Annotated in this window: 44 protein-coding genes and 1 tRNA gene; 20 read left to right on the top strand and 25 right to left on the bottom strand. The window is 40.2% G+C overall.

What is annotated here, in order from left to right:
* Window positions 1-9 precede the first annotated feature (9 nt).
* The 3 genes from G4P69_RS13795 (at window position 10) to G4P69_RS13785 (ending at window position 1,614) form a co-directional block, all read left to right on the top strand.
* Window positions 10-615, top strand: a complete 606-nt coding sequence (locus G4P69_RS13795; RefSeq protein WP_208350234.1) for a hypothetical protein — start codon at window positions 10-12, stop codon at window positions 613-615.
* Window positions 616-892: 277 nt separating this feature from the next.
* Entirely contained in the window at window positions 893-1,282 is a 390-nt protein-coding gene (locus G4P69_RS13790; protein WP_208342240.1) for a type II toxin-antitoxin system RelE/ParE family toxin, read from the top strand.
* Window positions 1,279-1,614, top strand: a complete 336-nt coding sequence (locus tag G4P69_RS13785) for a helix-turn-helix domain-containing protein (RefSeq protein ID WP_208342239.1) — start codon at window positions 1,279-1,281, stop codon at window positions 1,612-1,614. Before G4P69_RS13790 ends, G4P69_RS13785 begins: the two co-directional genes overlap by 4 nt.
* A gap of 191 nt (window positions 1,615-1,805) precedes the next feature.
* On the opposite strand, the gene G4P69_RS39210 is transcribed toward G4P69_RS13785, so the two are convergent.
* Both G4P69_RS39210 and G4P69_RS13770 read right to left on the bottom strand, forming a co-directional pair.
* The gene (locus G4P69_RS39210; RefSeq protein ID WP_243902428.1) at window positions 1,806-4,019 is read right to left on the bottom strand and encodes a serine/threonine protein kinase; all 2,214 of its coding nucleotides are present in this window, start codon (window positions 4,017-4,019) and stop codon (window positions 1,806-1,808) included.
* Window positions 4,020-4,267: 248 nt separating this feature from the next.
* Window positions 4,268-5,380: a hypothetical protein gene (locus G4P69_RS13770; protein ID WP_208342237.1), complete on the bottom strand. Its 1,113-nt coding sequence runs from the start codon at window positions 5,378-5,380 to the stop codon at window positions 4,268-4,270.
* A gap of 1,062 nt (window positions 5,381-6,442) precedes the next feature.
* On the opposite strand from G4P69_RS13770, the gene G4P69_RS13765 reads away from it, so the two are divergent.
* The 3 genes from G4P69_RS13765 (at window position 6,443) to G4P69_RS13755 (ending at window position 9,999) form a co-directional block, all read left to right on the top strand.
* Window positions 6,443-7,897: a glycoside hydrolase 100 family protein gene (locus tag G4P69_RS13765; RefSeq protein WP_208342235.1), complete on the top strand. Its 1,455-nt coding sequence runs from the start codon at window positions 6,443-6,445 to the stop codon at window positions 7,895-7,897.
* A 111-nt stretch (window positions 7,898-8,008) separates the two neighbouring features.
* Window positions 8,009-9,394, top strand: a complete 1,386-nt coding sequence (locus G4P69_RS13760; protein ID WP_208342233.1) for a 16S rRNA (cytosine(967)-C(5))-methyltransferase — start codon at window positions 8,009-8,011, stop codon at window positions 9,392-9,394.
* Between the two features lie 182 nt (window positions 9,395-9,576).
* Entirely contained in the window at window positions 9,577-9,999 is a 423-nt protein-coding gene (locus G4P69_RS13755; protein ID WP_208342231.1) for a tellurite resistance TerB family protein, read from the top strand.
* Window positions 10,000-10,118: 119 nt separating this feature from the next.
* Here the strand turns inward: G4P69_RS13755 and psb35 are convergent, their stop codons facing one another.
* On the bottom strand, window positions 10,119-10,346 hold the full coding sequence (gene psb35, locus G4P69_RS13750) for a photosystem II assembly protein Psb35 (RefSeq protein WP_208342229.1): 228 nt from the start codon (window positions 10,344-10,346) through the stop codon (window positions 10,119-10,121).
* 232 nt (window positions 10,347-10,578) lie between these two features.
* Window positions 10,579-13,011, bottom strand: a complete 2,433-nt coding sequence (locus G4P69_RS13745) for a transglycosylase domain-containing protein (RefSeq protein WP_208342227.1) — start codon at window positions 13,009-13,011, stop codon at window positions 10,579-10,581.
* A 207-nt stretch (window positions 13,012-13,218) separates the two neighbouring features.
* Between G4P69_RS13745 and folK the strand changes: the two genes are divergently transcribed.
* Both folK and G4P69_RS13735 read left to right on the top strand, forming a co-directional pair.
* Complete coding sequence (folK, locus tag G4P69_RS13740) at window positions 13,219-13,710, top strand: 2-amino-4-hydroxy-6-hydroxymethyldihydropteridine diphosphokinase (protein WP_208342225.1); 492 nt, start codon at window positions 13,219-13,221, stop codon at window positions 13,708-13,710.
* A 235-nt stretch (window positions 13,711-13,945) separates the two neighbouring features.
* Complete coding sequence (locus tag G4P69_RS13735) at window positions 13,946-14,494, top strand: NUDIX hydrolase (protein ID WP_208342224.1); 549 nt, start codon at window positions 13,946-13,948, stop codon at window positions 14,492-14,494.
* Between the two features lie 105 nt (window positions 14,495-14,599).
* Here the strand turns inward: G4P69_RS13735 and G4P69_RS13730 are convergent, their stop codons facing one another.
* Entirely contained in the window at window positions 14,600-15,253 is a 654-nt protein-coding gene (locus G4P69_RS13730) for a cadmium resistance transporter (RefSeq protein ID WP_208342223.1), read from the bottom strand.
* 175 nt (window positions 15,254-15,428) lie between these two features.
* A complete protein-coding gene (locus tag G4P69_RS13725; RefSeq protein ID WP_208342222.1) occupies window positions 15,429-16,040 on the bottom strand; it encodes a peroxiredoxin in 612 nt (203 codons plus the stop codon).
* A 138-nt stretch (window positions 16,041-16,178) separates the two neighbouring features.
* Between G4P69_RS13725 and G4P69_RS13720 the strand changes: the two genes are divergently transcribed.
* Window positions 16,179-18,275 carry an amylo-alpha-1,6-glucosidase gene (locus G4P69_RS13720; RefSeq protein ID WP_208342221.1) on the top strand — a complete coding sequence of 699 codons (2,097 nt, stop codon included), beginning with the start codon at window positions 16,179-16,181 and terminating at the stop codon, window positions 18,273-18,275.
* A gap of 150 nt (window positions 18,276-18,425) precedes the next feature.
* Here G4P69_RS13720 and G4P69_RS13715 read toward each other — a convergent pair.
* The 6 genes from G4P69_RS13715 to G4P69_RS13690 form a co-directional block, all read right to left on the bottom strand.
* A tRNA-Met gene (locus G4P69_RS13715) sits at window positions 18,426-18,499 on the bottom strand.
* A gap of 206 nt (window positions 18,500-18,705) precedes the next feature.
* Entirely contained in the window at window positions 18,706-20,889 is a 2,184-nt protein-coding gene (locus G4P69_RS13710; protein ID WP_208342220.1) for a peptidoglycan DD-metalloendopeptidase family protein, read from the bottom strand.
* A gap of 844 nt (window positions 20,890-21,733) precedes the next feature.
* Window positions 21,734-22,201: a tRNA (cytidine(34)-2'-O)-methyltransferase gene (locus G4P69_RS13705; protein ID WP_208342219.1), complete on the bottom strand. Its 468-nt coding sequence runs from the start codon at window positions 22,199-22,201 to the stop codon at window positions 21,734-21,736.
* 280 nt (window positions 22,202-22,481) lie between these two features.
* On the bottom strand, window positions 22,482-23,618 hold the full coding sequence (gshA, locus tag G4P69_RS13700; RefSeq protein ID WP_310834307.1) for a glutamate--cysteine ligase: 1,137 nt from the start codon (window positions 23,616-23,618) through the stop codon (window positions 22,482-22,484).
* Window positions 23,619-23,805: 187 nt separating this feature from the next.
* On the bottom strand, window positions 23,806-25,188 hold the full coding sequence (locus tag G4P69_RS13695) for a DUF2330 domain-containing protein (RefSeq protein ID WP_208342216.1): 1,383 nt from the start codon (window positions 25,186-25,188) through the stop codon (window positions 23,806-23,808).
* A gap of 5 nt (window positions 25,189-25,193) precedes the next feature.
* Window positions 25,194-26,135, bottom strand: coding sequence for an RnfABCDGE type electron transport complex subunit D (locus G4P69_RS13690; RefSeq protein WP_208342215.1), 942 nt, complete (start codon window positions 26,133-26,135; stop codon window positions 25,194-25,196).
* A 240-nt stretch (window positions 26,136-26,375) separates the two neighbouring features.
* Here G4P69_RS13690 and G4P69_RS13685 point away from each other — a divergent pair, with 240 nt between their 5' ends.
* A complete protein-coding gene (locus G4P69_RS13685) occupies window positions 26,376-26,621 on the top strand; it encodes a hypothetical protein (RefSeq protein WP_208342214.1) in 246 nt (81 codons plus the stop codon).
* Here the strand turns inward: G4P69_RS13685 and grrM are convergent.
* The 7 genes from grrM to G4P69_RS13650 all read right to left on the bottom strand — a co-directional run bounded on the left by grrM (window position 26,618) and on the right by G4P69_RS13650 (window position 37,997).
* Window positions 26,618-27,811, bottom strand: coding sequence for a cyclophane-forming radical SAM/SPASM peptide maturase GrrM/OscB (gene grrM / locus G4P69_RS13680; RefSeq protein ID WP_208350231.1), 1,194 nt, complete (start codon window positions 27,809-27,811; stop codon window positions 26,618-26,620). The two genes, G4P69_RS13685 and grrM, sit on opposite strands and share 4 nt — an antisense overlap.
* Window positions 27,812-28,030: 219 nt before the next feature.
* Window positions 28,031-28,351: a hypothetical protein gene (locus G4P69_RS13675; RefSeq protein ID WP_208342212.1), complete on the bottom strand. Its 321-nt coding sequence runs from the start codon at window positions 28,349-28,351 to the stop codon at window positions 28,031-28,033.
* A gap of 19 nt (window positions 28,352-28,370) precedes the next feature.
* Entirely contained in the window at window positions 28,371-28,898 is a 528-nt protein-coding gene (locus tag G4P69_RS13670; protein ID WP_208342211.1) for a 2OG-Fe(II) oxygenase, read from the bottom strand.
* 727 nt (window positions 28,899-29,625) lie between these two features.
* Window positions 29,626-31,491 carry a phospholipase D-like domain-containing protein gene (locus G4P69_RS13665; protein ID WP_208342210.1) on the bottom strand — a complete coding sequence of 622 codons (1,866 nt, stop codon included), beginning with the start codon at window positions 31,489-31,491 and terminating at the stop codon, window positions 29,626-29,628.
* Window positions 31,469-35,926, bottom strand: coding sequence for an AAA domain-containing protein (locus G4P69_RS13660; RefSeq protein ID WP_208350228.1), 4,458 nt, complete (start codon window positions 35,924-35,926; stop codon window positions 31,469-31,471). The genes G4P69_RS13665 and G4P69_RS13660 overlap by 23 nt, the downstream gene beginning before the upstream one ends.
* 485 nt (window positions 35,927-36,411) lie before the next feature.
* On the bottom strand, window positions 36,412-36,996 hold the full coding sequence (locus G4P69_RS13655) for a nuclear transport factor 2 family protein (protein WP_208350227.1): 585 nt from the start codon (window positions 36,994-36,996) through the stop codon (window positions 36,412-36,414).
* Window positions 36,997-37,427: 431 nt separating this feature from the next.
* The gene (locus G4P69_RS13650) at window positions 37,428-37,997 is read right to left on the bottom strand and encodes a DUF411 domain-containing protein (RefSeq protein ID WP_243902956.1); all 570 of its coding nucleotides are present in this window, start codon (window positions 37,995-37,997) and stop codon (window positions 37,428-37,430) included.
* 261 nt (window positions 37,998-38,258) lie between these two features.
* Here G4P69_RS13650 and G4P69_RS13645 point away from each other — a divergent pair, with 261 nt between their 5' ends.
* The 5 genes from G4P69_RS13645 (at window position 38,259) to G4P69_RS13625 (ending at window position 42,699) form a co-directional block, all read left to right on the top strand.
* A complete protein-coding gene (locus tag G4P69_RS13645) occupies window positions 38,259-39,299 on the top strand; it encodes an amino acid ABC transporter substrate-binding protein (RefSeq protein WP_208342812.1) in 1,041 nt (346 codons plus the stop codon).
* A gap of 20 nt (window positions 39,300-39,319) precedes the next feature.
* Window positions 39,320-40,237 carry an amino acid ABC transporter permease gene (locus tag G4P69_RS13640; protein WP_208342814.1) on the top strand — a complete coding sequence of 306 codons (918 nt, stop codon included), beginning with the start codon at window positions 39,320-39,322 and terminating at the stop codon, window positions 40,235-40,237.
* Between the two features lie 4 nt (window positions 40,238-40,241).
* Complete coding sequence (locus tag G4P69_RS13635; RefSeq protein WP_208342815.1) at window positions 40,242-41,261, top strand: amino acid ABC transporter permease; 1,020 nt, start codon at window positions 40,242-40,244, stop codon at window positions 41,259-41,261.
* 72 nt (window positions 41,262-41,333) lie between these two features.
* The gene (locus G4P69_RS13630; protein ID WP_208342816.1) at window positions 41,334-42,074 is read left to right on the top strand and encodes an amino acid ABC transporter ATP-binding protein; all 741 of its coding nucleotides are present in this window, start codon (window positions 41,334-41,336) and stop codon (window positions 42,072-42,074) included.
* 46 nt (window positions 42,075-42,120) lie between these two features.
* Entirely contained in the window at window positions 42,121-42,699 is a 579-nt protein-coding gene (locus G4P69_RS13625; protein ID WP_208342817.1) for a Uma2 family endonuclease, read from the top strand.
* Between the two features lie 51 nt (window positions 42,700-42,750).
* Here G4P69_RS13625 and G4P69_RS13620 read toward each other — a convergent pair whose 3' ends face one another.
* The 3 genes from G4P69_RS13620 to gntT form a co-directional block, all read right to left on the bottom strand.
* Window positions 42,751-43,479 carry a Uma2 family endonuclease gene (locus G4P69_RS13620; RefSeq protein ID WP_208350224.1) on the bottom strand — a complete coding sequence of 243 codons (729 nt, stop codon included), beginning with the start codon at window positions 43,477-43,479 and terminating at the stop codon, window positions 42,751-42,753.
* A complete protein-coding gene (locus G4P69_RS13615) occupies window positions 43,457-48,022 on the bottom strand; it encodes a translation initiation factor IF-2 N-terminal domain-containing protein (protein ID WP_208342824.1) in 4,566 nt (1,521 codons plus the stop codon). The genes G4P69_RS13620 and G4P69_RS13615 overlap by 23 nt, the downstream gene beginning before the upstream one ends.
* 110 nt (window positions 48,023-48,132) lie before the next feature.
* Window positions 48,133-49,509 (bottom strand): guanitoxin biosynthesis MATE family efflux transporter GntT, encoded by a 1,377-nt coding sequence (gene gntT / locus G4P69_RS13610; protein ID WP_208342826.1) that lies wholly within the window; start codon window positions 49,507-49,509, stop codon window positions 48,133-48,135.
* Window positions 49,510-49,742: 233 nt separating this feature from the next.
* Here gntT and G4P69_RS39945 point away from each other — a divergent pair, with 233 nt between their 5' ends.
* From G4P69_RS39945 to G4P69_RS13600, 3 genes are all read left to right on the top strand, one after another.
* Window positions 49,743-49,874, top strand: a complete 132-nt coding sequence (locus G4P69_RS39945; RefSeq protein WP_279605208.1) for a hypothetical protein — start codon at window positions 49,743-49,745, stop codon at window positions 49,872-49,874.
* Window positions 49,875-49,942: 68 nt separating this feature from the next.
* The gene (locus G4P69_RS13605; RefSeq protein WP_208342828.1) at window positions 49,943-50,983 is read left to right on the top strand and encodes a mechanosensitive ion channel family protein; all 1,041 of its coding nucleotides are present in this window, start codon (window positions 49,943-49,945) and stop codon (window positions 50,981-50,983) included.
* A 632-nt stretch (window positions 50,984-51,615) separates the two neighbouring features.
* Window positions 51,616-53,232 carry an iron uptake porin gene (locus G4P69_RS13600; protein ID WP_243902466.1) on the top strand — a complete coding sequence of 539 codons (1,617 nt, stop codon included), beginning with the start codon at window positions 51,616-51,618 and terminating at the stop codon, window positions 53,230-53,232.
* Between the two features lie 56 nt (window positions 53,233-53,288).
* Here the strand turns inward: G4P69_RS13600 and G4P69_RS13595 are convergent, their stop codons facing one another.
* The gene (locus tag G4P69_RS13595; protein ID WP_208342830.1) at window positions 53,289-53,834 is read right to left on the bottom strand and encodes a hypothetical protein; all 546 of its coding nucleotides are present in this window, start codon (window positions 53,832-53,834) and stop codon (window positions 53,289-53,291) included.
* A 201-nt stretch (window positions 53,835-54,035) separates the two neighbouring features.
* On the opposite strand from G4P69_RS13595, the gene G4P69_RS13590 reads away from it, so the two are divergent.
* On the top strand, window positions 54,036-55,253 hold the full coding sequence (locus G4P69_RS13590; RefSeq protein WP_208342831.1) for a glycoside hydrolase family 10 protein: 1,218 nt from the start codon (window positions 54,036-54,038) through the stop codon (window positions 55,251-55,253).
* A 50-nt stretch (window positions 55,254-55,303) separates the two neighbouring features.
* Here G4P69_RS13590 and G4P69_RS13585 read toward each other — a convergent pair whose 3' ends face one another.
* Complete coding sequence (locus G4P69_RS13585; RefSeq protein ID WP_208342833.1) at window positions 55,304-56,800, bottom strand: site-2 protease family protein; 1,497 nt, start codon at window positions 56,798-56,800, stop codon at window positions 55,304-55,306.
* Between the two features lie 95 nt (window positions 56,801-56,895).
* Between G4P69_RS13585 and G4P69_RS13580 the strand changes: the two genes are divergently transcribed.
* Window positions 56,896-57,303 (top strand): hypothetical protein, encoded by a 408-nt coding sequence (locus G4P69_RS13580; protein WP_208342835.1) that lies wholly within the window; start codon window positions 56,896-56,898, stop codon window positions 57,301-57,303.
* Window positions 57,304-57,345: 42 nt separating this feature from the next.
* On the opposite strand, the gene G4P69_RS13575 is transcribed toward G4P69_RS13580, so the two are convergent.
* Window positions 57,346-57,671: hypothetical protein (locus G4P69_RS13575; protein ID WP_208350222.1), on the bottom strand; the 326-nt coding region annotated here is incomplete at its 5' end.

Here is a 57,671-nt window from a genome sequence, read left to right as displayed (position 1 = left end):
TAACGACATATGCCATACAGCGAATTTACAACAATCACAAAAGTGGAAGAAGCTTTTGGTTTAACAACAGTTGAAGGAAGACGGTTTCTTCCAGAGATTGAACTAATCAAAGCTTCTGATCAACTTGTGGGTTATTTGGAAGAAGTTTTACCGATCGCGATCGCCACGGGTAGCGAAAAAGTGCGTTCCGAATTAATTATTGCTCCCATCCTCCTGGAAGTGTGGAGAATTTTGGAAAAACAAATCGGTATTTTTTCTGGCGAAGATTTTGATGTTGATAGTTCTGTAGGACTGAACGGAAGATGTGATTTTTTGCTGAGTCGCTCACCTAAACTTATAGAAATAGATGCTCCTGCAGTTGTGATTGTGGAAGCAAAAAAAGCAGATTTAAAGAGTGGAATTGGACAGTGTGTAGCAGAAATGGTTGCTGCTCAGCGATTTAATAAAGCGAAAAAGAAGCCTGTTAATACTATCTATGGTAGCGTTACTAGTGGTACCCAATGGCGATTTATGAAGTTAGAGGAAAATACAGTAACTTTTGATTTATCGGAATATCCAGTTCCGCCAGTAGATTTTATTCTTTCTTGTTTGATTTGGATGATTCGCAACGCTTGAAAAAAAGGAACATACCCTAAATTGGAATATGTGGTGCGATCATCTTACTCCCGTAATAAGTAGGTAGGGACAAATAAATCATTATTGGTTCGTATTTGCGCTACCCTTGTGGGAAGACACTGAAGTGTCTACAGCGCAAAAACAGCCCAACTACAAACCTTTCAAGTCAGTTGAAAAAACTTTAGAGAAAATATCTACGGCGCTCAGGGTTTGCCATAGGGTATAAAGTTGTTGTAGTTTTATCGCGATATTGCTATAAACAATTTAGGTGTAAACCGTGCCGACAACCAAAATCCTATTTTATCAAGAGAAAAAAGGTGACTCTCCGATTGTTGAATGGCTTCGTAAAATAAGAGAGAAAGACCCGAAGGGATTTTTAAACTGCTTGGCAAGAGTGGAACAGTTACAAATGTCTGGTTATGAACTTCGACGACCTGCAGCCGATTATTTGCAGGATGGGATCTACGAATTAAGGGCGAAACATCGAAACGTTCAGTATCGGTTGTTATATTTCTTTTATGGGGGAAATATTGCGGTGATCGATCATGGCATGATTAAAGAGCAATCTGCTGTTCCTCCCATCGATCTTAAAAACGCATTGGAGAGAAAGAAAAAGTTTGAACAGAATCCTGAGAAACATACTTTTGAAGGGGTTATCGACACATGAAAAAGACAACGGATGCTGTAGAAATAATGAAAGACATGATTGGAGACGATCCTCAGATGCATCAGATGTATAATGAGGCAACAGTAAACGCTGATGTGGCTCAACTAATTTATGAAGCCCGTACCGAAGCAGGATTGAGCCAAAAAGAGCTAGCTGAGATGATTGGTACTACTCAATCAGTTATTTCTTGCCTAGAGGATGCTGATTATGAGGAGCATTCCCTCTCTATGTTGACTCGAATAGCGACGGTTCTAAACCGAGAAGTGAAAATCGCTCTCGTTCCTATTGCACCCCATTTAGCGGAGGATTCCATTTCGCAGCATTCAGTGTGAATCAACAAATTGCCACTCTCAAATTCAACGTAGCGATCGGCAAATAGCTCAAGCAATTTCAGGCGCTGCTGAATACAGATACAGCAGTTTTTATAAAATGGAGAAGGGGGCTAAATTCTTTCCCCTCTCGCCATTGGGTTACGGTTAGGATGAGGGTCAATCTCAACCCATTACTTTATAAGCACAACCCTTTAGTGATGTCCAAATATTGGAAATATTTGATAAACTAGCCAACCTAATCCTACACCTAAGCAAGAAGTTGTAGCAACAATTACAAATCTAAGCCATTTGCTTAAGAATGTCGTCGATAATTGTCTTTGAAACAGACCCACAGGGAAAGCTGTAAGCAGACCCACACTGAAAGCTAAAAACCCAGCCAAAAAGAAAGCTAAAATCCAAGCTATCCCCGCAACCCCGAACCTTAAAGGAGCCCAAACCCCAGCCAAAAACGAATATACAGATCCAGATAAAACATTTAAAGGAGACCAGCACAAAACTCTAAAAAAAGCCGTAGCTACAGCCATAGTAAAAAACAAAGGTACAAACTCATCGCTAATAATAGACAGACCTAAAGCCACATCTACAGCTAAAGTCATAGACCCATATACAGCCACAGGTACAGCCCAAGGCGCTAAGAAAAAGCTATATACAGAGTAATAGAGAACAACACGGAGTAAGTAATCCCAAGGTATAATTACTGATGAATGTGGGGTAGGAGTAACTGAGCGAACTCCAACAGGTTGCGGTGGTTGGTTCGGCTGAACAGCTTGAGGAGGTTCCTTTAACAATTCCAACCATTCCTGCATTAACTGAGGACGATCTTGAGGTTCTATCTCCATCCCTTTAAGTATCGCCCGATTTACCCTGTCACTAATACTAGGATTAATCTTTTGAGGTTCTACTAATAGTGTGCCATTCGCTCTATTTATTGCCGGTTCTGGTAATCTTTTTGTTAAAACGAAATACAATGTTGCAGCTAGGGCATAAACATCAGTGTAAGCACCGCGTTTTGCCACGCTTTGATATTGCTCTATTGGTGCAAAACAATGAGAAAGATTTGCGGTGTGTAGCAGTGTAAGATTCTGAGTAAATTCCCGCGCAATACCAAAATCAATCAGTACTGCTTGTTGCGGATTGGAGCGCAAGATAATATTTGCAGGTTTTACATCCCGGTGCAATAAACCATTTTGATGAACGACTGTTAGTGCTTCGCCAATTTGTCGAATGTAACCCAAAGCTTCTGGTTCAGATAACACACCTTGATTCAAAACTCTATCTGCAAGATGTTCACCCTCTATGTATTGCATAACCATACACCACAGTTGCCCTTGTTGGAATACCTCACAAACTTTAACAATATTAGGATGGTTACATTTTGCCAGTCGTAGTGCTTCGTTCACAAAATCTTGCTGAAATTTGGCAAAATCTGGACGTTGTTGCACTCTCTCATTTAAGGTTTTGATAACAACTCGTTCGTTGCTATTAGCTCTTGCTAAATAGGTGATACCAAAACCACCTTGAGCAATATCTCTTTCAACTGTGTACTTACCATTATGCAACTGAAACCCACTCGTCCAAACTACAAAAGCTTGTTTGAGAGCTAACATTTCCAACCATTCTTGCATTGTTTGAGGACGGTTCTCTGGTTCTAGTTCCATCCCTTTAAGGATTGCTTGGTTCAGTTCATCACTTATAGTAGGAATATGTTGCTGTGGTGGGACTAATTGTACGCTATACATCTTGCGGTTCATAGAAGCTTCAGGTAATTGACCTGTAACCGCGTAGTAAAGTGAAGCAGCTAATGCGTAAATATCAAGAGTTGGTTTTCTATCTCCCCGAATTTGTTCGTGGGGTGCAAATGCGGGGTTCACAAAAACTTTTGAGCTAATAGTTTTAGGGGCTGTTTCACTAGCAATTCCAAAGTCAATTAGTACAGCTTTGCCATCTTGCTGCACCATAATATTACCTGGATGGGCATCTCGGTGTACTAACCCTGCTTCGTGTACTACCTTCAAAGCTTCGCCAATTTGACTAATATATTTAATAGCTTCCTGTATTGGTAATGCGCCTCTTGTTTTTACAAGGTTGAATAAGCTATCGCCTTCAACAAAGTCCATTACTAAACAGTAAGCATCACCCTCATCAAACAAATCTCTCACACGAACAATATTTGGGTGTTGGGTTTGGGAAAGTTTTTCTAATCGTCGTCCTTCTTCGATAAACCGTTTTACGTATTTGGGGTAATCTGGGTCATTTTTTAAACTTTCGTTAGGTGTCTTAATCACCACTAGATTGTTTAACAGTGCATGCTGTGCTTTGTATGTAATACCGAATCCACCCTGTCCAAGTATTTGTTCGATTACGTACTTACCACTTTGTAGCTGCTTCCCAGATGACCAAACCATTGGTTTAATTTGTTTGTTATAAGTTAGTTCGAAAACTTATTTACTTTTATGGTGACGCGATAATCACTGAGTATTATCTCATGTTTTAAATGATATATATCTAAAATCTTATTATAGGATTACTAAGTAAGTCGGCAAGAATAATACCAATTATGTAAAGTGTTATAAACGAGTTTGAAAATTTTGTAGTTGTGCTTTAATAATGCGCTAAAGCGCAACTACGAACTAATTATGATTTATTTGTGATCTTAAATCATTTGTGAAAAACCGTTGCCTGTTGAGTTAGAGCCTACTGTATCAACAGAGTTTTCCTCGCTAAAGCCCAACCGCCTACGCTGTTTAAGAAATATCTCGTGCATTCCTTGAGTATAAGGTAGCAATAAAGCCTTTTGTTCTGAGTCGACTCGACGGATAATTTCATCAGCTAATACTTGACACCATTTTTGGGTGAGTTCCCATTTTATTTCCACACCCTCTACAACCATCACACACAAAGGAAGTAGTTCTTGCTCTATTGGTGATAACGTACCTTGTAAAAAACATAACCACAGGTAGGATTGGAACATCGTAAGGTCGCGAATACAAGAATGTGCTATACCTGGATCGCTCAACGCTCCTCTACGACTATGGTGATTTGGAAGCAAGTGAGCGAGTCGCTTGTAAACAGCTTGGGCAATCTCTTCAGCAGCCGGGAACAGCTGCTCTACAATGATTAAAGTTGGTGAATCTAACTCATATTTAGCAGCTGCATTACAAACTCGTTGCCAAGGGCTAGAGACTTGTTCCTCTATAAACTTCAAGTATGGACTCAGCAATACTTGCTCAACAGATGTCAGCTTGTTGAGAATTAAGCTGTTGCTAAAGTTTAACTGTGTCGTCATAAAGCCAAGCGATCGCCAGTCCTTTGACACTTGGTGTTGCTCTTGAAACACCATTAATGTTGGTTCCAGGGCGTATACTAGCTCCTTCATCTGCGAGACGCTTAATCCTGGAACCAAAGGACTTTCAACTGTTTCTGTTGGGAAAGCATCCTCTTGAAGGGAGTGCTTTTGATAAACTTCCAGTAGCTTCTTATACACTCGGAAAGCAAACTGAGTGATGCGCCTTGCCTCGTTTAAATCTAAAATATTACCTATATAGTTGTATAAAGTCTTGGTTTGTATCCACGCCATCTGACAGTTAAGATCCAATACATGATCCTTGAGCTTATTGGTGGTTAAGGTTCTACCTTGTGATGAATTAGCTAGCAATAATAAAGTTCGGTCGGATACAGAAGAAAAGTTAAGTACGTAACGTTGAGCCCAAAGCTTGAGTAAGCATTCAACAGATGGAGTCTGAAGAGTTTGAGAAGTTTTTAGCATAATATAAATTTTTGTCTACAAAATTGCTGATCAACTTAAGCCACAAGCTTGGTGGTACTTTTTACTCAGTCGTTTAAAAATTGCAGTCAATCTACACCCAAGATAAATTTTTTATAGATGGCGTATTCAAGTGTTGAAGAGCCAAAAGTGTCTAATAACCACTAAAAGTACGCTTATCTTTATGTCGGTAGTATACTTCTGCTTATATTACAATTTACATAAACTCTGAAAATATTCAGGAAAATTTTATATTTCTACTTAATCACAAAGTATTAACTACAATTCCTTTGTATATAAAAATACTATTAAATACATTAAGAAGAATGAAAAAATCACATAAATTTATAACTTTAGATATATGACTAAAGGAGTATTGAACATTATTTCTTTGAGAAGATAGAATTGCTCATGTTTGAAACAATAAGAGTACAGCTTAACCTCCCTTCTTTTGTGTTCCCTATTACGAAATCTCTATCTACGCGAGGTTATTCAAAAATCGAACAGGACTGTCATGATGGTTCTGTTTGATTCACAAACTCTTTAAATAATCAGTATTTTTTTGAAATGCCATTTAGATCATTTATAAGCAAATCTTCAACAGAAGATTGCATTTTATGAAGATATGTTATAAGTTTGTTTCATAGGGGCAAGATCTGCTTGGCTAAATAAGCGTACTGAATATTAGTATCGTCCTGTACATAGACATAGACAGTGAACAGGATTTGCTTTAGCTTGCTAAACTAAAAACTCTGCATTTTTGAAATGAAAAACTAATTACTGAAAAATGGTTTTTATGTAACTGAAGCTAATAATCAAGGAAGTTACTGTTTAAAGTGAAGAAACACAGCTTAAGTAGTAAAAAAGTAACAACACATGACTATTTAAGCTGATGTAGAATTAAGTTTTTCATTGACAAAACACGCTATAACTTTTTTGAGTTAATATTGGCTATTCAATAATTTCAAGCTGTTAAGCAGAGAATAGCACAAGTAAAATCCATTGAATGAAAGTGCTACAACCACACTAATCGCAAACAACAAATCAATTGGAGTTATTCTGGAAATGCAATTAGACAAATTCGTAGAAATTAAAGATGTAGAAAAACAGGCTTGGGAAGCATTAGAAAAATCAATCATGTACTATAAGGGGCTTCCTGTTGGGACGTTAGCAGCTTATGATGTCTCAGTTGAAGCTCTTAATTACGACCAGTGTTTTATTCGTGATTTTATATCTTCAGCCTTAATTTTTCTCATGAAAGGGAGAACAGATATTGTTCGGAATTTCCTCGAAGTTACTTTAAGGTTACAACCAAAAGAAAAACAATTAGATGCTTATAAGCCTGGTCGAGGTTTAATGCCAGCTAGCTTTAAAGTGGTATCAGTAGATAATAAAGAATATATAGAACCGGATTTTGGTGAACATGCGATCGCCAGAGTCACACCAGTTGATTGCTGTTTATGGTGGGTAATATTATTACGTGCTTATTCAGTCGCGACAAAAGATTTTTGTGTCGCCTATAGACCAGAATTTCAAGAAGGTATCAGGTTAATAATAGAACTTTGTTTAGCGACTCGGTTTGATATGTATCCGACGCTATTAGTTCCAGATGGTGCCTGTATGATTGACCGTCGTTTTGGTATCGCTGGACATCCCCTAGAAATTCAAGTTCTATTTTATGCTGCATTGCGTGCTGCTCGCGAGATGTTGATTTGTGAAGATCAAGAAAACAAAGACATTATCGTAGCAATTGATAACCGTTTACCTCTTTTATGCGGTCATATTCGTCAGCACTATTGGATGGATCTTAACCGCTTAAATGCTATTTATCGCTTTAAGGGTGAGGAATACGGTAAAACGGCTGTCAATCTATTTAATATATATGCAGATTCTCTACCATACCGTGAACTAGATAAATGGCTACCTAGAAAAGGTGGTTATCTATGCGGTAATGTGGGACCATCACAGTTGGATACTCGCTTCTTTACTCTCGGAAATTTGATGGCTATAATTTCCGATCTTGCGACAGAAGAACAAGCACAAGCAATTATGACGCTTATTGAGTATCGATGGGAAGACTTAGTGGGAGATATGCCCATGAAAATCTGTTTCCCAGCTTTAGAAAACGAAGAGTATAGAATTGTTACAGGATGTGACCCCAAAAATATACCTTGGTCATATCATAATGCTGGAAGTTGGCCAGTCTTAATGTGGATGTTGGCTGCTGCTGCTGTTAAAACTAACAGAACACATATTGCACAAAAGGCGATTGAAATTGCACAAGTACGCCTTTGGGAAGATGAATGGCCGGAGTATTATGATGGTAAGGGCGGAAGATTAATTGGAAAACAAGCTAGAAAATATCAAACTTGGACAATCGCCGGTTTCTTATTGGCAAAAGAACTGATAGAAAATCCCACTCATTTACCGTTGATAAGCTTTGAGGAATTATCCCCAGAACTTGTCTCTAGGGCTTGCGAATTTGAACTTAATAGCGTCCATACGTTACTATTTGGTTAAATTGCTATGATCTTATAGCGCTTTTCATTTGTGTGAAATACATCGAAACCTTGGGGGCGTACACCGTATGTCCCTACAGGTATATTACAATCCAACTCTCCCTTATCCTCCTTGTCTTCCCACTCTCCCCACCCCCCTCACTCCCCCCGCCAGCTAGCTTTTATTGGGCTGCGAGATGTTCATAAAGGCGCTTATGTTGATATTGCGCTGGATCGAGTGCTGCAAAAAGTTAGCCTACCAGATCATGATCGCCGTCTTGTCACAGAATTAGTTTATGGCTGCGCCAGAAGACAACGAACGCTAGACTTTTTGATCGATCAACTTGGTAAAAAGAAATCTCACCAACAACCAAAAGACCTCCGCACTATCCTACACTTAGGTTTATATCAACTACGTTATCAAGAAAGAATTCCGGATAGCGCTGCTGTCAATACTACGGTGCAACTAGCTAAAGAAAATGGCTTTTCTGGATTGACAGGATTTGTCAATGGTTTATTAAGGCAGTATATCAGGCTAGTAGGGGGTGAGGATGGTTCCACTTCCGAATTTCCACCAACCCTAAAATTACCAGAGAACCCTGTAGAACGCTTGGGTATTCTGTACAGTTTTCCTGACTGGATGATTCAAGTATGGATAGATCAACTGGGTTTTGCTCAAACAGAGGAATTGTGTCAATGGATGAACAAAACTCCAGCGATTGACTTACGGGTTAATCCTCTACGTACTTCCTTCAACGAAGTTCAAGCTACTTTAGAATCTGCCGGTATTTTATCAAAACCTATTCCTCACCTACCTCAAGCTTTACGATTAATTGGTAGCAGTGGTGCAATTCAAAATCTACCAGGCTTTAATGAGGGTTGGTGGACTGTACAAGATAGTAGTGCTCAATTGGTTGGTCATTTGCTTGACCCTCAAAAAGGAGAAGTGGTGATTGATGCTTGTGCTGCACCGGGAGGTAAAACAACCCATATTGCAGAATTGATGGGGGATAAAGGAAAAATTTGGGCTTGCGATTCTATTGCTCACCGTTTAAACAAACTCAAAGAAAACATTCAACGCTTGAAGCTGCAATCTATCGAAATTTGTATTGGCGATAGTCGCAATTTACCGCAGTTTAAGAATAGTGGCGATCGCGTCTTACTAGATGCTCCATGTTCTGGCTTGGGAACTTTACACCGACATGCTGATGCACGATGGAGACAGACACCAGAGACTGTCCAAGAACTCTCTGTACTTCAAAAAGAATTGCTATCACATACATCGACTTTTGTCAAAGATGGGGGCGTACTCGTCTATGCTACTTGTACCCTACATCCAAAAGAAAATGAAGATGTAGTTTCATCCTTTTTAGCTGAACATCCAAACTGGGTACTTGAGCCGCCGAGTTTTGATTCTCCTGCTGGCAAATATTCTACAACCCAAGGATGGATAAAAGTCTATCCTCATCAATATGATATGGACGGCTTTTTTATGGCGCGTTTAAGAAAAATCAGGTGAACAGAACTCAGGAGTCAGAATACAGGAGTCAGAATAACTCTCCTTGGTTTCTGGTGTGGAAAATTTTTCTTTTTCTCCACGATTATATCATTGCCCTACAGAATTCAATTCTGAATTCTGATTCCTGACTCCTGTATTCTTATAGATAGATAACAAATAGCGAGCAACCAACAATATAGCATATGGTTAATAATTCGCGTATAAAGAGCTTAATTAAAATCTTGATTGGCGCTGCTTGGATTGATGGCAGAATTCAGTCAGAAGAAAGACAGTATCTTCGTCGAATAGCCCAAGAAAATGGGGTGGCTGACGATCCAGAAATTCAACCTTGGTTGTATGAGTTAGTTTCTGTCCAACCAGCACAGTGCTACGATTGGGTGAAAGAGTATTTAGGCGATCGCCCCACCGCTGAAGACTACCAAAACTTAATTGAAGCTCTCAGTGGCTTAATCTACAGTGATGGGGAAGTTGCAATTGAAGAAGCAAAACTCTTGACCAAATTGCAAACTTTATCTAAAGATAATGAGTCAACCCAACCCGGTCATAATACTATTCTCAAACAAATTCAAAAGCTTTACCGTCGTTGGGTTGAAGTTCAGGAATAAGGTATTTTTTTAATTCTTTCTTAAGAAGAAGACAGGAGTCCGTCGCCAGAATTGAGAATTGAATTTTGTGTACCTATTGAATTATTCTGACTCCTGTATTCTGATTCCTGACTCCTTTTTTATGCTTTTGGTTCACCAACGCCTGGGGTTTCTTCTTTCTCAATCTTTGGTACAACACTGGGACGTTCTTTGTCTTCCCAACCAACAGGGCGCTTAGAGTTGTACCAAGCAATTGACCCGATTGTAACAGCAGCAATAAAACCAGCTACATATACAAAAGCTGCTGACCAAGGAAAATGAGGTCCATTAACTGCTGCTTGACCTGCTGCTTGCATTAATAAATTCATTTTACTATCTTCCCTCTATTTTAGGTAACACTACTTATTAAGACCCTACAAAAATAGGGTATCATTCACATCCCCCGTTGGAAAGAGCATGGGGCATGGGGCATGGGGCATGGGGCATGGGGCATGGGTAATAGGGAAGAAGAGTTGTTTAATGCTTTTAATAAAGCCTGAATTACCTTATAATATAAAGCCACTTCTTCCTATGCCCTATGGCCCCATGCCCATTGCCCATTTAAGGTGAAGTGGGTCTTAGTCTATCACGCCAGGAAAGATGCTCTGATGATGAAGAAGAGGATGGAGTAGAGGAATTAGAACGGGGTGGAGAAGAATTTGTTTGTGTTGCTTGTCTGGAGTTTCCTGAGTAAGACTCTCCTGAATTTGTTTGTTCACTGCGAGATCTACGACTGTAGCTTCTACGCTGTGTAGAATTATCGGTTTGTTGTTCCTCGTAGCGTCGCCTTCTACGTCTTGGAGTGACTTCCTGTTGTGGTTGTTGCTCCTGATATTCCTGGGAATAGCGTCTGCTTCTACGTCTTTGATTTGAGCGTTCGCCCCTTGGGCGCAGCGCTTCGCTATCGCCATTATCATCGTCTTTATTTTGCTCATCAGAACCCGACGAACCATAAACAACACTTTTTGGTTTCACAGGTTCCCTCTTGAGTGTACCTTTACGACCTTCTAACTTAGGCCTTGCTGGAAACTTCTCTACAGGCATTCCCTTGACTGCTTTGTTCATAAATTCATGCCAAGTCTCGGCTGCGCTACCACTACTACCATCAGTGGGGTTATTATTGTCGTTCCCTAGCCATACACCTGTTACAAGTTGGGGAATGTAGCCAATAAACCACAAATCACGCGCATCATCGGTTGTACCTGTTTTTCCTGCTACGGGACGATCTAGTTGAGCAGGACGACCAGTACCATCAGTTACAACGTTGCGTAGCATCCAGGTCATAATAGCAGCACTATCGGCGTCGATAGCACGCTTTGGTTTGAAGTTAGCTGACCAAATAACTTTGCCTCTGCGATCAAGAATACGACGAATCCCATGAGGTTCGGCGTGCAATCCATTTGTTGCAAAGCTGCCATAAGCGCTAGTTAACTCTAGCAGGTTGACTTCATTAGAGCCTAGAGCCAATGAATAATTTGGATTGAGGTTAGATTTAATCCCCATATCATGAGCAAGTTTTATGGTTGGCTTAAATCCGACATCAATCAGCACCTTCACCGCTACTATATTGATTGATTTGGTGAGGGCGTTGACCATGTCTATTTGACCGTGGAAGCTGTCCTTAGTAAAGTTCTTTGGCTCATAGCCATCTACTTTAAAGGGTTGGTCTAAGTATGTATCGTATGGATTCTTGCCGCTTGCTATAGCAGCAGCATACACAAACCCTTTAAATGTTGATCCAGGCTGACGTTGTGCTTGGGTAACGCGATTAAACTGATTCTTACCAAAGTCTTTACCGCCAACCATCGCCTGAATTTCACCGGTACGGGGGTCAATGGCTACTATTGCAGCTTGCTTAAAGTTCTCCCAACGCCCTTGATTGCGCAGAGTTTTGGCTATTGCTTCTTCCGCCGTCTTTTCCCAAGTCCGGTTCAGAGAGGTTTCTACCGTTAAACCCCCTGCTTGCAGTACTTTGGCTGAAACATACTTCGGCAATTCTTTCTGGATATAACTGATGAAGTAAGGAGACTCCACTTGCCATCTCTTAGGTGGATTCGCATGAATCGTTAACTGTTCTGCCTGTGCGGCTGCTTTTTCAGATGCTGTAATATAGTTATCTTCTAGCATCCTCTGCAACACAATATCCCGTCGTTGTGTAGCTGCTTTTATATTCACTTGTGGCGAAAAGCGGTTTGGCGCTGGAGGTAATCCAGCAATTGTTGCCATTTCTCCTAAACTCAACTTGTTTACTGGCTTACTAAAGTACACCCATGCAGCATCAGCTACACCATAAGCTCCAGAACCCAAGTAAACAAGATTAAGATAGCGCTCAAGAATATCCTCTTTAGTCAGTTCGTGTTCAATTTTCTCTGCTAAACGAGCTTCTTTTACCTTGCGCCAAATTGTCCGCTCTTGTTTTAGAAAGAGAATCCGTGCTAGCTGTTGGGTGATTGTGCTACCCCCTTCTACCACGTTTTGCGATCGCAAGTTATTGAAAACTGCTCTGACAATTCCTTGGTAATCAACCCCTTTATGCTGATAATATCTTCTATCTTCTGAAGCGACAAAAGCTTTTTTTAGTTTATCTGGTATTTGCTCGAGCTTTAATTGTTCTCTAGTTGCGTCTCCTTGCTGCTGCAAAATAGTACCATCAGCAGCTTTGATGGTCAGTGTTTGCTCTCGGGTAACAGCGTTTAGTTCAGCTTTATCTGGCAGACTCCGATCTATTGACCCAATAAAATAATTTGCACCAACGATTCCACCACCTGCAGTTAAGGCCAACGAAAACAAAATAAGTTTGGTTAGTCTTCCTGATGGTTTGCTTCCATTTTCGCGAGGTTTGCGCTTTTGTTTTACCTGCTTCGTTGGTGGTAAGCTTTCATCCGTTGATTCCTCGTTCTCTTCGCGATCTTCAGGCAGCAATGCCTGGTTTTCTTGAGCAGAGTTCCTCAACTTAGTTGATCTTTCCTTGAACCAAGAGGTAAAATTTAGCACTTCCGTTCCTCGCTCCAAGCAATTGCAACCAAACTATATGTAAACATTTTCTGTCAATACACCAGGTTTATGGTAGTATAGCATTATATAAAACAATTAATTAAATTCTATGTAAATTTAATTAATTATTTCTATTAAGCTAATGTTGTTAAAAGCACCACAGTTTTAAATAGAAACTATAAGAACGAACAGACTTATTTTGACATAATGGAAACCTTTCAAAAGCTTAGTGCTGTTGCTCTTGGTAGCAATCTGGGGGATTCTGTAGCAATTGTGCAAGCATCTGTTGAGACTTTAAAACGAACACCAGGTATTATCCTAAAAGCAAAATCCAGATTTTACAATACCAAAGCGATTGGACCGCCACAACCAGACTACATAAATGCTTGTGTTGTCTTGGAAGTAGAAATGAGCCCACATCTGTTGCTACAAACTTTGTTACAAATTGAAAATTCTTTTGGTAGAGTTCGGCAAGAGCGTTGGGGAGCGCGATCGCTTGATTTGGATTTGTTGTTATATGATAACTTAATTTTGCGCACAGAGAAACTACAAATCCCCCATCCCCGAATACGGGAGCGAGCTTTTGTCTTAGTACCACTTGCTGAAATCGCTCCTGATTGGGTAGAACCGGTTTCTGGTTGTACTATTAAAGAACTCGTTGAAAAAGTGGACTGTTCTGATGTGCACTTATTGAGTTGAAATTAATAATACCATCGACAAACAAAAAACAAAAGTGTTTATCTGTGGTTTTTTGGACAAAGAATTCAGGAGTCAGGAGCCAGGAGTCAGTATGATCACAATGAATAAAACGGGTTTAAACGCTCACCATATACATTGTGTCTTTAATAAGATGGGTATTTATGCCCCAACAAGATTGATTCTGACTCCTGAATTCTGACTCCTGACTCCTTTTTTTACACTCGTTTATTGAACTATGCCATTAGGTAGAGAATTACCACAACTACTGAGACAACGGTTATTTTACAAAGGACGCAAGTTTAATTTTGAAGTCAATCGCTTGCGTTTGCCGAATAAAGCGGAGGGAGAATGGGAGTGTATTCGCCATCCCGGCGGATCCTTAGCTGTACCTGTAACAGCAGATAACCAACTGGTACTTATACGTCAGTATCGTTTTGCAGCTCAGGGAAGAGTTTTAGAGTTTCCGGCTGGAACTTTAGAACCAAATGAAGACGCTCTGCTAACAATTCAACGAGAAATACAAGAAGAAACTGGGTATCGTGCTCATAGTTGGCAAAGACTGGGAGAATTTTTCTTAGCTCCTGGTTATTCTGATGAAATTATCTATGCTTATTTAGCACGAGATTTGGAAAAACTGGAAACACAACTACCACGAGATGAAGACGAGGATATTGAAATAGTATTTATGACTCCCGAGCAGTTAGAGAAAGCTATTTTCGAAGGCGATCCTGTTGATGCTAAATCGATCTCTAGCTTTTTCCTAGCCCGTCGATTTTTAATTTAGAAAGAGGGAGCACCCCTGCGGGGAAGTCAAAAATCAAAAGTCAAAAGTCAAAAGTGGGTAAGATTGGTTTTTTTTCTTCCCCTGCTCCCTGCTCCCTGCTCCCTCTTAAAATTTAAATAAACTAAAGGTATCTCTTTCGTACATAATGAATAAACCTAAAGCAATCAATAAAAAAGGAACAAGTCTTTTACCATAGCGATTGAAAATAGAAGCAATATTAGGTTGACGAGCTAATAAGTAAGCAATTAAGCACCAAAGCCCTAATAATATAAAAAATATGCTTAGAATAATTCCTAAGCTGGTAAGGGTTTGACCAGCAAATAAAGGGACGTATATACTGATGTTGTCGCCACCATTAGCGAATGTCACAGCAGCGACTTTATAGGTTTGAGGACTTAAAATACTTAAAATAAAAGACAGGATACGATTATTGTGTAAGGGCTCGCGAAGCTCGGTGGTTACTGTCTGAACTTCTATTCCTTCTTGTTGCCTTTTTATCAATTGTAGAAGACCAATTCCTATAGGTAGTAGTCCTAGTAATCCCATATATTCCCGCCGCACTACCAACCCACCAAAGAAACCGGGTAAGCTAGCAATGAGAATGATGATAAAACCAAGATACTGACCAGTCACAATATGTCGCCGACGGAAGTTGGTATCTACTTGTGAAAAGAATAGCAGCAGAAGTAGCAAATCATCAGTATTAGTTGCTATGAAGGCGATGACTCCTTCAATTAAAGCTGTCGCAAGCCTATCCATAAAACAGTGATCAGTGAACAGTAAACAGTTATCAGTTAAACCCTATCAATGAATTGAGAGGATTTTGAGCAGTGAACGGTCAACAGTTATCACTGCTCAGGGTATAAAATGCAGTGTTAGTCAATAACTGCTACCGGTACTGATAACTGATAACTGATAACTGATAACTGTTTGTCTAAACGGCAGAGAAGTATACTTTTGACTTCACTGGATCAGGAACCATTGTTTGGTCGCCTGGTTGCCAACCAGCAGGGCAAACTTCATCTGGGTGAGATTGCACGTACTGAATAGCTTGTAGAGTCCGTAGAGTTTCATCAACGCTGCGTCCAAAGGACAGGTTATTGATGGTGGCGTGTTGGATAACGCCTTCTTTGTCGATAATGAATAATCCGCGCAGGGCTACACCTGCTTCTGGATCAAGGACGTTATAAGCAGCACTAATTTCTTTCTTAATGTCAGAAACTAGAGGATAGTTCAGATCTCCTACACCACCAGACTTGCGATCTGTTTGAATCCATGCTAAATGTGAGAACTCGCTGTCAACTGAAACACCAAGTATTTCAGTGTTAATTTTTTTGAATTCTTCATAGCGATCGCTAAAAGCTGTGATTTCTGTGGGACAAACAAAGGTAAAGTCTAGGGGATAGAAAAACAGAACCACATACTTACCGCGATAGTCGGAAAGTTTTACTGTTTTAAATTCCTGATCTACTACAGCTGTTGCTGTAAAATCTGGAGCTTGTTGACCTACACGGAGGCATCCTTCTGCTGAGTAAGTGAGGGGCATTAACCTAATTCTCCTTAACTTATATCCATCTAGTCACGTTGGGATTCGGGTTAAGTAAAACTCACCCATCCATACGATCACAGTTTAATTTACGATCTGTTACGACTATATCATAGTCATAACGATTTTGAGTAGCAAATGGCTGAATTAGATACAAGAGAATGGTTACTTACCAATGGCTTAGGTAGTTTTGCCAGTGGAACAGTTTGTGATGTTCGTACTCGTACTTATCACGGGTGGCTGTTTGCTGCAAAAAATCCACCAACTGACCGCACGCTCCTACTTTCCCACCTAGAAGCTAGCTTGGAATTACCAGGAAGAGTAGTACCATTGGGGACAAATTTTTGGGGTAATGGTCAGATTGATCCGAGTGGGTACAAACTGCTACGAAGTTTTGATATTAACCCAGTTCCTAAATGGATTTGGGGTCAAGACAATTGGCAGCTTACAAGGCTGTTAGTAATGCCCTACGGAAGATTGGACGAGGGAAGTATGGGAACACAGAGGGAAGAGACATTTTGTGCTATCCCTTATTTGTCTCATCGCTTTTTTGTTCAATATCGTTACGAGGGTAGGGATACTGCAATTTTAAGGCTGCGATTGTTCATAGCAGATCGTGACTTTCACGCTTCGCAAAAAGCTAGTTCAGAATTGCAGTTCTCTCAAATGTTGGGATACCAGCAAGTATGTTTGCAAGGAATAATTTCTGATCGTTTTGGAACACCTTGGCACTTGCGCTGGACACAGGGAGATTATAAGCCAGAGGCATTTTGGTACTGGAATTATATTTTGCCAGAGGAAAAACTGAGAGGATTAGGCGATCGCGAAGATCTATATAGTCCTGGTTACTTAACAGTCACTCTCCAACCAGGAGATGCAGTCACGTTAGAAGCACGGACAGGTTTTCCCAATGAAAGAGAAAGTCCTTTGACAAGTCAAACCTTTGCAGAAGTTGTTGCTTATGAGCAAGATCGGCTTTCACAAATTTTTGGAGGATGGGAGAAAGGGACAATGGAAGCAACAAAGGAGGGGGAAAAATTGATTGTTTGTCCTTCTACACAACAAATACCCCAATCTCCAACTTGGCAGAAACTACTAAAAGCAGCCGATCAGTTTATAGTTTATCGTGCTTCGATTGGTGGCCCCACAGTTATTGCTGGTTATCACTGGTTTAATGATAGAGGACGTGATACTTTAATTTCTTTACCTGGTTTGACACTAGTTCCACAACGCTTTAATTTGGCAAAAGGACTACTGCAAACTTTTGGGCGTTACTGTCGCCATGGTTTAATTCCAAACACTTTTCCCGATATTGATGGCGAACCATCTTACAACAGTATTGATGCAGCACTGTGGTGGATTGAAACGTTAGGGCTTTACTTAGAAGCTACCCAAGACTGGCAGTTTTTAGCAGAGCAGTACTCTGTAATACAGCAAATTTATAAAGCTTTTGTTGGTGGTACTCGGTATAATATACAAGTTGATTCCACAGATGGGTTAGTGGGCTGGGATGCACCTGGGGTTGCTCTAACGTGGATGGATGCTGTGATTGATGGACAGCCGGTGACTCCGCGCCGAGGTAAGCCAGTAGAAGTCAATGCTTTGTGGTATTCAGCGTTATGCTGGGCTTCTCGATGGGCAGAAATATTAAGTGAGCAAGGAACTGTTGTTGATTCGCCACGTTTGGCTAAGCAAGCACAACGCTATGCTCAACAAGCACAACAGGTAAAAACTTCATTGCAAAAGTATTGGAATCCTCAGTTGGGGTATTTGTATGATGTTATAGAACCTGACGACTATCGCAACTCTCAGATTCGAGCAAATGCTGTTTTAGCGCTTTCCCTTGCCCATTGTGGATTTTCTTATCAGCAAGGACGTCAGATACTTGAGCTAGCTAAATCTTGCTTGCTAACTCCTTATGGTCTTCGCACTCTCGATCCATCTGATAAAGAGTATATAGGTAAGTACACTGGTGATCATGAACAGCGCGATCGCGCTTACCATCAAGGTACTGTTTGGACTTGGCTAATTGGTTCTTTTATCCGCGCTTGGGAGCGTTTTTACCCAGAAAAACCGGTGCCCTTTGATTGGGAGCCTCTATTAACCCACTTTTTATCTAATGCTTGTATTGGTTCAGTTTCTGAAATTTTTGACGGCAACAAACCCCATTTACCCAAAGGAGTCATTGCTCAAGCGTGGTCAGTTGCAGAAATTATCCGCCACTACCGGGAGTGATAAGGGAAGCAGAATCAACACTTACTCCACGCTCCTGCTCTAGTAACATTTGAGGTGCATTACAGCTTACTATCACGCACCCTACATGTTCAGACCTGGAGCCAGTGATTCTGACTCCTGACTCGTGTATTCTGTATTCTCTTTTAATAATGGCTCAGGTCGGATTTGAACCAACGACCCCAGGCTTATGAGTCCCGTGCTCTAACCAACTGAGCTACTGAGCCAGAAGTTTTAACCACATTACCTATTATAACACAACAATTCTCTCGTGACTATTATCTCGACCCAAAAATTTGTTGAGGTAATCGAATTAGGAATCAAACCCAGCGAGTCTTACGAAAAACTCGCTGGCCTTAAAAACCGGAGGTGAAATTGTCACCAGATCCGTCTCCTCAAAAACTTAGGGCTTTATAAAAGCCTTGACACATAATTAGATACGTGGTAGGAATGCGATTGGGTTGACTGCTCCCTTGCCAGATGGATGAACTTCAAAGTGGCTGTGTGGTCCAGTACTAAAACCAGTACTACCCATCAAAGCTATTGTTTCACCTTGGTGTACTTGCTGACCTATGCGCACTAGAATCTTGCTGTTGTGACCATAACGAGTCAGACTGCCATCTGGATGGCGAATATCTACAAGATTGCCGTAGCCACCATTGTTCCAACCTGCTTTTTCAATCACACCATCTGCTGATGCATAAACTGGTGTGCCAGTTGAGTTAGCAACGTCAATTCCTTTATGCATTCTACCCCAGCGCATACCAAAACCAGAAGTTAAGGTACCTTTTGCTGGCCAAATGTAGACGTTATGACCTATTACAGGAGAAGGTGTTGTCTCATCAATTGGTCTGGGTAAGTATCTATCTACTGCTGCTAGAGGCGGTAGGGTTGGAGATACTGTCGTTCCTCGTAACCTACCGAGAGATTGAGAGGAATCTACATTTCCTACAGGGGTTGGGAAGTTAGTGTTCCGATTTGGTAGGAACTCGGGATTAATTGCGTCGTCATCATCAGGACGAGTCGCACGAACCTGACCTTTGGCTGGTTTGTTGCTGTAGTTAAACTCCATTGGTCTAGGAACAGGAATTGGTACCGTTTGATTATTCTCTTGAGGAACAGGAATCGGTACTGCCTGATTACTTTGTTGTACAACAGACGCTTGCTCCGAAACATTATTGGATTGAGGAGCCTCTATTGTTGCTGAATTCCCAGATTGCTGAGCACGATATTTTTCTCGTAATCTCTCAATTTCGTCTTGTAGACTGCGCAAACGAGGATTTTTGCTGTTTTTTGCTTGTTTAGTGCCTTCAACTCGGTTTTTAGCCCTTTGCATGTCGGCTATAGCTTGGGGTATTGGACTATCGCCACCCATCCCATAAGCACTAGTTGGGCTGGTTACTGTTTCCGTTGGGATAGAAGTATTAGTGATGGCTTTAGCAATTACCGGAATTTGAGGGTTTGTTGATGTTACACTAGTAGTACTACCGTTACTCGCGATCGCTGTGTTTGTGCTTGTGTTAGTACTAGCAGCCGCAAATGTATTAGTATTGCGGTTTTCAGTACCAGGAATAATCAGTTTTTGACTGATTTTTAGTTGATTAGGATCAGAAAGACTATTTGCTCTTATCAGTTCTGACACTGATGTACCGTAATTGCTAGCCACTTGTTCGAGCGTATCTCCTGACTTAACCCCGTAAGCTGTAGGAGCGGGCGATGTAACAGTTGTGGGTGTGGCTGCTGCAGTACTTGTCTGAGTCTCAACAGAACGGTGCTTTAACGTTGAGCCCAGTTTTTCTCTTCTGCTGGCTTGGCTCAAAGCCTCTGATTGATCTGTTGAAGCTTTGCTGACATTGGTTGTCTGTGGCAAGTTTTGCCCTATGCTGCTTGGCTGCGCAAACCCGGTTGCAGTTTGTGATAAGTTTGCTGTTCTTCTAGCCCGCAGCTGAGCTAGACTTTTTCTCAAACGATTTGATTTTTCTTGTAAATTGTTGAGTGCAAACTCCTGTTGAGCCTTTAGCTGAGCATTCAGATCCTGATCCACTGTGCTTGCTCCAGCTGCTATTTGGGGCTGAACTGTGGGGGATGTGTTTTCAGCTACGTATACAGACTTGTTTGAGTTTTGTAAATCCGGTTTGACTGAGGGAAAAGTTTGTTCCTTTGCCTGTTGAACATTGCTAGGAACTACTACGGGCGCAGCAGCTTTTACAGGCATTCCACTTGCCGCAACTTGCGATTTAGCTCCAAGCCCAGACATCTGTGAAATAGCTGTTGGTTCCATTACTGCATGGTGTTCAGGCACGCTTACTGATGAAACAGCTTGCGACTCCAGCGACTTTGTAGGAACAAATTTCACTTCAGTATCAGCAGCAGCCGGAATTGTTGAGGTTGTATTTTGGTTACCTACAGGTTCCGCTGCTAGGGCTTGGTCGCTTTGTCGAGTCACTAAAAAGCTGGTTGCTCCCATAGAGATCGCCAAGCCAATCATGGCGGCTTTAGTTGGCATCCGACGGTTAACCCGTGAATGAACTACACTACTTAACTGCTCGGTTGAAGCATCATCACTTGGGGTATTTTCCTGCACAGCCTTCTCTCTTTTTTTCAATGCTCGTTTCAAAGACGACCTCCTACGATCACTAGTGCTTAACTAACTCGATTTTTCAATACGGAACTAGTCAATGATTTAGATCACGAAGAACTTATTGTTCAGTTCACACTCACCAGAGGTACTTACGAAAGATTAACCTGCTTTTGGTGATTTAGACAAGTTGACAATATCTAAATTTTTTTTGTCTACTTGTTTTTCTCACTCCTCACAACCACCTAAAAAAATTATTTTGTCTTCTATCCTTGACATTTGTGCTTCGCTGCTTTGACCCGTAACACTAGACAAACACACACTAATTGCACTGTCTTGGTAAGGCTATAAGCACTAAAAAACGTTAACTTTGAAGAGAAGCACACTTACTCTGGTTTGTAGATATTTTCAAAGTTTTTCCATTTAATCTGTTTTCCCTATACGAGACTTTACGTTGATTATTCCCTAAAAAAGAACCTTCTTCACCTATAGGTATTTTTTCACCTCTACCCAAGTTAAACAGAATACAGAAACAGGTAAATGCCTAAATGCCTAATAGGACTTCTTCTCAAGGCTTTTGTTCCCAAACCAGGAAAAACGACAATTCATAAAAACCTATCATTCAAACTTCGTCTTACCTACGATTTAGTATAAAGATTTCTTATAGGTTCTCACCTCTAGCATTAAGTATTTTTCTCTAACGTTAGCTTTTTACTTTAACCGATAGCATACTACTTCATAGGATTTATTTTCCAAAAATACTGCTTCTTCAAGAAATCATTACACCTGGTTCATCTTGTTTTAACATTTTCGTAATATTTCTTAGTTCTTTAAAATACAGTGATGCTTCAGCAAGCCCACGGTGTGATTGCTTGTTGAATGTTCATTGATTATCTATATAGTTCAATTGACGACGGGCTTCAAATAAGCCAATTGCTACACTGACTGAAAGATTTAAACTGCGAACATTAGGTTCGCTCATAGGAATGAAGAGAGTAGCATCGCAAGTGCTGAGCACTTCGTCTGGTAAGCCATTGGTCTCACTGCCAAAAATCAACCAGTCATCAGCTTTAAACTGAAAGCTTAAGTAATTATAACTACCCTTAACGCTAAAACCTAACTGTCTTCCCCCACGTATTCCGTGTATTTTTTTAAACGCCTCAAGAGATTCGTGATAATGTAGCTTTACGTAGGGCCAGTAATCTAAACCAGCTCTTTTGAGGTAGCGATCGCTAATTTCAAACCCTAAAGGCCCAACCAAGTGCAACTCTGTGCCTGTAGCAGCACAAGTCCGAGCAATGTTGCCTGTATTAGGGGGAATAAGGGGGTTAACTAAAACTACCTGAGGCATGGACAGCAAAATTTAAATATTTGAATAATAAATGTATCAGGCTTTTTGAATCTATCTAAAGGCAGAGGGCAACTATAGGTTTTTTTTATTAGATTCTTCTACTCCCGAATCATAAGAAATTTTAAACTATAGATAAGTTTTTCTCAAAATCTTCTTCAAGAGTCTTTCATAACTTGATTTTAAGAAAAATAAAGTTTTATTTCAAAAATCTAGAAATTTAGTTAAGTAAACAAGATTAATGAACTTGTTTACTTATACTAATCACACATATAAGATCATCTTAAGCAGCTAGGGAAGAACATAGTTTGTCTTCTAGCTCTACTTCTCGCTCTTGCGTAGTACGAATTGCCTGAAGAATAACGCAGTGAGGATCAAAACCAACTGCGTGTAGTTGCAGCCATTGCTGAGCCTCATTACCTTCACGAAGAATTTTTTGCAATGGTGAAAGGAAGCAGCTAAAACCTTGTTGCTTAGCGATATCCGATACTTCACTGACGATTTCGTTAATCCAATCTCTCACTATGATGGTTGTGCCATCCTTCCAGTGTGTAAGTTGGGCATCTAAGCTAGAAGTTGCCGCCGCCATCTCGTTAGCAGCTGTTAAAGAGATAAGTTCTTCAGATGAAAAGATACTTTCATGTAAAGGATCTATGGTGGGGTTATCTATAATTTGTGACAGTCGAGCTTCTAGCAAAGCGGTAATTGCGAGCAAAGCAACCGGATCAGTCACCAAATCGCAAATTCTTAGTTCTAGACGATTTAAGTCGTAGGGACGGCGATCGCCATTTGGTCGTACTGATGTCCATAGATGGCGAACATTTTGCATGTTCCCAGTAGCTAACTGCTTTTCCACCCACTCAATATGGTGACTGTGACTTTCAAACAATGGTACATAAGCAGGTGTTTGGGGAAATAAACCCCACCGGGTAGAATGATAGCCCGTTGCTTTTCCGTTTAAGAAGGGGGATGAAGCGCTTAAAGCAAGGTACAAAGGTGCTTCCAACCGTATAACTCGACATGCCCGCATTAATAATTCAGGGTCACTAATGCCGATATTGATATGAATACTAGCTGTTACTACTTTAGTGCCATAAGTTTGTTCTATATAGCTATGATAAGGGTTGGTTGGATCAGAACGGAAAAACTGTTGAGATCCACCTAAAGACAGAGTGCTCCCTGGAATTAGAGTGTAATCGCCTAGTTGCTGAAGATAGCGGCGTAGAATCAACCGAGGACTAAGTAAACCGCATAGTAGTTGATCATAGTTCAACGATGGTTGAGTCACATATTCTACATTCCGACTATCTGGTTCACGCTCAAACCCATGCAAAGAGGCGACAATCTTGTCTGAGAGACCGACTATATCACCACCGGGTGTACCAGTGTACATCTCAACTTCAAAGCCTTTCAACAACACAACTTTATTCCCCTCGTCTCTCCTTAATTTATTAATTGTATCGGGGGCGACGAAATTTCGCATCTTTAAGAAGGAAGAGGGGGCAGGGAGCAGAGAGCTCTTAGCAGGGGGGCAGAGGGAAAGAAAAAATGATGTTTGTAAATCCTAATCCCCATGCCCAATGCCCCATGCCCCAATACCTTTTAGCCTACAATCCCAGCCAGGATAAGAACATTTGCCACCAAGAAATCGAGACTTGACCGCCTAGCTTCATTTTGCTGCGAATTTCTTGAATATTCCAAGTGGTCAGTTTAGCGAGAGTTTCCGCTTCGGTTTCAAAACGGCTGGATAAAGAACGTTTGTACTCTCTCCCAGCTTGACAACTGATATCCCCTGTGAAGGGATGTTGCAAAATGTAACGTCCTTGAAATGATTCGCGGTTAGAGGTGTCTTGAAACATTAAGTCTTCGGGAAATTTGTCTCGTTTGTAGCGGACGTGCAGACGTGTAATAAAGACTTGACTAGAGGGAAAGTAAGGATTTACACGCCGAGGACTAGGTGCTTGTATGTTATCACCAGAATCGCTATCTAACCAAAATACCCCCGCCTGCTTAAGTTCTTCAGGATTTAAAGGATCTGCAGAACAAGGGTCACAATTACTCATATTCCAAGCATATTCCAGGAAGGCTACTTTTTTATCTTCTCGGGTGTATGAGGTTTGAAACATGGATTTGTAGAAATCGTTAAACTCTTTTTGAACAAACAAAGGAATGTTCACATCTGACGGAACTTTTACTGTGCGGTAGTTGGTAACTTCAGCTTGTCCTTTAGGTGATAGGATATACACAATCAAATCTTGTTCTGTAGTCGCGTTAATCATCCCCAAGCGAATCGGTAACATGAATTTGGGTGATTGGTAAGAAATTTGTAGTGGGCGCAAAAACTGATAACCACTTTCCTCAAATTTCTCTAAGTTCACTTTTGCGACAAAGAATTTCATTTTCTGGCGAATATAGGGCTGGAGTAGCTGTTTAGCACCTCTAGGAATCTTGTAACCGTTACGGTTCAACCAAGTTTCTAATCCACCAGATTCTTTTGCACTGAGAATGACAATGTCGTACTCCCCGACATTAAAACGGGCTTCAACAGTCACACCTAAATTATTGCTTGTCTTTTTTGCTAGATTGGCTAGAGGCATAGGTGCTGTTGCAGTGGGGGCTTCAAATGCTTGATCGCGGTAATTTCGAGCACAAGGATCGGGGTCAAAATATTCTACTAAGCGCGGAGCACTAAAAGCATCGAGACGTTCGATTATTTTGGGATTTGCAACACGAACTTGATCTTTTTGTAAAACTGTAGGTACGGGTACAACGATCGCGAAATCTTTGATAGCACCTTGATAGTCATTTGCCATTGTGAGGACAGTGCGATCGCCACTACGAGCGATCGCCACTTGAGAACTCTTGTTATACAGCTTGGCATCAGCTTTAGCAACATAAAATCCACAGAAAGCCCAAGCTGGAGACGAAAAGAAGCAAACAGCACAAATAACTGGGAGTAGTAAACAAAAAATTAGTCGCAGTAATTTCATGGCATTTATAAGGGGCATAGGGCATAGGGCATGGGGCATAGGGGATTGGGTAACAGTTGTGCGTTCTGTGTTAGTGCATCAGGATCTAAACCCCTACTGTCTCCTGACTTTTGACTTTTGACTTCCCCAAAGGGGCGCTTCTCCCAAGAAAACCGTGGTGCAGTCCAAAGTTTATCGAGCAATATGGTTAACGGTGCAAGGGCGAACAGCGCCCAAAAAACGGCTGTGGAGAGATAGAAATAATTCCGCAAAACAAAAGTCAAAATTGCGATGCACAATGCCCAAACCACACGAGCAATTCGAGAATTAGGAATTGACCTGGGATCAGTTATCATGAAAAGTGCAAATAACAGCAAAGAGCCGCTCATCAGCCTATGCCATAAAACATCCCAAGTCCAACCTAGCCAGACATTACGAATAGCTTCTAATCCTGCATAGGCAATCAAAAAAGCTCCTGTGGTATCCCAGCGCCCAACCCGCTTGAGGATAATACCTCCAGTTCCAGCAAACAGTAAGCCATAAAACCAATCATCGCCCCATTGTCCGGGAGAAACCCATGCGTTAGGGGTAAGGACTAAGGCACAGATGATACCAAAATTAGCGGGATTAAAGAAATGTCTATCACCAACTTTAAAGATAAATTTACTGGCGATCGCACTTACTCCTGCCACAGCCATTGTTATCCAATCGTCAGCCCTGAGTAGTAAGCTAAGTCCGAGTGAGGTAATGATGGCACTGCGGAAGCTTATAATTTGTCCGGTATCCTTTGGGAAGGACGGTGCTATATAATTACAGAGATTAGACAAAACCCATTGAGTTAATATACAAGCCGCGATCGCGACTAAAATCAACGGTGGTTGCAGTGTCCAGTCCCTTGTCCCAATACCTAGAACTAGGAATAAGGTAAGAAAAAGAATTTGGTAATCGCGTATATCTTGAAACAACATTACTAAACAATGCTGGGGTGTTTATGTTATAGACGGGAAACACCATAAACAGCATCTCTGTTACAGAATTTGTTACAACTCATTTATGAAAGGGAGTCAGAAGTCAGGAGTTAGAAGTCAGGAGTCAGGAGTCAGGAGTCAGAAGTCAGAAGTCAGGAGTCAGGAGTCAGTCCAAACTCCAGTTCATCAATGCCCATTGCCCCATCAATGTATTTAACACGCGGTAACCGGTTTATACTTATGTTCTTATTGACAGTGTGTTGCTACTTTGCCTCTCGCAGAGATGGACTTTGGAAAAAAGATGGTAATGGAAGTTGGACTCATGATGGCTGGAAGTTGTACTACAGTAGGGATGGAGGGGCAAACTGGAGAAAAGGTGCTTCGGGAAAGTTTCCGCAGTGGCTGATTCATCCCGCGATCGCGTTTAATCCAGGATTCACCTTTTTTCCTCCCCTGCTCCCTGCTAAGAGTTCCTTACCCATCTAGCAAATGTCTAAACGTTTTTCAATATCTTCTAGTACAATATCAGTCAATATTTTCTGCGTATAGCGACAGTACATCGTCTCTGTGGAACGGAACGATCCATTTTCGAAATATTTATTAGCGGGGGCACCACCACCACATAATTGAAAGTACTCACAACTTTCCTTACACAATTCAACCCCAGCTTTAATATCGTTATAAATTCTTCTAAATTTTTCTGTTTGGAAGACGGAATCAAATGTATCTTGTACCACATTGCCTAAAACAAATTCTCCATAATCGCTTGTAGTTAAGGAGAGCAACTCTGGAGAAAAGGTCATAAAGTTGCCTTTGTGGTCGATACTAATAATTGTGAAAGGATCAGATTGTCCTAATGTTGTACCTAAGCTGTAGTAAATACTGTTTTCTATAAATTCAAATTCACGAACGCTTATTTTTTGTTTAGATTGTTGGACTAATTCATAAAATTTCTTCATGAATTGACGATATTTTATGTCTGTACCATTTTTTTCTAAAGAAGAAACTTGGTTATAACCTTCTGTTTCTTCAATATTGAAGCCAATTCTATCGATGTCATTTTCAATAAAAAACTGGAACATTTCTTCAGGATAATCTAGAGAATCCTGTGTCAAGACTGTAATTACACTAAATTCAATTCCATTTGCTTTTAAATAAGAAATTCCCCGCATTGTACTAGCATGAGTTCCTAATCCTTTTTTTGTTTTCCTGTGGGCATCATGAAGAAAAGCTGGACCATCTAAACTGACTCCAACTTGGATATTGTATCTGTTAATTAAGTCGCACCAGGGCTGATTTAACAGAATACCATTGGTTTGTATAGCGTGTGCAAACTGATATTGATTGGAATTATACTTATCTGAGAGGTTATTGATTATTTCAAATGCCTCTCTATAAAACTGTATTGGCATTGCTAAAGGTTCTCCAGCATGCCAGACTATAGTAAAGTGGCTTTTGAGAGAACGACTAGAAAAAAGATTACGAAAAATCGGTTCTAACAAATCAAGTGATAGTTTATGCTTTAGATGGCGATTAGGTAAATAACAGTAATCACAATCTAAGTTACAAAAAGTTGATGGTTGGATAACAACTAATTTTACTGGGCCAAATTCTTGTTCTCGTAATTCTTCTGATACAATTAGCGAATCTTGATTTGCTGGATGCAACATAGACATAAATACATATCCTTATCCTAAGCATGAAATGGTGCGTTACGGACTTACTCCTAACACAACGGCAGCTTTGCACCGAAGAAAATCTACACCGCAAACTGCCTCTTCTACCTGTATTGGAAATATCAAATACCAATCCTATAGCACGTATGTATAGGATGAAATAAGGATAAGAGATTACATTATCTTTGAATTTATTAATGTGCAGAAAAAAGAACTAATCTAATAGTTACCCCAATTACCCCAGTTACCCCAATTATGCCAATTGCGCCAATGGTTATTATGCCAATTGTGCCAATTACGCCAATGATTGTTATGCCAATTATGCCATCTGGCAATTAAGTTATCTTCTTCAGATACTGCTGGATTGTCATCAGCAGATTGTCCTTGTTCTTCTGTAATTACTTTTCTAATTTCACTGATTCTTTCGTTAATATTTCTCTCAGCACGTGGCGCTGTTGCTTGTGTGGGTAGAGTTGTAAAGACAGCAATGATTTGTCCACAACCCACTAGTAATGACCAAAAAATAATTTTAGGATTCATGATGTTGATTGCCTATACCTTAATTAAAACAACCAGAAGTCGCAATATCGCTGCGAATAATGTATTTTGTTCCTCTTAAAACTTGGCTACCTTCGTGCAGGAGCGAATGTTTGAAGAGAACACCTGTACCTACTTGAGGATGAATTTGAATACCTGATTCTGGAAAAAACGTGGCTCCTCCTTCTATATCTTCACTCAGATATATAAGCAAAGTTAGTGTAGACCAAACATTGTGTTCAATTTCTTGTGGTGCATCACTATGTGCTGTAACAAATTCACCTGCTTGATAACGGTAGAATTCTATTACTGGTTTTAAACTGACAAATTCAAAACCATCCGCATTGTCTTTTAACGCATATTTAAGCCTGAAAGATAGTTTCTTAATGGTTTCGGAACATTGGAAAAAAGCCTCACTGTTATTACGTCCTTGGCTTTTCATGCGCGCCATACGGAACCCGAGAGCTTCAGCTTTTGTAATTAATGAATCACACTCCTTGAGAGTCAATAAATTTACGATTTGCCAAATTCCCTCACTCAGTTTGTACATAACGCTCTTTAGCTAAGAAAAATAAGCATTCGCAGAATCTGGGCTACTAGAAATAACAGCTAATAGACCAATGTAAGATATTGGTAAAGCTTTTTACTCGGATTCAATTTATCGGAATTGTTGATTACTTACTATTCAAGCATGAAACTCAAATATTTTGTCAAAATTCATTATTTTTAATAAATTATTTTTTAGAGGATGTTTGAAAAGTTTGTAGTAGTGTATCAAATATTTGTTTACCCCACCCTAACCCTCCCCTTTCCAAGGGGAGGGAACTAGATTTTCTTTGTTTCCCCCCTTTGCAAGGGGGGATTAAGGGGGGTAAAAATGTGATAAAAATCACAGTCAACCACTTTTAAAACAACCTCTTATGTTTGAATTATCAAACCTTATTGTCTACCTAGTAGGACTCCTCTGTTGACTAGATCACAGACTTTTTCCTTAACGAAGATCGCCAACAAATTAGTCAGTATAAGCAAGTGCTATATATTACCTATTATATTAAGAAAACTTATCATTGTCTAAACAATTTCAAGCAGTGTAATTAATGAAAGACTTGTGTGTCATATCTTCTTATGAAGATACTTGGCCATTAGAACAATTGTCCATAGCTGTCTTAAGAAGTTCTTAATTATTTAACAAGAAACTTTTTTTTAATTGTTGATAAAAAGTATCAACAACTACAAAAACGGCAACGATATATAAAAGGGTTTAGTTATTATGTCGGTTAGGATTTAAGTTTCTTGCTTCCTTTAACTTTTGGCTTCTTAGAACTAGTCAATCCTGCTATAAAATCATTAGGGGTTTTGGTATCTGGTTGTGCAATAGCGAGACGGACAAACTCGTTCCATATATCATCACCGAGTAAGCTTAAAGCAACTTGAAGATCGGTAGCGGCGATCGCTCCCATCACCTTACACCATCCTTGCCGCAACGACTGTAAAAAACTCTCTTGTCCAGAAACCTCGCTCAACATAGAAAGCGCTGTTTTTAAACTGGCTGAATCAACTGATACCTTTTTCGATCTTATTCCCTGGAGTATTACGTTTAACCACACAGGTACAAGTTCTAGCCACTTATCTTGCTGTATCATAAAGATCCCAGTATCTTCCATACCTAGCGCACCCCATAAACATAGAGTTTCTGTCGCTAGCTGAATATTCTGATCTTGTACTGCATCTTCCCACAATTTCTCAGCACGGTTTTTGAAGCGATTCGCAAGAAATTCATAAGCTTCTTGAACTTGATTAAGGATCGTGACTTTATACACTGACTCCCCTAGTGGTAAACAATCACTGTTATAAGAAAGCCATGTATGAGATCCACAAAGATAGATGTTCTGATCAACTATCACTTCCTTAACATGGGAATCTCCTAGCCAAAAAACCTGTACAGCAGATAAACCTTCAGGTGTTTTTATTCCTTGCAGTTTTTGTTCGAGATCTGATGATATCGGTTTATCCTCGTTTTCTTCCTCCGACGAAATTCCATACCCAATCAAAATCCAGACTCCACGATTAGCCACTTCCTGAAGTGAATGAAGAAATGCTGCATCTACAAGAGTCTGACTTACCCAAGGAGAATAAATGAGAATTTCACGCTGTGCAGAATTGAGGATCTCTGAGAAAGTTTGAGAAATTTCTGCATCACGTAACTGCACAGCTTTACCAACCACTGTCTTATTTTTTGGTTTTGCACTCTGCACTGCTTGCTCGCGAATTTTTTCTAGTCTAGCCTCAATTTCTAGATTTTTCTGATTAAGACTCTCCTCACGCTCAAAAGATATGGTTTCATCAGACAATTCACATAATGCTTGTAAGGATACCTCCCCTTTAGCTTGTAATGCTTCCAACCAATTTGACGCTGACTCTAGAATTTTCTTTCCACTCCTGACTTGGAGTCTCAATTTATCTTCAAGCGGATCAAAGACGACGAAAAGTGATACTGTTTTCCAAATTGTTTCAGTTGAGCCTACTAACCTATAGGAACTAAGAATTTTACCTTCTTCTGGTACATGAAGTGACAAGCCTGAAGATTGGATTATTTGCTGGAATTCCTCAAGTGATAAGGAGGTAATATCATCACTTGTGTTCTCAATATCGACAAAATTTCCCAAATCAGGGTAGTTTATTAAAATCTTCTCTAAAGGCTCAGATTGGCAGGTAATTTTTTGTGCTAAAGGATCTGCGATCGCGTAAATCTTAACAGAGTATGGAGGTTGTGGTACAGAGCCTTTTTCATAGAACGAGCGTCCTTCGGGAGTAATTGTAATTGGCGATGTCTCTGAAATAGTTTGTAAAGCTTTAAGAGTTGCAGTAGTACTTCGCACAAAAACAGGATCAAGCCCCAGCACCGATGCTAATTCATCCTCTGTTGGGGGAGGGACAATTTCAAGACCAGCGCGGATGATAAACTCTTCTAGTACGTTAAACTCACGTAGTTCCTTGATAGTAACTTCTATGGGGGATTGAGACAAATTATAGCGAAGTTGACGCGCTGCCAAAACAGATAAACCTTGACTTTGCGCTTCTATTTCGTCCACTAACTTCTTTAGTTGAGGATCAATTGATTTAGCAGAGGACGCGAGAAACATCGACAAAACCTTTATGATAACGGACAACATTTGCAACTTCGGAATACATACTTCCGACTTTGCCGATTTGCTGGGTGAATAAATTATGACAACCAACAATGATTAATAATTCTTGCGCACGAGAAAAAGCAACATTCACCCGTTCTGGTTTTTTGGCAAATCCTATATCTTTATTATCATTGTTGCGAACCATACTGACAATAACAACAGGACGTTCCATCCCTTGAAATTTATCAACAGTACCAGTGCGAATGTTAAGTGAAGGAAAAAGTTCTGATTTCAGACGTTCATCAATTTTTCTTAGCTGGCTACCATAAAATGTAATCACAGCAATTTCTTTCTTGGATTCACCTTTAGCAACCCTAGGAGCCCAAGTATTCTCAATTTCCTGACACAAATTTTCGATCACGTCAATTTCTCGAAGATTGAAGAAAGAAGTCCCTTCTCTTTGCTCTTTAAATTCATCTCCAAAAGGGATTTTTACCCAAAGCAAGTGATTGTGCTCTTGGATAATTTTACCAGTGAGATTATGTGCGCGTTTAGAATCAGGTTCTAAAATACCACATTCTAGTTTACCGTTGTAAAATTGATTGATTGCACCCATAATAGACGGATGCATTCTATACTGCGTAGTTAGCATTTGCTTAATGCTTTCATCAGCAGATTCAAATTGACTTTTAAACAGCGATTCTTCTAAGAACTTGAGTTCTTCTCTTGTCGTGCTAATTTCTTGAGCAACTTCTTCTATTGTGCTAGTATCAAGCATCGGGGGTAATTGGCGATGATCCCCAACCATGACCAATTTTTTGGCTTTTAATGCTGGAATGAGTAACTCTGGGGGAGTACACTTACTCACTTCATCAATAATTACAACATCAAAGTATTTAAATTCTTCTGAGAAATCACGGTTTGCAGCTTGAACACAAGTAATACCTATGACGTTAGCATTATCGAGATAAATTCGTCTTAAGTCATTGCGTACATCCTTAGTAGTCTCCCCTCCAGAGGAATTGCGTAACTTAGAAATCCAATCTTGAACAAAGTTCTGATATCGGTTAATAAAAGTTTCTTCCTTTTGGAGTTGCTGTTGCCAAGATTCAAACGCACTTTTAATCCTGTATAAAAATTCTATATCAAATAAATTAGATTCAGGCTCTGCTATTAACCTTAGATAATCAGGAATGGTTTCCCAAAATGATAACCACCAATTTCGCTCAGTTTTTATAGTTTCTGATTCTTGTTCTAATTCAGCAGCGATTTTATTAAGTAGATTTTGGTATTTTATGAGTTCCATTTTGTAACTTTTACAAAGTTTCTCTATACCAGGTAGCTTAGATGTCATCTCCTCTTTTAGAGTCGAGAGTAAACGAAAAGACTCTATTGAATAAATTAATGTTTTAAGTTCTTCTATACGACTTTCCCAAACACCAATTTTATTGATAAAATGTGGTATTTCATCTAGAACATTTGATGATTCTTCAACATATTTTTGAATCAAAACCGCTAATTCATGAGGCAATTGTGGTAATTGTGAAATTTCTTGTAAGAGTGCGAGTGTTCTTGTGATTTCAGATTCAGCGTCATTAGAATAAGCTTCTATCTGCTCTTGGGTAGTGGCTATTTGCGTGTTTAGATTTGCTTCTAACTGCTTCTGTTGATTAAATTTTTCCTTGAATTGCTCTTGCTCTTGCCCTGTCTCAGCTTGTAGTTTATACAACCATGTAACCGCAGTAGTAGCAAAACTGTCGACAATCTTTTCTGCTATTTCAGAAAGTGCTGATTCAGTATTACTTGGTCGAACTCTCTCAATTGTAACTTCTGTTTGTCTCTTGATAGCCTCAAGAGTTACTGCCGTATTAAAACGACTACTGTAGGGGCGCAGCTTTTTAACAATAAATTTTAAAGGTTTCCACTTAACAGCAGTAGCAAGAATCCATTCAATAATGGATTCTTGAATACTCAAAGGTTTTTCAAGTTCATCTACAGTCCGTTTGGCTAATTGGCTTAGCTTTTTTATGGATTGCGTAGAGTCTAGTTTTTTAACTTTGAGTCTACTAATTGCTTTAGAAATATAACTTTCTATATCATAGCTTTTCCCTAATAAATTTCGCCCCTCTATGAGTAAACGTTCTGTTTCTCTAGCAAAAATAGAAATTTTGTCCCATTCTTGATATTGTTCGATTAACTCATTAACTTTTATCTGATATTGATAAAAACTTTGCTGCCAAGGCAAAGACTGAGTTTCCATGGAGAGGGTGCATAATCCTGAGGGTAATGAAATTAGGTCAGTTGTGAAGCATTGACGTTCTTCTAGACATTTTGCCAATATACTATAGATGTTAGAACTAGCTGTAAGCTTCCACGTTTCAAGGTCAATTATTGCCAAACCAATTTCAGATTTACGGTTGGACACATTGTTGATTTTTTGCTGCAAAGTTTGTTGGTTGGTGAGCAATTTTTGGTGATGTGACTTTAGGCGAATGAGAGATTCTGTATTTTGTTTGTGAGTTTGTGCTGCTGACTCAGCTTCAGTGATTGCTTTTGCTGCATCCTTGCCTTGTTCTAGTATTTTTTTTACTTCCGGTATCCAAGAGGCTACAGTTAACTGTAACCAAATAGCTAGACCAAATAAGCCTAGATCCGGCGAAACTAAGCCAAGTTTAGACGTTAGAGCGATCGCTAAACGAACATCAGCTACAAAGTTTCGCACGGAGCTATCTGCCGATGAGCTTAGTAAATTATCCAACAACTTGACAATTTTTGGATCTTGCAACTCAATCGTTGGTGCTGTCTTCAGTAACTTTTCCAAAGCAGCATTTTGAGATTCCATTTCAGTTAGTTCTGCTAAAGCCTGATCATACTTCTTTGCTTGTTCTTTGCAGGTTGACTCTAAGGTTACTTTACGCTTATACAATACACTTTCATCTTGGGCGAATGCTTCCTCTACTGTTAAGTATGCTGCGAATCGCTCTGATGATGCTAGTAACTTCCTGAGTACTTGTACATTTTCCAACTTCTTGCAAAGATTTCGTTCGCAATCAGCGGCGGTATTTTCCAGCCATGTACGAATCACATTATCTTCTAAAAATGGCTGTCCTTCTTCACTAACTTTTTCGGCTTTACCCTTGCGCACAGCACGAATGACTGGGTTGTGAAGTAATCGACTCAACGCATTATCAACTGCTAAATTAGCTTGAGAAGCAATTAGGGTACGTCCACCTCGAAGGGCTATTTGATAGCAAATCTCAGCAATTACAGTGGTTTTACCTGTACCGGGTGGTCCCTGGATCAACACAAGATCCTTTGCAGCCAACACTTTCTCAACAGCTGCTTTTTGCCCTGGATTTGCAGAAGATAATAGCAACTGTTCTGGTTGAAGTTGAACAGTTTTTTGGATTGATCTTGCTTGAGAAGCATCGAATAAGAAGTTGCCTAAATAGGGATTCTGCGCACGACTATGATTCAAATCATCTAAAGCTTTTTTCTTACGCCGAATTTGTTGAATATCACCTACAGCTTCAAATAGCAGAAATCCAGTCGCCGGTAGCTGATAACGCCCAGCCATCATGTATTCGGCTAAATCACGCTCTAGCCTTACACGAATAATACAATGTTCAGGGTCAGCTTCTTCAATAGAGCCTAATTGAAGGCTATTACGCCAGTTTTTTCCAGTGGGAGAAGTCTCAAAAAGCTTGATCTCTTCGTTTTTTGCTTGTTTTACCCGTTGCCAGAAGTTTTCGCAATCTAAAAGGTTTTCAGTAGATCCATCAAGGGTAGCTAATGCAACATTAACATCAAAACTGACGCGCCTTCCAACCCCATAGTTGTGAGTTACGAAGGGTACACAAAACTGACGTGCCTGAGCTAAGTTTTCTTCTATCTGCAAAAATGCTTTCCAAGCTTTTAGTTGAGCTTCTGTAGGGACATGATTGCCACATATTGGCATCGATGCAATGCGTTGCACTGCTGCTCTTGGAACGCCAAGATGATACCAATGATTTGGTAGCAGGCGCAAGCGACAAGGCACTGCATAGCCATCAATGCTTCCTCGCGCGGGTGGTAATAATTTAATAGAGAGCAGCCGTAAACCATCATGCCCATCTTGGGATATGGCTGCTAGTAAGCTTAAGGTTTTGCCAAGCTTCTTTAATTTTACAGGTAATTGAAAATCATCTCGGTCTGTTGCGATCGCCAAATCCCAGATTTCTTCGTCTGCTTCTCGTCCAAGCCCTTTGCGGCGAACATAAAACACGCAGGGTTCCTCGCCCATTAAGTCGAGCATCAAGTCTTCTGCATGAGTACGGCGATCGCTAAAGTTTTTATATGCTTCAAGCGCTGCTTTTCCCTCAACTTCGGTGATCAAGTTAGCGATCGCCGAATTGACAAACTTGTAGCCCCAGTTTCCTGAGCCACCGTCACTTGGAAAAATGGGCATGGATACTCCTGAATCTCTTCAGTTATATTGTTCCCAAATGACAAGCTGAAAGCTGGTTCAGGGGAAATTCTTCTACGCGCTTTGACTGTGCGATCGCTTAGCCTTGTTTACAAACGCAGTGTGCAGTATTCGTGCTTTTTTGGTACAAAGACATAGTCTGCTCCTTCTGCACGTGTCACCTGTGTATTATGACATTTTTTTTAGGGATGGGATGTCGTGTCGAGTAACGCACCGAAACCTTAGAACGGTGCGTTACGGACTTCGTCCTAACACACCCTACGCCTGAATCTCTTAATGCTCGATTCAGTTATATTGTTCTCGAATACCAAAGCGAAAGCTTAGGGTAAGTCTTACAGCAGAATTCAGGAGTCAGGAGTAAAAAGGGATTTCAATCTAGCTTTTAGACAAAAGCATTGTACTCTAGTTACTTGCAATGTGCTGTATGTAACGGGAAACCCTACTTACCCTCCCTTTATTACTAAGTACTACTTGTTTGGTGAGGAAAGGTTTAGGAAGGTGATCAGCTTAAGTGTGCGACTGCGAATTTTCCAGATCCCATTCTGCTTGATGACTTCATCTTCATAAGTACCATTTGCGACATCAATGCTCGTATCAGAACGTTTGTGAGTCGCTTGTAAGTAAGAACTCATCTTTGCCGTATCGCCTGTTACTGTAGTATTGATTGTACCTATTAAGTGTTGCGTAGCCGTATAACCGTTACCTTGGAATACTGAAGCAACATAATCCGCCCAAGAATTTGTCCCAACCTTTGTGACGGTAGTTCCATCAGGGAAGATAGCAGTGATTGTTGCGTCCGTAGTGAAACAATTTTGATAAATATTTTTCCCTTGCTGGATCTCTCCTCTACCAATAGCGTCGGTTCCCAAAGCATAACAACTTGTTAATTGTGCAATGTCTGAGAAGGTGCTGGGTTCTGATGCAGAAGTAAACTCAAACATCCCACCAAGCAGCAGAACAAGGACGGCTATAAGAGGAGTTAAGGTTGTAGAACGGAAAACACGGGGGATCAACCTTGAAGCAATTACCCTGTTATTCTTTCCTCTTTCCATGAAATTTTGTGTCCCTAGTTATGTTATCGTCCAATATCACATAAGTTTACACTTGATTGGACGATCACCCGAGCTGTAATTCTTCTGGTGATGGGTTATCTACAGCAGTTTTGAGACAAATGAGGTGCACCGATAGTCCAAGGGCAAACGCCGTTTGACCCTACTAATGTACCTCATGCACCTCGAAAGCGCTGTAAGTAGGTAAGCGAGAAAATTTATAACTATGTCATTGCGTAGGCGGAACGCCTTCCCGCAGGGTACGGAGCGAAGCGATCGCATCTTCATAGCGACCTAAGTTCCCCAGCGCAATCCCTCGGTTGTACCAACCTGAATGGTCATATTTACGCTTGAAATTTATTTATACACGTATTGCAAAACAATACACCCTCACCACGCGCAAACTTGGGAGAGGCGCTAGTGAAGGCAAGAGCTTATCCTTGGTGTGAATGCTCTGTATTGGGTAGGTTAAGATTCTTAGAGCCTTGGGGATAGTCGTTAAATACAGCAACTCTTCCGTTCCGCTCAAAGGAAAACACAGTAAATGGGTCTTTTTGATTTCCTATCTCCATTCCAGGAGTACCTACAGGCATTTGAGGAACAGATAAGCCTTTAACATTTGGCTTTTCTTGAAGCAAGCGTTTTATATCGTTTGCTGGTACGTGTCCTTCAATGACATATCCATTCACAATTGCTGTGTGGCAAGATGTCAAGTTATCTGGCACTTTATACTTTTGTTTTACTGCCTCGATGTCAGATGTAGGAATCTCTTTAACTTTAAAACCCTCTGCTTTTAAGTGACTTGTCCACCCGCCGCAACAGCTACACTCGGGACTCCGGTACACAAGTGGTGTATTTTGAGCATAACTGACTGGAGCATTGCTTACCCAAATTCCTAAAGTTAGACAAATTGTTATAACAACTCCAAGAGCAACACGTACCACGATGGGACGTAACCGGTTATAATACTCACGCATAAAATATTTATGTGACAAACTCAACATTCCCTTACCCCATCTTCTCTCTAGATGTATTACGTTTCTTTAACTTATTTTGCAATATTTATGACTCAAGGATAGGTTACCTTAGTAAATAGGTTATCCATATTTACTTATCTTCACATAGTTTGGTGTTTTCAGGTCGTTGTACTACCAACCGATAGTTTCCTGGGTATGTCACTAGCAAAATGAAATATCCCTGTGGGATCAACAATAGCAAATTGCTTCTCGCAAAACAGAGAAATAAATATGAGGACTAATGGATAAATGTTAATGCGTAAATGGAGTTTGTTACTACTTGCTACTGTTGTTTTAATTATGTCAATGACTGCTTGCAGCAGTAGATCGGGAGGGAGTAATAGCCGCTTGGATACAATTAAAAGTCGTGGCAAACTCATTTGTGGAGTGAGTGGAAATTTGCCAGGATTTAGTTATGTCAAAGCTAACGGCGAATATGCAGGATTAGATGTGGACATTTGTCGGGCGATCGCATCTGCTATATTTGATGATCCAAAAAAAGTCGAATTTCGCAACTTAAACGCCAAAGAACGCTTTACAGCCGTGCAAACAGGCGAAGTAGATATCCTCAGCCGTAACACCAGCTGGACTATGAGCCGCGATACCTCCGTCGGTTTAGAGTTTGCACCAGTGGTATTTTATGATGGTCAAGGTATTATGGTGCGTAAAAATAGCAACATCAAAAAGCTAGAGGATCTCAAAGATAAATCTATCTGCACCCAGACTGGAACCACTAATGAACAGAATCTCAGTGACCAAATGCGGCAACGTGGTATAACTTATAAACCACTTGTCTTTGAGGATATCAATACTACTTATGCAACCTACGAACAAGGTCGTTGTGAAGCGGTTACTTCTGACCGTTCCCAGCTAGTTTCGCGGCGTAGTGCTTTCTCAAAACCTGATGACCATGTAGTGTTGGATTTAGTACTCTCTAAAGAACCTCTTGCACCAGCCGTTGCTAATGGAGATTCTAAATGGTTCGATGTTGTGAAATGGACTGTGTTTGGGTTAATTAACGCAGAAGAGTTAGGTGTGAATTCCCAAAATGTCAGCCAACTCACCAAGAGTACTAATCCAGAAATCAAACGGCTTTTAGGAACGGAAGGAGACTTAGGCAAAGGAGCTGGTCTTTCAAACGATTTTGTTGCAAGAATGATTAAACATGTTGGCAATTATGGCCAAATTTATGAGCGTAATTTAGGGAAAAACTCACAGCTAAAATTAGATAGAGGACAAAATAAACTTCCTAAGCAAGGTGGAATTCTTTACGCTCCGCCATTCCGATAATCTACAAATCCTAAAATCGAATGACTCCTATTTGGTATAATCGGAAGTTTTGGGGGATTGTTGCCCAAGTCAGTGCTGTTTTTATAGCAGTGGCGATCGCACTACTGCTATGGACAAATTTGACAGATAATTTGCAGCGACTCGGTATTCAGTTAGGGTTTGATTTTCTCAATTCCCAAGCATCATTTGATATTGGAGAGACCCCCATTGCGTATCAAGCTTCTGACCCCTATCGTCAGGCTTTATTAGTAGGGTTGGTCAATTCTCTACGGGTAATATTTTTTGGGATTATACTTGCTACAGTTATTGGCATTATCGTCGGGATAGCACGGCTATCTGATAATTGGTTGGTTCGGAAACTGGCTCTCATTTACGTTGAAATACTGCGAAATACACCTTTACTCCTGCAATTATTTTTCTGGTATTTTGTCGTATTTTTGAGCTTACCAAAAGCAGAAAACTCAATTTCTCTATTCGGGTTAATCCAAATTAGCAATCGTGGGACTTTATTACCTTTTGGGATTCATTTTTCTCCAGAATTATCGACATTAACTCTTGGCTTAACTTTGTACACTGGAGCTTTTATTGCAGAGATTATTAGGGCGGGAATTATATCAGTACCAAAAGGACAATGGGAAGCTGCACGAGCATTAGGTTTGAAATCAGGATTAGTATTGCGTTTAGTGATTTTTCCCCAAGCTTTGCGGCTAATTATTCCACCACTGACGAGTCAATATCTCAACCTAGCTAAAAATTCTAGTTTAGCTATAGCAATTGGTTATCCCGATATTTATTTTGTGGCTTCTACGACTTTTAATCAAACTGGTCGTGCTGTAGAGGTGATATTGCTTATTATGATTACCTATTTGACCATTAGTTTAATTATATCATTGATGATGAATTTGTTCAATCGGAGTGTGCAACTAAAGGAAAGATAAGTCGATGAAAAATCCAAATATCCGTAAATGGATCAAAAAGAATCTGTTTAATACTTGGTATAACAGTATCTTAACTTTAGTTTGTATTTCGTTGCTTGTTGCTGCAGTTACAAATATTTTGAACTGGGTATTTAACGAAGCACAATGGTCAGTTATTCAAACTAATATACATTTATTTTTTGTTGGCCGTTATCCTTCTGAATTGTACTGGCGGCTGTGGTCAGTAATCGGTATTATTTTAATTTTATCAGTCGGATCATGGGCAGTATTTACACAACGTATTTCTAGTCGTTTGAATGCTTTCTTACCTATCGCATGGGCGTTATCTTTTCTTATCGTTTTGTGGTTAATTGGAGGTGGTTTAGGATTAGAACCTGTAGACACTAATTTATGGAACGGTTTGCTACTGACTCTCGTCACTGCTGTGATCAGTATTGTTCTTTCTTTTCCTTTGGGTGTGCTTTTGGCTTTGGGGCGTCAGAGTGAGTTATTTGCAATCAGAAATTTTTCTATTCTATATATCGAAATTATTCGCGGATTACCACTGATTGGTATTTTATTTTTAGCTCAGGTGATGCTACCGCTATTTTTACCAATAGAAGTTCGTTTAGATCGAGTTGTTAGGGGTATTGCTGGATTAACTCTTTTTAGTGCTGCTTATTTAGCAGAAAATGTACGTGGAGGACTACAATCAATTCCTCATGGGCAATACGAAGCATCAAGAGCATTAGGATTGAATACTTCCTTAATGATGTTACTTGTGATTTTGCCACAAGCGTTGCAAGCAGTGATTCCAGCTTTAGTTGGACAATTCATTGGTTTATTTAAAGATACTTCTTTGTTATCAATTGTGGGATTATTGGAATTAACTGGAATTTCTCGTTCAATTTTGGCGCAACCCCAGTTCCTAAATCGTCATGCAGAGGTTTATTTATTTATTGGAGTGCTGTATTGGGTATTTTGTTATGGAATGTCTTTAGCTTCTCAGCGCTTAGAAAAGCAGTTAGGAGTTGGCAAAAGGTAACGACAAGTTACTGATTTAGTTTAAATTATTAGTATTTTACGGTTAATTATCTTCACTCAATTAATATAAGAAATGAGTATGCAAAAACCAATTATTGTTGCCCAAGATGTGCATAAGTGGTATGGTAAATTCCATGCTTTGCGGGGTGTTAGCCTGACGGTAAATCGCGGAGAAGTGGTAGTGATTATGGGTCCTTCTGGTTCCGGTAAATCGACTTTTATTCGCACATTTAACGCTCTAGAAGACTATCAACAGGGAACTATAGAAATAGACGGAATTGCACTGACAGATGATCTACGCAATATAGAGACAATCCGACGGGAAGTGGGGATGGTGTTTCAACAATTCAACTTATTCCCACATTTAACGGTACTGCAAAATATTACTTTAGCACCGATTTGGGTACGCAAGCGATCGCGCATAAAAGCTGAAGAAATTGCTATGCAGTTGTTGGAACGCGTGGGAATATTGGAACAAGCGTCAAAATATCCAGGACAGCTTTCCGGGGGGCAGCAGCAACGGGTAGCGATCGCTCGTGCTTTGGCAATGCAACCTAAAATTATGCTGTTTGATGAACCAACCTCCGCCCTTGATCCGGAAATGGTCAGTGAGGTTTTAGATGTGATCAAGACTCTTGCTGCTGATGGTATGACGATGGTAGTTGTCACTCACGAAGTTGGGTTTGCGCGAGAGGTTGCTGATCGAGTTATTCTCATGGATGGCGGTGTAATTGTCGAAGTTGCTACACCTATACAATTTTTCCACAATCCCCAACAAGAACGCACACGCAAGTTTTTATCTCAGATTCTATGAACGCTAGAATCAAACCAAGCTTGAGAAAGTCTGTTCTTCAAAAATTATGGTAGCCATTACCCAACAACCTCCAAAAATGACTGTCGAGGAGTATCTCCAATGGGAACCTCAGCAAGATGTCCGCTACGAATACGATAACGGCGAAGTTTTTGCTATGACGGGTGGTACAATTCCCCATAATGACATTGCTCTAAACATTTACAGAAGCTTGTACCCTCATCTGCGCTCAATGGGGTGCCGGGTGAATGTGTCAGACGTGAAAGTACAAGTCGGTTCGCAAAACCAGTACTACTACCCTGATGTTATTGTCAGTTGCAATCCTCAAGATCTTAATGCGCGCAACTTTATTCAGTTTCCCAAGCTAATTGTCGAAGTCCTTTCCCCAGGTACAAGCGCAAAAGACAGAGGAGAGAAATTTACTAACTATCTTAAAATACCCACCTTGCAAGAGTATATCTTGATCGACTCTGAAAAAATCTCCGTCGAGCGTTACTCCCGGGGAGAAGGTAGAATGTGGCTTTACTATCCCTATACGGTTGGAGATATTATCGCTTTATCAAGTATCGGATTTGAATGTCCTATCGAATTGTTCTACGAAAATGTAGTGTTTGGAACTGAGGAATGATCGCCGCTGGCATGAGGGGTATATTGTCCTGAAAACTGGAAGCATATTAGGTTAGTTACTTCTGATCCAATCTCGGACAGCACGAATCACAGCATTTTCGTTTTGAGTTTGGCGCTGTTGCAAAAATTGATTGAGCACTTGTGCAGATACTTTGGGAAAGGCGAGGCTAAATTCTGACACAACATAGTCCTGATGAGACACATCTGTTTGCAGGTAATAGATTTTCAATCCCTGTTTTTTGGTATAGCACCACACTTCAGGAATGCCTAGGGCAAGGTATACATCCATTCTATGGGTAGAAGGACTGGTGATATCTACTTCTATAACGAGATCGGGCGGCAAATCTTTAGGAATTTGAGGATCTAGTCCTTGGAGTTGATTGGCATTTTGAATATAGAAACATGTATCTGGCTCTGCACCTTTGTCGAGCTCCTCCCTATCTAGGGTTGTCGATCCCAAGTCAATAACATTTAATTCCAGTTCTTCTGTTAGGGTTGTGACAATTCTTGCTAATAGCCGATTAATGATTTCGTGAAGCTTGGACGGCATCTTAATTTGAAGGATTCCATGATCATAGGTGAGACGGGCAGCACGATGATCACCCATGTCAGCCAATAGGGCTTTGTAGGTTTGCCAGCCGATATTGGGAAGCACGACGTTTTGAGTAACTTTGCCTTGAAAGTCTTCCAGTTCAAGCTCACTTACTTGTGTGGAAATCATCGATTTTTGTGAAAGTCTAGGTTTTCCCACCTTTACTTTAGCAAATGATGCCAGAAACATCTACAAAACCGCCATGAGAATGGACAACGTTTGCGACTTCTGAGTACATATTTCCAACTTTACCTGGAACTTGGGTGAATAAATCGTGACACCCAACAATTACTAGTAGTTCTTGTGCTCGGGAAAAAGCAACGTTTACCCGTTCCGGTTTTTTGGCAAATCCTACATCTCTATTATTATTGTTGCGTACCATACTCACAATGACAACAGGTCTTTCCATACCTTGAAATCTGTCAACGGTTCCAGTGCGAATTTGCAGTGAAGGATATAATTCTGATTTTAAGCGTTCATCAATTTTTCTGAGTTGAGCGCCGTAAAATGTAATTACGGCAATTTCTTTTTTCGGCTCACCATTAGCCACTCTAGCAGCCCAACTACTTTCTATTTGCTGACACAAACGTTCTATTACATCAATTTCCTGAACATTAAAGAACGAAGTACCCTCTCTTTGCTCTTGAAATTGATTGCCTATAGGCGTTGCTAACCAAATAAGATGATGATAGTTCTGGATAATTTCGCCTGTTAAATTATGTGCGCGTTTTTTATCGGGTTCTATAATGCCGCATTCTAGTTTACCATCATAAAACTGATTGATTGCGCCCATAATGCTGGGGTGCATTCGATACTGGGTAGTTAGCATTTGTTTAATGCTTTCGTTAGCTGCTTCAAACTGGCTTTTGAATAATGATTCTTCTAAAAATTGCAATTCGTCTTTTGTAGAGCCAATTTCGTGAGCAACTTCTTCGACAGTATTACTATCAAGCATCGGTGGTAATTGACGATGATCACCTACCATGACCAATTTTTTGCCTTTTAATGCTGGAATGAGTAATTCTGGTGGAGTACACTTGCTTACTTCATCGATGATGACAACGTCGAAGTATTTGAATTCTTCTGAGAAGCTGCGACTTGCTGCTTGAACACAGGTGATACCTATGACGTTCGCATTATCTAAGTAAATTTGCCTTAAATCGTTGTGTATTCCTTTCGCGGTTCCTGACGAGTCATCTTCTTCTGAGGCGTTGCGCAATTTAGAAATCCAGTCTTGAACGAAGTGTTGATATCGATTAAGATAAGTTTCTTCTTGTTGCAATTCTTCCTGCCATGAATCAAATTGATTCTTAACTTTGTGTAAAAATTCTACATTGAACAAGTCTGTAGTAGTTGGATCAGGCTTAAATTTATCGGATATTAGTTGCCATGTTTCTTGCCACCAATCTCGTTGATTTCTTAATATCTCTGGGGGCTGTGTTTGCAGTTTTTCAAGTTCACGGAGCTTGCTTTGAGATTTTTCTAGTGGCATCTTTATGTTTTGATGCTCTTCTTCTAGCTTAAGAAGATTGTCCTTTAAAGAGTTTTTGATAACTTCTAATATATTGAAAGTATCTAATGAATCAATCAGCTTTTCAAGTTCAAGTATACGATTTTTGAATGAATTAAAGAAGCTTGAAAATTGTTCGGCTTCTTCCCATATATATGATTGATTGCTAATATACTGTTCTGCGAGTATACGTAATTGTTCAGGTAAGTTTTTTTGAAGAGTCATGTCCTGCAAAAGACTCATCGCTTCACCAAGTTTTAGTTCAGCTTCTTTACATGCTGTTTCTACTTGTTCTTGTAAGGTAAGTATTTGCTGTTGATCGACTGCTGTTTTTTGAATTTCGTTAAATTGGTTTTGTTGATGCTTTAGCTGTTGCTCATTTTCGGCTTTTATAGGAAACACACATTGTCTCGCATTTGTCAATATGCTTTCTAGCAATTCTTGTGTAATACGATTAAGGCTAGACTCAATGTTATTTGCTTCCCATGAGTCACCATAAGCCTGTTGCATATTGCTTAAAAATTCTTGAGTTTTTTCAACTAGCTCTTGTCTCTGATTTCTGTCGAGTTCACGATAGTTGAGAAATTTTTTAGCAATTTCCTGCCATTGTTGGCGATCGCTCCCAGGGCTGAGTTCTGCGCGATCGCCACTTGACACTACCATTGGAATCTGGGACAAACTTGTATGTAAAAAATCCCCAAATTTGTACTGCTTACCTTGTAAGTTAGTAAAGCCCCCCTGTGCCTCAAAAGACAAGGCTTTCCTTAATTTCATCCAATCTGGCAAATAATCGATCTTGTTATCTTTGTAGATTGGTTCTAAGAGCGCTAATTTAGATGAACGAGCAAGAGAGAGCAACCTCACTGGTAATTTTAGGCTTTCTTCTGTCAAAAATTGATTATTTTGCCGAGATTTACTCAAAATTTGATATAACCTGGTATTAGCTGTAGACTTCCATTCCTTAACTACATTGATAACCAAATCAATTTCTCGTTTGCGTTGTTCACAGTTCTGGATTGCTTGTTTAAGGGTTTGTTCCTTATTTAAAAATTCCAGATAATCTCTTTGTAGCTGACTCAAAACACCAGAGTTTTCTCTAAAAGCTTGCACCAACGTAGCAGTTTCAGATATAGCTATCATTGCATTCTCAGCAGAACCTAATGCTGCCTTAAATTCCGACACTTGATCTGCCACAGTTTCACGCAGCCAAACCGCCAGCCCGAATGCACCATAAGAAGGACGAACAAAACCAAGTTCAGCAGCTTCTTGAATCGCTTTGCTAACATTTACCACAAAACTAGCAACTAAACTATTATCTTTTGTGTAGGGCTTAAGAAGCGGTAAAAAATTTACTATTTCTGGCTCTTCCCAATTTATATTCGGCGCAGCATTTAGCAACCTCTCTAACTTGACTATTAAAGATTCAACCTGACTTTTTTTTGCTGCACTTTCCCGATAAATTGATTCCTGTTCTCTATAGTTTGCTGCAATATTTGCCTGATTTTTTTGGAATTCTTTTTGTTTTTGCTGAAAGTCCTCTTCTGCTTTCAAATAATCTAAAAACTGCTGTAATGGTTCCAGTGATTGACGAAACTTGTCTACAGTTTCTCGACGCTTAGATAAATTCTGGTCACAGTTGGTTGCAGTATTTTGTAACCATGTACGAATCACATTATCTTCTAAAAAAGGTTGTCCTTCCTCACCAACTTTTTCGGCTCGCCCTTTGCGCACAGCCCTAATGACAGGATTGTGAACCAATCTACTCAGGGCGTTATCAACAGCTAAGTTAGCTTGAGAGGCGATTAAGGTACGTCCACCTCGAAGAGCAACTTGATAGCAAATCTCAGCAATTACGGTGGTTTTACCTGTACCTGGTGGTCCCTGAATCAATACAAGATCCTTTGCCGCCAAAACTGTTTCCACTGCTGCTTTTTGACCTGAATTAGCAGAAGATAATAACAACTCTTCTGGTTGAAGTTGAACAGTTTTTTGGATAGATCTTGCATGAGTTGCATCAAATAAAAAATCGCCTAAGTACGGATTTTGGGTGTATCCTTGCTTCAATTGTTCTAAAGCTTCTTTTTTGCGGCGAATTTGTTGAATATCACCCGCAGCTTCAAAACATAAGAATCCAGTGACGGGTAATTGATAACGCCCAGTTGCCATGTATTCAGCTAAATCGCGTTCTATCCTCACACGAATGATAGAATTTCTAGGATCAACTTCTTCAATACACCCCAATTGACTGCTATTGCGCCAGTTTTTTCCCGTGGGCGCTGTCTCGAAAAGCTTTATATCTTCGTTTTTTGCTCGTTTTACCCGTTCCCAGAAGTTTTGAAACTCTAAAGGGTTTTCAGGAGATCCATCAAGAGTTGCTAAATCTCCATTAATCTCAAACGTGATCCTTCTTCCACCTGAGCCGTAATTGTATTTTATGAAAGGTACGCAAAACTGACGAGCTTTGGCGATGTTTTCTTCTATCTGCAAAAATGCTTTCCAAGCTTTTAGCTGATCTTCTGTAGGCACGTGGCTACCACATACTGGGATATTTGCCATGCGTGCTAATGCCGATGATGGAATATCAATATGATGTTGATGATTGGCTAACAAACGTAAGCGACAAGGTACACTGTAACTATCAGCATGTCCTTGTACACGTTGTAGCAACCGCACAGAGAGCAATCTTAAACCACCATAGCCATCTTGATATACAGATACCGCAGCCAATAAGCTTAGAGTTTTGCCCAGCTTTTCAAGTTTTGGAGGTAGTTTAACATCATCTTTATCCGTTGCTATTGTCAGTTCCCAAAGTTCTTCTCCTGCTTCTTTTCCAGATCCTTTGCGACGAACATAAAATAAGCAAGGCTTTTGTCCGACACATTCGTGCATTAACTGGTTGGCGTACTCTCGCCTCTGGGAAAATTCAGGATACGATTTTAGGGCAGCTTCACCGTCAAGATTACGAATTAAACTATCAATTGTTGAACCTACAAAGACATAACCCCAATCTTCCCACTTGGTTGTTCTTTTCAAAGATTTTGATTGAGAAGGGGTGGCTGTTTTGTTTAGTGCAACACGAATACGTTCTACTTCGCTTTCTGTGATACTACTGTTATGGCTTTTAACTGCGATGTTGAGCTGAACACAAAGTTCTAACAGGCGCTTGTTATCCAGCTTTAATTCCCTCGATAGCTCGTAGATTCTAATTTTAGTATCGTTCATTCTGGGGATTGGGGACTGGGGATTGGGGATTGGGGACTGGGGATTGGGGACTGGGGACTGGGGACTGGGGATTGGGGACTGGGGATTAATTCTGCCTGAGTACTGAATTATCAGGACGTTATTTTTGTCGATTCATGCTTTACTCGTAAAGGTGCAGCACCTGTAGCAAGAGAGTGTAAGTCGATCATCTTTGGAATTTGTGTCGCGAGAATAATCATTAAAGTTGTCATATAAGACACTAAAGCCGACCATAAGAAGTGATTACTATGCCAGTACATGGCTAGCCCTATAAATGGTAAAAATCCTATAAAAAAGGCAATTAAAGAAGCATTTCGTAAAATCCCTGCTTCTTTTAAACCAATAAAATAGCCTTCCAGCATAAAAGCCACAGCAGTTATACTCAGAAGAGGGAATATCCACAAAATATATTGATTGACATTCTCACTTACCTCAGCGTGATTTGTTAAGATTCCAAACACGGTTTGAGGAAACAAAATTGTCCCGAAGGCAAGAGTTACAGAAATGAATAAACTAACAGCGATGGAAACCTGTAACAGAGGATTGAGGAGTTCAGTTGTCCCTTTCCCCTTAAAATTACCTGTCAAGGTTTGAGTGGTCATGCCAACTCCTTGGACTGTAAACTGGTTCAAAAGTGCAATTTGAAGCAATAAACCATTTTGAGCTAATACTGGGGTTCCTAGAGTGGCACTAACATTTGTAAAAACGGCATAGGCTGAGATTAAGCATAAAAACCGGACCAAAATATTACCATTAAAAATCAAAATAGACTGCAAAGCCTGCTTGTCAAAAACTTCTTTAAGAGACTCTAATAAATATTCCCAATTAATACTAAATCCTGCCCACACTAAACCGATTATTAAGGCTGAATACTGGCTCAATGCAGTTGCCAATCCTGCTCCCATGCTTCCCCAACCCCAATGTACGATCATTAAATAATCGAAAACTACGTTAAGACCATTTCCTAGCAAAGACATTAGTAAAACTGCAGTGTTCTTCTCTTGTCCTAGAAACCAGCCAATTAAAACAAAGTTCAGGAGTACCGCTGGTGCTCCCCAAATCCGAGCAGAAAAATAATCGACTCCTGCCGCTTCGATCTCTGGGGTGCCGCTCAGAATGAAAAATCCTATTTTCTGGAGCGGATACTGTAAAAGTAAAACCAAGATACCAATGCTCAAAGCGATTAAACTGCTGCGTAATCCAGCTAGGATAATGGCTTTAGCATCATTGCGACCAACTGCTTGTGCTGTAATGGCATTAGTGCTAGTGCGTAAGGGCTTTAAAACTCGGTATAAGTAATCAAATAAGATGGTAGCTAAAATAACACCCGCCAAGTAGCGAATATCGGATAAATGACCAAGGAAGGCTAAATCAACTAGCCCTGCTAATGGCACCATGATATTTGAAAGAACGCTGGCGATCGCCAATTGGAAAAACCGAGGTAGAAAACTATACTGTTTTTGCAACATTGTACTCAAAATGAAGTCTGAACAATCATCCTCTTGAGTCAGGATAACTCAGCAATGATTGATCTTTTCGTAGCTATTGGGCAAGGAAACATCCCATTTTATTACAGCACCCGTCATAATGGCTTGCAGCCGTACCCTCTACGTCCAACACACCGTACAATACTTAATTTTTTTCATAAAACGACTAAGACAATGGACAATGGTTACGTTATCTGAGAATATTGTCGCCGATCATGAAACAGAAAACTGTCTGGCAACAAGGCAGCGCTAATCAAGACAACCCCAATAACTTAGCTACCATTCGTGAATGGTACACATACCTCTATCATAGAGAAATTTTTTGGCAACAACGAATAATTCCATAAAGCTGTGAGATCTATTTGCCTATTGTCTTCCTTCCCGACTAAGTTCACAACTCAAATAGGACTGCTGTATGGTTATAGAATTAGTTTTACCGCTTGGATTTATTCTAGCTGGCTTACTGGGTGGAATAATTAGTGAGAAATTTATCTTTAATAAACTAAAGCAATTCGTTGCCAATAGAAAAATTCCGGGGAGTACCATACTATTTCGCTCCCTAAATCGAATGATCTTTATTTGGTGTTTACTTGCTGGTTTGTATGGAGCAATTATTAGTTCTCATGCCGAGCCAGAAGTTACTGATTTACTTAAAAGAATTTTTACGATTATTTTTCTGTATTCAGTTACGTTAGTTGTTGCGAGACTAGTTGCTGGTTTTGTTAATTTATATTTACAGCGAAGCGAAGGACTTTCAGCATCACTACTTTCTAACCTTGCTAAAATTATCGTTTTAATTCTGGGGACATTAATCTTATTACAGACGATAGGAGTTCAAATTACACCGATCATCACTACTTTAGGGATTAGTGGACTGGCTGTTGGTTTGGCACTACAAGACACGTTGACAAATTTGTTTGCTGGGTTTTACTTAATTTTTTCTAAACAGGTAAGGACAGGGGATTACCTAAAAATAGAAGGTGGTCATGAAGGTTATGTTATAGATATCAATTGGCGACATACCACTGTAAAGGAACTGTCAAATAATGTTATTGTTATACCCAATTCAAAGCTAGGAACAGCAATCTTTACTAATTACCATTTGCCTGGTAAGGAAATTATATTAATGATCTCTGTCGGCGTTGGCTACGATAGCGATTTAGAACAAGTTGAACAAGTAACTGTTGAAGTAGCAAAAGAAGTCATGAAAGAGATAGCACCGGAGTTACTCGAAAATCAACCTTACATAAGATTTGAAACTTTTGGTGATTCTAGTATAAATTTTACGCTTTATATGGCAATTAATGAATTTTTCGATCAACGTATAGCTAGACATTTATTTATAAAAAAATTGCATAAACGTTATCAAAAAGAAGGAATAAAAATTCCATTTCCTATAAGAGATGTTTACTTACAAAATAATGGCAATAGCAATCGAGCTTTAAAAGCTGAATAATTGATAGGTCACACCCCTCAGTCCTATTATTGATTTATTCTTTAATATAGAAAAAGGGTGTTTCCGGCTCTCTTAGATTATCTTGGTGCTCTTCTGAATTCTGCTCTTTGTTAAGATAATTAAAGCAGAAACCCTATGGGTTTTAACCCTGGGGAAGCAAATCATGCGGTAGGCAAAGCCAAACCGCATTTTTGCTTAATAATGGAACGTGACTTGGGTCACAATCGATATAACTTCAATCTCAAGGTATATTTTTAACTTAATCAGAAAAATCTATTATAGTTTCTCAGCAGTAGGCGATTGGTTTTGTCATTGCCTAAAGGGCGATCGCTTGAGTTGATGGGATATTCAAGACTTAGATTAGTCCTTGACGCACCTACAGCTTTAGCGAAGCAAAGCTGTGGGATTGATGCGTAGAATTTTAGCTACAAATAAATCTCACACTCATACATAAAAAGGAGTCAGGAGACAGAATTCAGGAGTCAGAATACACCACCCATAAAGGGATGGTGTTTTACGAAAAGTTTCAACCCTGATCCACTTCCACTCATAGACGAGGTTTTAACCAAAAAATTCATTCTGACTCCTGGCTCCTGACTCCTGAATTCTTCTTTATAAAGGGTGTAGGTAAAATGTTTTATCACTTTCTGATGCTGTTATTAGTAGTTCCAGCACTTGGGGTCATATCTAATATTTCAGTTTCTCTTGCAGCAGATCTTGAGTCTGAAAATTCACCTTTAGATCAAGTTTCGTCGGTTTCCCAGCTTTCTGATATTAAACCAAATGATTGGGCATTCCAAGCATTACAATCATTGGTTGAACGCTACGGGTGTATAGCAGGTTATCCTAACAAAACCTATCTTGGCTCACGTACCTTAAGCCGTTACGAGTTTGCAGCTGCTTTAAATACCTGTACAGACCGAATTAGTGAGTTAATTGCTGTAGGCACTAATGATTTGGTTAAACAAGAAGACTTGACAACGCTGCAAAAGTTGCAGAAAGATTTTGCCGGAGAACTGCAAATCCTACGCGGACGAGTGGATACACTAGAAGCACACACAGCTACGTTGGAGCAACAGCAATTTTCTGCAACTACCAAGCTAAATGCTCAAGTTATTACTGTTGTCAGTGGTGCTTTGGGTTCTAAAGTTGGTAGCAATCGTAATCAGTCCGGAACTTACTTTGCAGATCGAGGACGTCTTAACTTTGAAAGCAGTTTTTCAGGCAAAGATTTGTTGCGAGTTCGTTTAGAATTTGGAAATTTTTTAGATTCTAATGGTAATAGCCTTATTGGATCAGCAACGGGTACTAACATGACGCGGCTGAACTTTGACAGTGATAGTAACAATACTCTAACTATTCCTCATATCCGTTACTACTTCCCTGTGAATGATTCTCTTGCCTTTATCGTTGGTCCTGCAGGTATTGGCTACACTGACATTACGGATACCGTAACTCCTCCTACTATTGCAGATGATGGAAACGGCATTCCCTCATTATTTGGAGAATACAGCCCCATCTTCCGACGAGGGGGGGCTGGTGGAGGCATTAACTGGAAGATAAACAAAGACCTAATGCTGACGCTGGGATATTTAGGAGGGATTAACTCTAATATACCATCTCAGAAAAACGGATTATTTGATGGTGCCTACAATGCGTTAGCACACCTAGCATATTACTTCAATAAAAAAGGAGCAGTCAGTGTGGCTTACTCCCGTGGCTATACGCCTGCTGGTAATAATATTGACGTTACTGGCTCGACTGGAACCCTGCTTGCAGTCAAACCTTTTGGGAATACTATTGCTACTTCTAACGACATTATTGGTGCACAAGGGTTCTATCGTTTTTCACCCCATTTTCAAGTACACGCTTGGGGTGGATATATATGGACAGCTGCTCACAACTCTGGTTTCAGTACTATTCCAAATGGTAGAGGTGGAACAGATTCACTGTTTGTGAGAAATGGAGACAATTCTAATGCTTGGTTTGGAGCGATTGGTATGTCGTTTCCAGATGTGGGGGGTACAGGAAACTTACCAGGATTTCTTTTTGGTATACCACCGCATGTAACTAGTAGTAATGTTCGTAAAGACCAGAACACTCCATACCACTTGGAAGCATTTTACCGCTTCCGACTTAATGACAATATCTCTATAACACCTGATTTTTGGGTAATTCTTAACCCAGAAGCTGATACTAGAAACGATACCCAGTACGTGGGTGTGATCCGCACAACTTTCGATTTTTGATAATACAACAAGATGCAAGCCCAATCTGGTAGCTATTTATCAGTGAATAGTAAAGATCACTGAGAACTGTTGACTGATAACTGGTAACTCATAGCTGAGCCGGTTAAACAGACTACTTGCTTTTTAATGAACTGTTGGTTAGGCTGCGCATCAAATCTAATAGTGCAAGCAGCCCAGTTTTTTAAGTCAGGTGCTAGCCAGATCAGCTTACGCAAAATCTCATCGTTAACCCATAATACAACGGGAAACTCAAACTGTTTCTTAAACTCATCTCGCATCAAGTTAGTAGAGATAATCACTTGATTAAGTGCATCTACAGATTCTAAACCCTTCACTAATAAGGCTTTTGGTTGAGTCGAGCCAAGTAAATTCTTAAGAGTTGTATAAAGTGTTTGAGCCGAAGGTGGAAGTGCAATTTGTTGAATATCAACAGTAGCAAATTCTTTTAACGACCTCAGTATTTGCTGCTGTTTCGTAGTTGAGTTACAACAGGCTAACACCAGAGAAAACTGTCCTTGGGAAACCATGATTGCCCTTGCTAGTCTCTTAATGGTTCCTGTTGTGTTTACTCTGCTGTCTTGAGAATCAAATAAGCTTATCATTATTGGGCATGGGGCATTGGGCATGGGGCATGGGGCATTGGGCATGGGGCATGGGGCATGGGGCATGGGGCATGGGGGATTAGATATTGAGTATTCTTTCCCAGTACCCAATCCCCAATCCCCAGTACCCAGTACCTTAAGATGATCTTACTTACAGTGTAGGTTTTGAGGGTGTGGTGTATCACCCCACATTTAACAGTCATGAAACAGTTTATTACGTGGTTTAGTCGGTCTGTGAGGCACAAGTTTGCTATCTTAGTTGCTTTGAGTGTAGTAGTATCGGTAATGCTATCCTTTTCCTTATACGCTCAAGATACTATTGTTTACCGCTCTGAGTTACGAGGGGTATGGCTGACTAATATTGATAGCGATGTGTTGTTTGATCGCGATCGCCTAAAAAGTGCTTTGCAACGCCTCAAAGAACTAAACTTTAACACTGTGTATCCCACAGTTTGGAATTGGGGTTATACACTTTATCCTAGCCAAGTTGCACAAAAGGTTATTGGGAAAGCACTTGATCCAACACCAGAACTACAACAACGAGATATCCTCAAAGAAATTGTCACTGTTGGACATAAAAAAGGCTTAAGAGTTATTCCCTGGTTTGAATTTGGCTTTATGGCACCGGCTGACTCAGAGCTAGCTAAACGCCATCCGCAATGGCTTACTAGTCGCCGCGACGGTAGCCAGATTATCAAAGAAGGTATACACAAAAGAGTTTGGCTGAACCCCTTTCACCCAGAAGTACAACAATTTCTGCAAAACTTAATCGTTGAAATAGTTAGGAACTATAAAATTGACGGTATTCAGTTTGATGATCATTTTGGGTTACCAGCTGAATTAGGATACGATACTTATACAATTACATTGTACAAAAAAGAACACCGGGATCAGGCACCTTCTAAAAACCCAAAAGACGCAGAATGGGTACGTTGGAGAGCAAACAAAATCACAAACTTTCTCCAACAAGTATTTAAAGCTATCAAAGCGAGTAGAGAAAACTGCCTAGTTTCTATTGCACCTAATCCCCAGTGGTTATCGTATCCTTTGTTTTTAGCAGACTGGCAAAAGTGGGAGCGACTAGGACTGATTGAAGAACTGATTATACAAGTGTATCGGGACGATTTGGGGAGCTTTGCCAAGGAATTAGATTACCCAGAAGTTAAAGCAGCACAAAGTCATATTCCTGTAAGTATTGGGATTATGACGGGATTGAAAGATAAGTTTGTACCTATGCAACAAATCAAGACACAAGTACAAACAGTGCGCGATCGCCACTTTGCTGGCTTCAGTTTCTTTTTCTACGAAACTCTCTGGAATAGGACTAAGGAACCGCTTCCGGAACGCCAGTCTAGCTTCCGCGACATTTTAACAAAAGAAGTCAGGAGTCAGGAGACAGGAGTCAGAATGAGTACATGAGTACTGAATTCTTAATTCTGACTCCTGAATTCTGAATACTGCCTCCTATTTTAACTTCCAATCCCCAAGCGTCCAGCTAAACCTGGAGTTAAAGGTAGGAGAGTCGCAATCATTAAAAACAAAGCTAAAAGAGCTAAAGCCGCCCGTGCATCATCAGGTTCAGTGATTTCATTTAAACTAGGGCGTTCTAGATCTCGTTGTAAAAACAAAATCACAATCGCCCAATACATAGCTAAAGGATTACCAAGAGACACTAACCCCAACAAAATGAGAGTTGCTAGTGTTGTCCTTCCTGCGATTTTGCGTCCATAAATTGCTTGAACAATTCGACCACCATCTAATTGTCCTGCTGGCATTAAGTTTAAGGCTGTGATCAACAACCCTAGCCAGCCTATAATCACCAATGGATGAACTGCTACTACGGAAGAATGCAAAGCTGAACCGAGAATAACTCGTGCCAAAGTTCCTACCAAAATCGAGCCTTGAAAAAACTGATTTGGTAACTGAAACGTAACGTTATTAAAGCCCAATGCTATGCCTTCATGAGAAAGTAGCAATCCAATCACTAGCATTAAAATCGAAACAATCCCTCCGGCTGCTGGTCCTGCTAAAGCGATATCAAATAATACCTTTCGGTCAGGCAAAAGAGACTCAAATCGGGTAATTGCACCAAAAGAACCGATCTGCACAGCAGGTAAAAAGAACGGTAAACTCAGACGAACTTGGTGACGACGAGCAAGCAACCAATGACCGAGTTCATGGGCTGCTAAAACTACGAAGATCCCAGCACTGATGGGTAAAACTTCTGGGAACCTTGATGGGTTAGCAAAGAAATCAAAATTTAGTAGTATCCCTACAGCTTCCAACCCAGTGGCGATCGTTGCTAATAGTAGAACACCTGCAAAAACTTTCTGGGCTAACGTCATTGGACGCGGGTCATTACGACTAGGAAGTACAACTATAACAGGTCGTTCATCCGGGTTTTCCACTAAAAATAGGCGATATTTATCACCCAAACGTTCCTCTAGGCTCGCTGTGAGACGATTGTGAACCACATCGGGATCTCCCCGCAAATTGCCTTTGAAAATGGCTCCTTCTTGGTAGGCAATGGTTTCTGTCGCAAAAAACGTATCAATGCCAAAAATACCTTTGATCTGGTTAAGATCCTCTTCAGGAATGGTTAGTACCTCCAATTTTAGCTGCGGCAGTGCTTCATTTTCTTGCTGTGCAGCGTCATCGGCAAGCCTTTGGACTGCCTTCTGCCGAAGAATCGCATCTTGTCCTAGCTTTCGCAATTGTCTACCAAGAGCAATGTATATCGCTGCCGAAACCACCAACAAGAAAAGTACACCTACTATGTTGACGTAAATCCCTGCCGCAAACAATCCAAAAAATAGCAGCCAAGGAGCAATCAACACCACAGACTGTAACCAGGCGAGTATTCCCAGCTTACCAAAAGGTCTGGCGCGATAAAAACCCCAGCCTAAGATTCCAAAGGCAACCAACACGATTGTGGCAATAATAGGAATTTCTGATGAAACAAGCATTTTTAACCTTTATTGTAAAAACCAAGTCAGAGTTATAGAAGAAGTCTTACCTTACACACAACTTACAACTTATTCACTCAAAGAAGTATATCTAAATGGCAAGACAAAGCAAAGAACAAATTCTAGAATTCCTAGCTGACTTGGCATCACCAGTTAGCCCTGAAGTATTTGCAGGTTTCGGTAGCGAGTTTCTTCTTAACAAATACCAGTGGGAAAAGCAAAATGAACTGATGGAAAAGGAAGAAGAATATATCACTCATTGGGTTGAACAGCAGCCAGTTATACCCACATTAGATATTTTGTTAGATATTGCGCTTCATCCCCCTGGTGCAGACTTCTATAATGGTATAGCCCAGCGCAGACAACAAGACTGGGAATATTTTTTGGCTAAACTTATTTACCAGCTAGGTATAAAAGACCGTGCTGCGCTCGTTTCCAGGCTTGAAGCGACAGAAAAGCAAGAAAATCCCATTATCAAAACTGTGAAGGAATCTCTTATTTAGGATCCGCCTACGATAAGTTTTTTCAGAGGAATAGGGTAAAGCTTAATACACATCTAGTATTTTCAACCGCCAGCCCTGGTTCCAAAGCTCATCGTATTTCTTCCTAAAGTCTACATATAGCCACTGGTATACTTGGATTTCATCGGAAGTGTCGGGACGCCATACTGCGGTATACAGCACTTGACCGTTGACGATGTAGTTGTTGAGAATATGCAGCCGCCAACCTTGATTCCAAAGTTCATCGTATTTCTTGCGGTAGTCTTCATATGACCAACCGTAGACCTGGATTTCGCCAGAAGTACTTGGACGCCATACTGCGGTATACAGCACTTGACCGTTGACGACGTAGTTGTTGAGAATATGCAATC

Origin of the sequence: Aetokthonos hydrillicola CCALA 1050 (assembly GCF_017591665.1) — a bacterium.
Classification (GTDB): Bacteria; Cyanobacteriota; Cyanobacteriia; order Cyanobacteriales; family Nostocaceae; genus Aetokthonos; species Aetokthonos hydrillicola.
This window is presented reverse-complemented; position numbering and strand designations above follow the sequence as displayed.

Excerpts from the sequence above, each read along its gene's own strand:
- G4P69_RS13635 (WP_208342815.1), top strand. The coding sequence starts at position 40,242 with ATGAAAAATCCAAATATCCGTAAATGGATCAAAAAGAATCTGTTTAAT.
- G4P69_RS13695 (WP_208342216.1), bottom strand. The coding sequence starts at position 25,188 with ATGAAATTACTGCGACTAATTTTTTGTTTACTACTCCCAGTTATTTGT.
- G4P69_RS13620 (WP_208350224.1), bottom strand. The coding sequence starts at position 43,479 with ATGTTTCTGGCATCATTTGCTAAAGTAAAGGTGGGAAAACCTAGACTT.
- G4P69_RS13675 (WP_208342212.1), bottom strand. The coding sequence starts at position 28,351 with ATGAATCCTAAAATTATTTTTTGGTCATTACTAGTGGGTTGTGGACAA.
- G4P69_RS13755 (WP_208342231.1), top strand. The coding sequence starts at position 9,577 with ATGGTTAATAATTCGCGTATAAAGAGCTTAATTAAAATCTTGATTGGC.
- G4P69_RS13650 (WP_243902956.1), bottom strand. The coding sequence starts at position 37,997 with ATGTTGAGTTTGTCACATAAATATTTTATGCGTGAGTATTATAACCGG.
- G4P69_RS13765 (WP_208342235.1), top strand. The coding sequence starts at position 6,443 with ATGCAATTAGACAAATTCGTAGAAATTAAAGATGTAGAAAAACAGGCT.
- G4P69_RS13705 (WP_208342219.1), bottom strand. The coding sequence starts at position 22,201 with ATGCCTCAGGTAGTTTTAGTTAACCCCCTTATTCCCCCTAATACAGGC.
- G4P69_RS39945 (WP_279605208.1), top strand. The coding sequence starts at position 49,743 with ATGAAACAGAAAACTGTCTGGCAACAAGGCAGCGCTAATCAAGACAAC.
- G4P69_RS13690 (WP_208342215.1), bottom strand. The coding sequence starts at position 26,135 with ATGTTGTTTCAAGATATACGCGATTACCAAATTCTTTTTCTTACCTTA.
- gntT (WP_208342826.1), bottom strand. The coding sequence starts at position 49,509 with ATGTTGCAAAAACAGTATAGTTTTCTACCTCGGTTTTTCCAATTGGCG.
- folK (WP_208342225.1), top strand. The coding sequence starts at position 13,219 with ATGGAAACCTTTCAAAAGCTTAGTGCTGTTGCTCTTGGTAGCAATCTG.
- G4P69_RS13645 (WP_208342812.1), top strand. The coding sequence starts at position 38,259 with ATGTTAATGCGTAAATGGAGTTTGTTACTACTTGCTACTGTTGTTTTA.
- grrM (WP_208350231.1), bottom strand. The coding sequence starts at position 27,811 with ATGTCTATGTTGCATCCAGCAAATCAAGATTCGCTAATTGTATCAGAA.
- G4P69_RS13580 (WP_208342835.1), top strand. The coding sequence starts at position 56,896 with ATGGCAAGACAAAGCAAAGAACAAATTCTAGAATTCCTAGCTGACTTG.
- G4P69_RS13670 (WP_208342211.1), bottom strand. The coding sequence starts at position 28,898 with ATGTACAAACTGAGTGAGGGAATTTGGCAAATCGTAAATTTATTGACT.
- G4P69_RS13600 (WP_243902466.1), top strand. The coding sequence starts at position 51,616 with ATGTTTTATCACTTTCTGATGCTGTTATTAGTAGTTCCAGCACTTGGG.
- G4P69_RS13795 (WP_208350234.1), top strand. The coding sequence starts at position 10 with ATGCCATACAGCGAATTTACAACAATCACAAAAGTGGAAGAAGCTTTT.
- G4P69_RS13785 (WP_208342239.1), top strand. The coding sequence starts at position 1,279 with ATGAAAAAGACAACGGATGCTGTAGAAATAATGAAAGACATGATTGGA.
- psb35 (WP_208342229.1), bottom strand. The coding sequence starts at position 10,346 with ATGAATTTATTAATGCAAGCAGCAGGTCAAGCAGCAGTTAATGGACCT.
- G4P69_RS13655 (WP_208350227.1), bottom strand. The coding sequence starts at position 36,996 with ATGGAAAGAGGAAAGAATAACAGGGTAATTGCTTCAAGGTTGATCCCC.
- G4P69_RS13605 (WP_208342828.1), top strand. The coding sequence starts at position 49,943 with ATGGTTATAGAATTAGTTTTACCGCTTGGATTTATTCTAGCTGGCTTA.
- G4P69_RS13615 (WP_208342824.1), bottom strand. The coding sequence starts at position 48,022 with ATGAACGATACTAAAATTAGAATCTACGAGCTATCGAGGGAATTAAAG.
- G4P69_RS13730 (WP_208342223.1), bottom strand. The coding sequence starts at position 15,253 with ATGGATAGGCTTGCGACAGCTTTAATTGAAGGAGTCATCGCCTTCATA.
- G4P69_RS13735 (WP_208342224.1), top strand. The coding sequence starts at position 13,946 with ATGCCATTAGGTAGAGAATTACCACAACTACTGAGACAACGGTTATTT.
- G4P69_RS13590 (WP_208342831.1), top strand. The coding sequence starts at position 54,036 with ATGAAACAGTTTATTACGTGGTTTAGTCGGTCTGTGAGGCACAAGTTT.
- G4P69_RS13660 (WP_208350228.1), bottom strand. The coding sequence starts at position 35,926 with ATGCCCATTTTTCCAAGTGACGGTGGCTCAGGAAACTGGGGCTACAAG.
- G4P69_RS13630 (WP_208342816.1), top strand. The coding sequence starts at position 41,334 with ATGAGTATGCAAAAACCAATTATTGTTGCCCAAGATGTGCATAAGTGG.
- G4P69_RS13685 (WP_208342214.1), top strand. The coding sequence starts at position 26,376 with ATGTTCTTATTGACAGTGTGTTGCTACTTTGCCTCTCGCAGAGATGGA.
- G4P69_RS13640 (WP_208342814.1), top strand. The coding sequence starts at position 39,320 with ATGACTCCTATTTGGTATAATCGGAAGTTTTGGGGGATTGTTGCCCAA.
- G4P69_RS13625 (WP_208342817.1), top strand. The coding sequence starts at position 42,121 with ATGGTAGCCATTACCCAACAACCTCCAAAAATGACTGTCGAGGAGTAT.
- G4P69_RS39210 (WP_243902428.1), bottom strand. The coding sequence starts at position 4,019 with ATGGTTTGGTCATCTGGGAAGCAGCTACAAAGTGGTAAGTACGTAATC.
- G4P69_RS13725 (WP_208342222.1), bottom strand. The coding sequence starts at position 16,040 with ATGCCCCTCACTTACTCAGCAGAAGGATGCCTCCGTGTAGGTCAACAA.
- G4P69_RS13720 (WP_208342221.1), top strand. The coding sequence starts at position 16,179 with ATGGCTGAATTAGATACAAGAGAATGGTTACTTACCAATGGCTTAGGT.
- G4P69_RS13585 (WP_208342833.1), bottom strand. The coding sequence starts at position 56,800 with ATGCTTGTTTCATCAGAAATTCCTATTATTGCCACAATCGTGTTGGTT.
- G4P69_RS13770 (WP_208342237.1), bottom strand. The coding sequence starts at position 5,380 with ATGCTAAAAACTTCTCAAACTCTTCAGACTCCATCTGTTGAATGCTTA.
- G4P69_RS13665 (WP_208342210.1), bottom strand. The coding sequence starts at position 31,491 with ATGTTTCTCGCGTCCTCTGCTAAATCAATTGATCCTCAACTAAAGAAG.
- G4P69_RS13595 (WP_208342830.1), bottom strand. The coding sequence starts at position 53,834 with ATGATAAGCTTATTTGATTCTCAAGACAGCAGAGTAAACACAACAGGA.